Raw genomic sequence first — 57,269 nt, forward strand, 5'->3', positions numbered from 1 at the left:
AGCCTCGCAAATTTCATTGGTATCCAGTCCGGCTTAGGCAAGCCCGAGATCACCCTCGATCTGCGTCACCTGGATGCGTCCACCACACTCGTTGCCATCTCTGGCCCCAATGGCGCCGGCAAAACCACCATCATGGACAACCTTCACCCGTTCCGGGTGATGCCCTACCACGCCACCACCCCCACACCCAACGGCTTCTCATACTGGGATCACGTTGCCGGCGCACAGGCCGCGAAGATGCTCGAATGGGAGCACGATGGCCAGGTCTTCCGCACCGACCTGGTGTTTCGCCAATCCGGCAAGACGAAGAAGCAGGACGCCTACCTGACCGTCCGCCAAGGCGAGCAGTGGGTCCCGGTCAGCCTGCCCAACGGCACGGTATCGGACGGGAAGACGGACACCTACGATGCCTGTGTTGAGCATCTGCTCGGCAAGCCCGAAGTGTTCTTCACCGCCCACTTCTCCGCGCAATCCCGCACTTCCCTGTCGGCGATGAGCGCCGGCGACGTCAAGTCGCTGCTGTCCTCGATCCTCGGGCACGATCAGATTCGGGAGCAAGGGGCCAAGGCAAGTACCGTCGGCAAACTGCTGAACCAGGAACTCGACGGTATGCGTGACGACCTGCGGCAGGCAATGGAAGCCGAGGTCCGCGCCCGCGAAATTGGCAGCCAGGTCACCCAGGCCGCCGAGCAACTCACCTCGGCCACCGCCAACGTCGACGCCGCGCAGGCTGACGTCACGAAAGCCAGCGCCACGCTGGCTGCCACGCAAGCGCAACTCGATGGACAGGCTTCGATCCGTCAGCAACGTGCACAGCTCGAGCAACAGCAACAGGTCGCCGTCCGGGAGGCAGCACAGCAGCAAGCCGGCATCGACGCCGAGGTAGCGGCGCGCAAGCGCGAGCTCCAGGATGCCCGGACGCAGGGCCAAGGCCAACTCGTCAGCCTTGCCACCGAGGCCCAGCGACTGCGCAATGATCAGAGCACGCGCCAAGCCATCCTGGCTCAGGAGCCCGCGATCCAGCAGGCGGAAGGTGTCACCGCACAGGCGAAGACCAAGCTGCAGGCGCTCAGCCAGCAACGCGAGGCACTCAACGGGCCTATTGCCACCCTGGCACAGCGCCGCAAGGAACTGACCGAGGTGTCGGCAGCGCACCAGAAGATGATCGCCGATGGCTCGGCCAAGAACCAGGCCGTGCAGTCCATGACGGTCAATGCCAAACTAGCCGATGACGTGCCATGCGCCGGCACTGCGCTGCAACCCAAGTGCCCGCTGCTGGCCAACGCGATGGCCGCCAGGACTGCCCTGCCGGGCGAGGTCGCCCAGCTAAAGGAGTTGCGTAAGTCATTCGAGGCCAGCAAGGCTCGCAGCGCTGCCCTCACCACCGCCATCGCAGAGCTGGAAAGCAAGGATGCGCAAGCCCGCCAACTGGATCAGCAAATCCGTGTGCTCAACGATCAACTACTGCAGTTGAGTCGCGTTGCCAATCAGCGCGACGCGCTGGCCGCCGCCAAGCAGGCCCTGCCGATCGCCACACAACGCCTGCAGGAGATTGCCGCGACCGAGGCGGAACTGAACCAGCGACTGGCCGGCCTGACCCAACGCATCGGAGCAGTCGATCAGGAAGCCGCGGCGAAGCGCAAGGCCACCGACGCGGCCCACGCCGAGAAGCTCGCGAGCCTAGCGCAGTTGCTGTCCAGCTTGCCACGCGTGATGGGCAGCGATGCCTTGCAACAGGCGCAGCATGCCGTCACCACGGCCGAGCAGATCCTGGCCAAAGCCAAGTGGACGCACGCGCAGGCGCAGAGCCAGCTCCATGGCTTGCAGCTGCAGTCCGCGGAAGCCACGGCGATCGCGGCACGCACGGCCTCGCTACAGTCACTGTGCACTGCGCTGTCGGACGAAGCGGCCTATTGGGCGCTGCTGGCGAAATGCCTGTCGAATGACGGTCTGATCGCCCTGTCGATCGATGACGCCGGCCCGGCCATCTCGGCGCTCTGCAACCGCCTGCTGGAGGACTGCTACGGGGGGCGCTTTGCGGTGCAGATGTCGACGCAGCGCATGACGCAAACCGGCACCGTGCGGGAGACCTTCGAGATCCATGTCACGGATGTCGAGCGTGGCGAGGTCAAGCCACTCGGCAGAATGAGCGGCGGCGAGAAGGTTTGGGTCAATGAATGCCTCGTGCGCGCGCTGGCGCTACACATGGCGCGTTGCACCGGCATGCACTTCCCGACTCTGTTCTCCGACGAGGTGGATGGCCCGCTTGATCCCGAACGCAAGCGGCAATTCATCGCCATGAAACGGGCAGTGCTGGCGGCCGGCGGCTACGAACGCGAGTTCTTCATCACGCAGACGCCGGAGCTGTCTGCCATGGCGGACGCCACCATCCACATGCAGTCGCTTTAACGGCGATGTTCACACAGGAGGGGCCGACAGGCCTCTCCTGTTTTTCACCAGCGGTTCGCTTGGCGACCGCCCTCTCCTGCCATGAAACAGAAACGGGCTTTCCCGGCGCCGCCCACACGCGCCGCGGGGAAAGGCACCGTGCCTCCGTCCTTTTAACGCCCAGTCATGGGCAGGAACGGAGAGCAACATGACAGAGCAACTGCTGGACCTGTTCGGTGAACGGGTCGCAGCGATACCGGATCGCGCGCCCAAGATTCAGGGAAGCCAAGCCGACATGATATCGATCGAGGCGCTGTCGCCTCATACGCTCAGCTGGGTCGGGGCATGCATTGCCCGCGATCTGTGGGACGCCATGCGCGACGACCTGGTCGCCTACGACGTCACCAAGGCAGCCAAGACAACGAAAGCTGACGACTTCTTCGGCATGCCACCGCTTTGGCCGCAAAAGATCGCGATGTTTGACGTGCTGTGCTGGGCCTTCGACCTGTTCGATTGCCCACCCATCGCCCCGATCTCGGCGGTCTGCGGCGAACTCGACCTCGATGTTTGCCGTGTGCGCCGAACCCTAGCCAGAAACCTGCACCCCGAGTTGCGCGAGTTGTTCTGCCTCATTCGGATGACAGTGGACGAAGGCAAGGCGGCGGACGCCGCGCGCAAGCTCGATGACTACATCAATCTCGGAAACTGGAGAAACCAATAATGCAGACCAAGCAAATCAGCATGCCCGCGCGCCTGCTCTGGATCATCGTGTTCCTGATTTTGCTGCCGTACGCCCTGGTCGCTAGCAAACAGCGCTCCGAGAAGGCCATCGGCTGGATCGGAGACAAGTTCGGTGGCGAATGCGGTAATGAAGCACTGGAGGACGAGGAACTTGAAGAGGCGGCACCTGCACAGGCTGTCATAGGACCCAAAGCTCCGGTCTCACCGGCACTAGCACCTGTTGTGGTTAAGCCACCACGTCGCCCCCGCAGCATGAAGGAGATTGCCGCAGGTATGGCACCTGAACCGGCCTTCACCGCAACCGAAGGCATCGGCGCACGGTGCGTGCAGGTCAGGAAGATCGCGCGCAAGCGTGTCTTCTTCTACCAGTACGTCAACCATGTGCGCCGGGTGTTGCCCGACGAGGCTAGGCAGGAACGCCAGCCGCTTGGCATTCTGACCCGGGCCGAGTTCGAGGAAGCCGGCCTGCCCTTCGGCATCGACAGCGCGGTGAGGCTCACCAAACTGGCGCTCAAGAGCGATTCGCACACCACGCGACACGGGCCGAAGGCGAAGCTTGTGACGGTCCATCCGTTGCACGGCATGGACGTCAATGCGGCGCTGGCCGACGCCAGCGCAACGCGGGAGGTCCCACCCTGGGAAGACGCGGGCTACGGATTGGCGGAGCACCTGGACGCATCCGCACCGGAACCTCAGCCCGCGCCGATGCCGGCCAGGCCCAGCACCGCAACGGCGACCATCACGCCGATCGCGCGAAAGGCAAAGAAGCCGATCAAGGTTGGCGTCGGCCAGGTTCTCGACATGGGCGAACGCCTGTTCACGCCGGACGGCCGCAAGCCGTATCGCTCCTTCACGATCACGCTGGAGAAGCGCGATGGCAGCCGCAAGGCGTTCAGTGGCGAGCACCTTGCGGAGCTGGTCTCGGAGCGCCATGTGCGTGTCGGTGACACCGTGAAGATCAGCATGCTCGGCCGCGTGGCCGTGCAGGTCCCGCATCCCGAGCAAGATGGGAAATGGATCGATACCCATCGCAACGAGTTCGAGATCCGTCATGTCCGTGCTGCTGCAGCTTGACCCCATCCATATCAGCATAGGAGAGCATTCGTGGGGATCCATCAACAAGGTGATTCTGCGCAGATCCGGGAACCCGCTATATGCCCAGCGGCGATGCCGTGACCAACATCCGCCTGGCGACCACGGATCGCTACAAGGACAAGTCCAGCGGCGAGATGAAGGAGTCCACCAAGTGGCACCGCATCGCGTTCTTCGGCAGGCTGACCGAGATAGCCGGCCAGTACCTCAAGAAGGGTTCGCAGGTCTACATCGAAGGGCGCATCCGCACCCGGAAAAAGACCGACCAGTCGGGCGCGGAAAAGTACAGCACCGAGATCGTGGCCGAGCATATGCAGATGCTGGGCAATCGCTCGACAGCTGCATCGCACGGTAGCGACGGTGACGGCAATCAGGCCCAGCGTGACCCGGCATGCTCCGCTGGCGGCAGGCCCGCTTCGTCCAGCAATCGCGGTAGCCGCGCGGCCCTGCCACCACCGCCAGCCAGGCAGCCGTCTTCTGGCTACCCCGGTGGTGGCGCGCCGCGTAGCGGCGGCTTCGAGGACATGGACCGCGACATTGCGTTTCGGGCCTTGACGGCACTCGACGACATTCCGTTCCGACGGTAAGGCACAGCGCGGAAGGTCCATCGTGGCCTTCCCGCTGTTTCTTCAACTCGCCCCCCTTCGGGGGCTTTCCCCACGCGCAACCGCGCGTCCGGAAAGCCTCTGCATCTCAGCAGTGGTGTCTCCGTTTTTTGCATTGTCTTTCCAAGGCAGGAGAACACGATGAGCTTGAACTTTAAAGATATCGACTGGGTGAAGGTCCTGACTCGCGCCCAGCTCGACGTGAAATACCTCTCGAAGCGTCAAGGTCCCTGCCCGCTCTGTGGGGGCAAGACCCGCTTTCGTTTCGACAACAAGGATGATGCCGGCACCTATTATTGCAACCACTGTGGCGCCGGCAATGGCTACACCCTCCTGCGCGCCTTCACCGGCATGAGCGATCACGAAGCGCTTGAGTTCCTGCAGGGAGAAACTAGCTGCCGGCCAGTTGGGCGGCCAGCCCCCCGCCGCGACGGGCGCAGCCTAGAGGCAAAGGCGGAAGCCGAGGCCAGGAAGAAGCGCGCGAAGCTGAACGCGGCCTGGGCGGGCTCGGTCCCCATCACGGGGACTTCGCCGGTGTGGGCCTACCTCCGCCGGCGGGTGCCCGGCCTGCAGCTCGCGTGGCTCTCGCCCGATCTTCGGTATCACCCGGCATTGGCCTTTTGGGATACCGACGATGAAGGCAAACCGGTGAATCGCGGCGGCTGGCCGGTCATGCTGGCCAGGGCAAGACGCGCAGATGGGACACCCGTCACGCTCCACCGCACCTACCTGAGCAAAGATGGCTACAAGGCGCCCTTCGCCGATGTGAAAAAGCAGATGGCGAGCCCCCAAAAGCTCGCCGGCGCCGCCATCCGCCTGAATTGCCCCACCACTCGAAGCCGCAAGGTCATCGTCTGCGAGGGTATCGAAACCGGCCTGGCCCTGGTGGCCGCCACTGGCAATCGCATTGAGGTGTGGTGCCTGTTGAACGCCGGCAACCTGGCCTCCGCCGACATCCCGCGGGATCGCTTCGACCAGGTGATTGTCTGCGCCGACCGGGATCCCCTCGATCCGAAACACGGCTGGCGACCTGGCGAACACTATGCCGAGATGCTGAAGACTCGATTGGTCATCGAAGGCTTCGGCGTGCGCCTGTGCGTGCCGAAGAATGAAGGCGAGGACTATTCCGATCTTTGGCTCAGGGCTGCGCATCTGCAACTGGCGGCCTAGACTTGGACGACACCACCCAACAAGGAGTTGGCAATGCAATCGGTCTCTGAACTGTTAATGCGTGCGGCCGAGGAGGCACATCGGTCGGTCTGCGAGAACGCCATCGCGGCTGCGCACTACTGCGAGCCCGTCGGCCCAGGATTGCCAGCCGCTCCCCTGCTCCGTTGCGTCTCCCATCATCGGTAGGGCGGGGCCAGCCGCCCTGCGGGTGCGGCTCATGTGGGTGGATATTCGAGAGCGGGTGTTGGAAATTTTCCCACCGGAACCCGGATTGCCTGCTGACGCGGCCGATTATTTGAGTGCCGTGGAGGATGTCTACAAGACGGACGCATACCACTCATTGTCAATCGAAGGCTACCAGGTCTCCGAAGCGCTGATCACCAAAGTTGCGAACGGTGATTGGCACCCCGAGGAATCCCAGTCCGACAAGGACGCGAAGAACGCGATGGCGGCGCGAGGCTATTGGCTCGCGCACATCGAAGTGAAGAGACCCATCGAAAAGATCCTGACCGGCGCAAATGCTGGCCAAGCATATCAGGCCGACCATGCACAATGGTACCGTCAGCTATTCGCTCCAAGCGTCGATGCCGGGATTCCGACCCCAGCAGATCTCGCCGGCTACCGCGGGCACCAGGTGTATATCAGAAACGCGAAGCACGTCCTCCCGCCCAAAGAAGCCGTGCGGCAGATGATGCCTGAGCTGATGAAGCAGCTTCGGGCCGAACCGAGCGCGGCTGTCCGTGCGGTGCTCGATCACTTCATTTTCGTGTTCATCCATCCCTATATGGATGGCAACGGGCGCCTGGGCCGATTCTTGATGAACGCGATGCTCGGATCGGGCGGCTACCCCTGGACGATCATCCAACTTCCGCGCCGCGCGGAATACATGGCAGCGCTCAATGCCGCCAGCTTCGACGGCGACATACGGCCATTTGCTGAGTTCGTCCGCTCTTCCATGGAGAACCCTCCAACTTCTATCTAAGCTTAGCCAATACTGCTTAATTGAGAGAAGTGCAGATCCTCCCCGAAGAAAAAGCCCGCAAATGCGGGCTCTTTCTCGATCAGTATCCCTCCGCTCAATAGGCACAGCCTGTCGTAAAAGTCCCAACGAGCTGACTGCCGAGCGCACCCGTATCGTTGCCGCTGTACCTCGCGGCCGACGATTTTGCTGATGTCTGGGCGTACCACTGGTCAATCGCCGCGAAGTATGTGCCTTGGATGGGCGGCGACACATAGCCTATCATATTGACAAGGAAAGTTTTCGAGGTGTACAGCGCCCAAAGCAGGCCGCCCGGGCGAGCGGGGACTTCGTTCCCGGCAGATGAGAATCATCCTGAGTATCGACGGTGAGACTGACAAACCAGCGGTTGGCCACATGGGAGACCGTGGCCGACATGATCTTGCCAGCGAAGCGCAACGTCTCGCGCATCGCATCCGTCAGCAGAACCCATGTTGACCTGGGAATACTGCTCCGGCAGGTCATTGGCATTGGGGGCGTCGGATGCTATGGCTTCACGGCTTGATGTCAGAACTGATACCCACGGTCCCGCCAGTACTGCCAATCAGCAATGGCCTGCTGCGTCATCTCGTCGCTCGCCAGTGGCAGGAGTTGCGCTAGTGGTACAGCAAGCTTGCGCTTGTCCCATCGTATCCACACGAAGACTTCAGACTCGCACACGTCCTCCGGCGCCATTGCGATCACCTGAACCCGGTCGCCGGGGGTGAGCGGCGAGGTTGGCGCTCTCTTGCGAACCTCAGCTTCAAACGGGACGGTGAGTTGTTCCTCGAGGTAGTAATACCATGCCATCGCCCGCTCCTCTGAACTGTAAGCGTCGACGACTATCTCCATCGTGATTCGGTGTTCCCGATCTGGATCGGACTTGGGTCTAGGCATTTTTATTGTGCAAATGGCGAAGCATACTCAGAGATCGACGACCTTGCGCAGTAGCGCGAAGGAGACACGCCAGTGACCTTCGTTCGGGTCACACTGAATGGAGGCGGTCTTCTGGTTGAGGCGCACGATGGTGCCGATGCGTTCGCGCAGGTGCTGGTCGGTGAAGCTGACGGTATCGCCGACGAGGAAGTCCGCACGCTGCGCCCGTGGTAGCGGTGAAGCGTGCAGCTTCTCAAGTCCGATGTCCCGCGGGTTCCGAAACGCCGAACTGATCTTGTCGCACTCCGCGGCAGGGACGCCAAACGCCTCGAAATAGACCCTCCACTCCCGGACGACAGCGGACACTTTCTCGATGATGTCGATCGCCTGGTCGCTTCTGAGTCCAAAGCGGCCAGCGCCAGAGAGCGCATTGTCGAGAGTGGCTAGGCGGCCGGCGCCCGGGCCAATCCCAAGAACGAGATATCGCTCGGTACCGATCTGAGGCTTCGGCACGACGTCATACAGATCGCTCAGCCGCCAGCCATTATTCGTGCCGTCCCAGACAAAGGCGTGATTGCGGAGATGATCATCATCATTGCTGACTAGGATGTTGAAGACCATGCGCCGGAACAACTCCTCCTTGTCTGTGGCCACGTGGCCACTGGCACCGAGATTGTTGATCACCTCCGCCAGGTGCGCATACTCGGCGGAGGCGCCGGCGTCGTTTTCAGACATCTTTAGCATCGTCAGAGCGCTGACGACATGCCGGCGGGCAAACTGCCCCTCCCCCAACGGGACGCGGTCAAATCGTTCGATCAGCATGATCTCGCGACCGTCAGCCAGAGTCACCGACTGCATAGCGGGAACCCGCATCCCGCACTGACGCGCGAGCTCTAGCGTTGCTCGCTCTACAACCGGGATATTGAAACCGTCGCGTACCGCAGGGAACTTGGCAACCCATTGCCGTCCGTTGTCGAGAATGACGGCCTTAGGACGAGCACCACCGAACGTCGCGCCGACCATGAAAAGCAGTTCAAGGTTCGCCGGCACTGGCCGCCCCTCCTGGATCAGATCCGCCGCAGCCAGGAGGTAGCTGAGCTCCTTTGCATCCGGCAGTACGCCCTTCTCTTCCTTGTCGGTTGGGCTCGCGCGGAAGTCCAGCGCGCCCGTCCGATGCGGTCCCGCATGCATCAAGTAGACAGTCTCAGAGAGACTATTCGGTTGCGCCCTCAGCTTGTTCTCGATCACCCTCCGCCCCCAAGAATCCGGCGCCGCATCCCGAATGGCGCCAAACAGGGGCAAACCCGCTACCGGCTCAAACTGCCGGCCTGGCTGTGCCTGCGCTTCCGACAGCGGCAACGCCGCTGGATCAACGCTCACGGCGTTCGGTCGCTGCGCATACTTGGTGCCATAGACGAAGGTCGAGCCCACGAGTCGCGATCCTTCTTCCAGGAGGGTCAGCCCGCCGGCGGGCACCGCTTCGGACTGCCCCTCAAGATGGATGAAGACCGTCCTGGTCCATGGCTTAATAGTCATGCTGGTCCTTGGTCGGTTTGCGTGCGCGGCGACGAGCATCAGCCTTCCGGTTGACCTCGCCGATGACATCATTGTGCGGGTTCGAGGCGGGGTCTAGCAGGCCCAGGATGCCCGCGCGTTCCATCGCCTGAAGCCATGCCAGGAAGTTCACAGAGACGTCGCCCCGCTCGATGCGCACGAGGGTGCTTGGGCTCATGTTCGCCCGCTCGGAGAAGTCCTGACGTGTGATGTTCCGCGCAAGGCGCGCCGACGCGATTGCGCTGCCGAGGGCACTGGCTTTGTCCTTCAACAGATCTGAAGCGAAGGCTTTGTTGTCGCGTTTCATGTCTATCCTGACAAATTGGACAAGATATTTTGTCAGTATAGATTATTCATACCAGGATTCCGAGTGATTCCGAGTAGGCGTCACTAGTCATATCTGATATGTTATGTGGCCCTATTAGTCCGCTCTGACTAGCGACAAGTTGTATTAGCAGCAGGTGAGCCATTTTGTGAGGCTTAAGCAGCACTTTATGGGCAAGCGCCATGGCTGTGCATTAATGCAACACATCCTAGGAGGTGGGCTTGTGTCAAGTGTCAGGACGAGAACACGGCCCCGAGGGCATCACGCGCGAAACCCTAGAGGTGCTGGCCGACCAAATCGGCTTTAGCGAGACCGCGGAAGTTCATCGAGCGCTGTCTCGCCATGCGAAACAGTTCCATCCCTCTTGCTGGTATAGCGCTTGCTCAAGCACTAAAGCTGAATTGGTGAACCGCGGGTGAGGACAGAAAGGTCCAGCGTTCCGCCTGGCCAGCGCCGCCTGCTGATTCGCTGAATTCTCCGTATCTGGCTTCTGGTGGCCAACGAGGGAGTAGGTTCGGCGCGGCGGGGAGCAGGTGTCCTTGTGATAGCGGAATCCCCGTATCTTGGCATGCCCCCCAGTTCGGCCCACACGTATTCAGTTCGCCCGCCTGCCGCCGCTGCACCTGCTCGGCGGCGTCGAGCCGCCTCGCCAGCACCACAGCCTGCGCCTCCCGCCGCGCGTGTCACCCGTTTGTCTTCGCCCCGCGGCGTTCACCCATGGCATAGCACAACCGATCTGTGCAAACCTCAGGCTGTCATCCCATAGCCCAACGCGCGAATATGTGTCCGGAATTTTTCTTCATCCTCGAGCCGCACGACCACATGCCTATCACCGGCGCGCAGGCATAGACGGGCGGTCTCCTTGCGCGTGGCCAGCATGGCTGCCATTTGCGCGTCATTGCAATCGATCAGCAGCGTGGTCCCCGCGACTTTCAGCGCCTTGCCCTGTTTGCCGGCGCTCTTGATGAAGGATTCCACCGTGTCTGGCAGCGGCTGGTCGTCCCGGGCCTGCAGGAATTCGCGAAGTTCGGCGATGTCATGCCCCCTCTCGACCGCTACGATGGCCTTCTGAAGGTCGAGCCGCCAGAGTCTGTCCGTCTCTTCGGTCGCCCACATGTCTAGAACCAGAGCTTCTTCCGCCGACAGACCGCCCCCGATGGCCTTGACCTGCATGCCGGGCATGACAGATAGCCTTACGCTGGACCGAACCGGCGCCGGCGTGTAGTGGCCGCTGGCGCCAAGGCAATAGGCGCCCAACGAGGTCACGCGAAAATAGGCAAGCCCATCGTAGCGGCTGAGGAACTGGAGTTCATCCGTTCCCCACATATCGCGAAAATTAGGCCGAGCCCCCGCCGGTTCGGTGTAGGCGACGTCGATGATGCCAAGTGGCGCCGCATACTCGAACAGGAAGCAGAGCATGTAGCGCAACTGCAGGATGTCCCAGTCATGGTAACCGCTGTGCCCCAGGCTGCCGTAATCCGGCTCGCAGATGTAAAGACGCCAAGGGTCGCGGGCCACGTCGAAAGTACGCCCGGTTGCCACCATGAAGCGGGAAAACACGTCGACGCCAATCCACTCCCCGGCCGGACAATGCTGCAGCAATTCGGCGATCGCCGCGCGGCGCGGCGCCACTGCAGCCATCGCACCGCCCTTGGCCTTTTGCCCCTTGATGACATCTATACGACTGAATTCATCCAGCAGCGTCGCCTTCAGCCATTTCCGCCAGATTGTGCCAAGCACGTCAGCCGTTGGCGCCACCAGGGCTTTCAGTCCAGCCTTGCTCAGCACCAGCTTGCTGCCGTTGCGTTGTACAAGCCCAGCTGCCTGAAGCAGCATCGGCCAAGAGAATGCCTTGATCGGCCCAATCTCCTGATCGGTGAGATTCGGCGCGTGCTCGGCGTAGTAGTCGCTGCCGGACAGTTGCCCGCACAACAAACGCAGCGTCGCCGTGCCCGGCAGCGATGTCTTCTCGCTGACCTGAACCTTTCCCTGATCCACCAGGCGCAGCAGCACTGGTAGATCCGCCAGGGCATCGCGCTCGCAAAGCCGCACCGTCAACGGGCTTTCACCGTACATTTCGGGAAGCGTATCGGTCGTGTCCAGCCGGACAGGCTCGGGCGCCGGCACGAATGCCATGAGCCGCTCCTTCAAATCGGCAGGCACGTAGTGCCACCCGTTCTGATAGTACAGAAACAGGCGCAAGGCCGTGGGCGGCCCGTACTGTTCATGTCGGCGCCGCTCGTCCGGGACCGAAAAGTTCGGCAAACGCCCGTACTTCGCTCGGAACCGCATGGCGTTAAAGCAGCCATCCTCCGTATACGTGGCTTCTGCCACCGCCAGACGTTGAGTCTCGTCCAGCCCTTCCCACAGCGCGCGCAGCCCGTCGCCGGCAAGGTTCCGCAGGATCTCTTCAACCAGCCCACTCTTCTTTCCGATGCGTGAAGCATCCGGAAGCCAGCGCATCAGCGATTTCAGATCGTCTACGGTCAGATTGTTCAGCGCTTCAGTGAGGGAAATCATGGGCATACGTAATGAGGGCAATTCTTCAGGCCGCTTCCGGCCTCCTGGCAAAGGCCAGGAATCAGCAGACGTGATGATAGTGCATACAATCGGGTATCGGGCTTCTGCAGCGGATATTTCCTCGCAATGAATACTCCCGCCGCTAAAGCCTTCGGCTTGTAGCGGGGGTTTCCGGGTTCGGCGACTCATGCACCGTGCGGCTGCCCGCCCGGTGTCTTACTTGAGTCCCCAGCGTAGGGGTCCCTTCGGACCCCGGTTCGGAGCATCCCGCCCCTACCTTGTTTCTGAGGCGCATCGTCTTCTTCTTGCCCTTGGCCGAGAACTTTTCCGACCGGATCAGTGTCACGCCGCGATCGCGAACGACCAGGCTAGCATTGTGATCGGCGTTGGACCGGAAGTCGCAGCATTGGCAGGCAAACACGGCTTGCGATGGCCGGTTGTCCGGGTGGGTGTGGCCGCACCGGCTACACTCCTGCGAACTGTGATGCGGCGGCACGGTGACGACGAGCTTGTTTCGTCGCAGCGCCTTCTATTGTGCGAGCGTGAGCGTCCTGCCCCAGGCGCTCGCCAGAATCTTGCTGTTGAGTCCCGCCTTGGCGCGAGCCTGGTTCTTGAGCCACTTGCCCGACTCGTCCCGCTTGGCCTTTGGCCGTGCGCTCATCGCTTTGACGCGCAGATTTTCGAACACCACCAGCCGCGTTTCCTCGCCTGTTACCAGGCGGTAACTGGTCTGATGCGCGAAGTCCTGCCGCACGTTCTTGGCATAGTGTTGGCACCGCGCGGCGCGGTACTTGGCCTTGCGCCATCCCGATGAGCCTTTGGTCCGGCGCGCCATCCGGCGCTGCCACCGCTGGCGGGCGCGCTCCTTCTTTTCCATCCGTTGCTGCTGGGCGCGGCTCAGGGCGGCTGTCTGCCCGGTGCTAGCGTACACGGGCACCGTAATGCCACGATCCACGCCTACCGCCGCGGCGCGCAGATCGGCTTCGGACCAGGTCGCCAGCTCCGCTGCGATCTCTTCCAGCGTCACCGCCGGCAGCCCATCGTCGACGCTGAAGGCGACGTACCATCAACCGGCGTCGATCATCAGCGTGATGCTAGCCGGCATCGTGTGAGGCCGGTGAGCGGTGTAGGGGATGCCGCCCATCGGGAACTTGCCCTTGCCGACGTGCAGGCGATAGCGTGTCTCGCCGGTCGGCGTGTCGGCAATCGGTTGGAACGAGAACAGCTCGCTCGTGAGCCAGACCGATTGTGGGCCGCTCCTGCGCTGAATCGTTGGACGTCCACCCAGCTTCTGGAAGAACCGGCTGTATGCCTGCTTCCAGCGTACCGCGCCATTGCGCAGCACCTGTGATGGGACTTCGGACAGCCAGGGCGTTAGCTCCGCGTTCTTGTAACGCGCGTATTCCTGGTCAATCGGAGGATGTTGCCCCGCCAAGGCCAACGTCTTGCGCTGGAATGACCGGTAATATCGATCCTCACCAACTTTCGCGTTGTAGATGAAGCGCTGGCAACCAATCCAGCGCAGCAGAATGGCTTGCTGCGCTGGCGTGGGGTAACAGCGGAATCGGTAGCCGGTTTGCATGCGACAACTTTAACAGCAGAAAAGCCGCCCGCAACCATAGCTTGGCGCAAAGGCAGCCTCGCGGCTGCCGCCGACTTGACCCCCTACTGAGCCTACCGGCCCTAGGAGGGGAATGCGTCGGCAAAGGATTGTTCACCTCCATCTTCGCCTGCACCGCCGCATCCAGGTCCACGCCCAGCGCCGTCACGAGCTGTGTCAGGTGGATTGTGATATCCGCCAGCCCCTGCTCCAATGAGGTAAAGACGCGCCGCATCAGACCCGCACGCGAACGGAAACAGACTGTGACTGAGCCGTGCCAGCTGCAGGCCTTTCAGCCTTGCACCGTTGGGCAGCTACTCGCTCGTTACCTGGACGACTGATAGTCCGGAACGGCGGCCGGAGCATGGGGGGGCCTCTATGTGTTTCTACAAGGACTTGCCCGTTGAATGCGGAGGGCGCGGGCATGGCAGTGGTGACGTTTGATTCCGACGCGACAGCATCTTGTCCTCAGCATGTGGGCCACCTTCTAGTGTAGCGTTCTGTTCTTGGTGGAACTTATGTGAGATTATTGCTCTACTGCGACACAGCGTGGAGAGAGCGAGTGCGAGTTGCCCCCGAGATCCTGTTGACAGACGAGGAGAGAACCAAGTTGACGAGGCTGGTTCGGTCCAAGCTCACGAGCGTGAGGCTGGCGCAGCGCGCACGCATCGTGCTACTGGCCGCCAACGGCATGCAGAACAAGGACATCGCCGAGCAGTTAGGAATCGGACGCGTGCAGGTCGCGCGTTGGCGTGAGCGTTATGCGCAATCGGGGCTGACCGGTATCGAACGCGACTTGCCACGCGGCGCGCCGCCGTTGAAGGTGGACACGGCGCGGCTGGTGGAGCTGACCACTCAAGGCAAGCCCGTGGCGACCACGCACTGGAGCACCCGCAAGATGGCCGCCGAGTTGGGCGTGAGCGCCAGCACCGTCATGCGCCATTGGCACGCCCACGGGTTGAAGCCGCACATCGTGCGCGGCTTCAAGGTGTCGCGCGATCCGAAGTTCGTCGAGAAGCTTGAAGATATCGTTGGCCTGTACATGTCGCCACCCGAGCACGCGCTGGTGCTGTGCTGCGATGAGGAGAGTCAGGTGCAGGCGCTGCATCGCACACAGCCCGGGCTGCCGCTGAAGAAGGGGCGCGCGGCCACCATGACGGACGATTACAAGCGCAACGGCACGACCACGCTGTTTGCCGCGCTCAACGTGCTCGATGGCCAGGTCATCGCCCAGTGCCAGCAGCGCCACCGTCATAGCGAGTGGTTGAAATTCCTGCGCAAGATCGACCGCGAGACGCCCAAGGACAAAACGCTGCATCTGATCGCCGACAACTACGCCACGCACAAGCATCCTGCGGTGCAGGACTGGCTGGCCAAGCATCCGCGATTCAACATGCACTTCACGCCCGCCTCGGCATCATGGCTGAACATGGTCGAGCGGTTCTTTCGCGACATCACAACCGAGCGACTTCGCCGCGGCGTATTCACCAGCGTGCCGGAACTGGTCGACGCCATCAACGAGTACATCGCTTACCACAACACCAACCCCAAGCCGTTCATCTGGACCAAGAGCGCTCGCGACATCCTACAGAAGGTCATTCGCGCCAACCGCCGCTTAAGTTCCAAACAGAATGGAACACTACACTAGGCTTCGGTCCAATCCTCGATCGCCAGCGGGACCGGCGCACGCGAGAAGGCGCGATCGCGCGTCACCAGGGTCACCGTGCCATGCGCGGGAATAGCCGAAAGCGCCTGGGCGTGGGCGGCAATCATCATGTCCATCGGCGCGAGCGGCATCCCGGCCGCCTCGCAAGCGGCGCGCAGATCGCCATAGACTTCGGCCACCGCGCTGGTCCACGGCAGAACCGTCACGCGCGCAAGGAACTCGCGCACCCGTGTGGCCAGGCCCGTCGGGTGCCCGCGCTTGGCGACACCGTAGAGCAACTCGGCCTGCGTGACCACCGACACCGCCACGCTGTGCATGGGTACCGCCACCAGGCGCTCGCGCACGCGCGGCAGATCGCCCTTGATGATGTGGCTCACGATATTGGTGTCGAGCATATAGGTCTTCATACGTCGTCGCCATCTCCGAACGGGTCGCGGCCCGACTCGCCCTGGTTGCGATCGGCCTCGTCCAGGAAATCAGTCGGAACCTCGGTCGTCGCATCAAGCGCAAAGAAGCCCGCCCACGAGTCGGGCCGGCGCGACAGGATAACGTCGCCAGTAGTGGGATCGCGTCGGATGTATACCTCTTTTTCCGTGAACCGGAAGGCCTGCGGCAAACGCACGGCCTGACTGCGGCCACTGGTAAAAATCTTGGCAGTGTAAGGCATAATGCACTCCTGCAGCTGATATATATCAAAGGATATACCAACAGCCGATCATCGTCCAACAGTTGCACCCGAAACCGACACCCGCGAGCGCCTGCCCGGCCCTACCGTGCCGCACCGTCCTTGTGTGGCCTGGCCTGACGGGATGCGAAGGTTGGGTCTAATCTGGGGTGGCGGGCGACCCCTTACCCTGCCCCCCACATCGCCAGCATCGCCGCCATGCGTCGCGCCGCCTCGGTGGTCACGTAGCGCGTGGTGATGTCCAGCGCGGCGTGGCCGGCATTCTTCTGCACCATCTCGAGCGGCGCCCCGGCCGAGCCGCGCCGCGCGGATCGGCGAGGCACAGCGTGTCGGCGCAGGCAGTGAGGAACTCCTTGATCTGCTTGGCGAGCGTGATGGTGCTGATGCCAGCGGCGGCATCGACAGGGTTGGCGGCGCGCGCGCCAGCCCACGGGACCCGCTCTACCAGGTCCGTGGCGTGGCCGAGCAGCGCCGCGCCGCCCGGGACCCAGTTGGCGCCGGGGTCGGCCGGATGGCCGCGCGTCGCCAGATTGGCCCCCAGCCGCGCGATCACCGCCGGGGGCACCGGCCGCGTGACGCGCGTTGGCGCGCAGCGTGGCCAGCTCGCCGGTAGCGGCTTCGTTCGCTGTCTGCCAGATCGTCCTGAACGCCTCGGCGGCGAGTGCCTGAGCGCCTCGGTCAGGTTTCGAGTGGTCGATGGTGACGCGCGTGCGCCCGCGCAGTTCCTGCTCGGCCACCACTAGCGCGACCCGCACCTGGTCGCGCAGCGCGGTCACATCGGCGGCGAGAGTGGCTTGCAGCGAGGCGTCGGAAACGTTTGTAGCTGCAGGTGGTCCATGCTCGCCAAGTCTTCGCCGAGTATGTCTCCCAGCAACTGCCAGAACCGATTGATACTTTGACTAACTTGACACCGCCTATTCGCAGCCGAGACGCTACAGACTCTCCTGGTCGACAAATCGACCCAGTCTGCGTAGTGCTGGCAGCAGCACTTCATCCGCATAACAGCAGCCGGTCTGGCCCGGATCGGTCTGGCCTGACTTCCTTGCTTCATCCGGCGCGTGGGACTCCTCTGCGAGCAGGCGTGCAAGCAGCGCCTCGTAGCCAGCCTTCCACGCGTGCGCGCCTGGGAATACCACGCGCAACTCCTTGAGAATATCCATCCCGGCAAAATCCAAGTCGCCCCAGAAATGGACAGGGCGCGTGACGTCGGGGCCATGCAGCCATGCGAGAAAACGGCTCCCCAACGCTGCATTCCGCTCAATCATACCCGGGGCAAAATAAACCGAGCTGCCACCCGGCTGGCGCAGCCGCCTCGCGCTCGCCTTGTACCCGGATGCGTATATCAGGATAAAACCTTCGGCTGCGCTCAGCCTCCCCGCCGCCATCGATTCGAACGTTGCGGCATTTTCCACAAACAGGATCGGGGCGACAGGATCAACCGTCCTGGCGGCCACCAGCAGTTGTACCGGTTTGTCCGGAAACGGGCAAACATCTGCGCCAAGCAACAGGGCAATGGTTTCCTGCTGGCCATTGAGAATTTTTGACAAGCCCCAGAACTGCCGGCTTGCCACCTCATGGAGCATGAGGTTCTCGGCGGCAAGCGCCGGGATGCCTGCGAGGCGCTCCAGCACCTGCTCCGGTGAACGCGGCAGGATGAGGATCGGACGGGACAGCAGCCGCTCGCACAGCGCCGTGTTGCCGAAGCGCGCCAGCACAGCCTGCCGCCACTCCGCCATCCAGGCGACCACGGCACCGGGCTGGCGCCCCGTCTCGTCGCGAAGAAACGCTTCCGCTTGCGCGGCAATGACGAGCTTCGGCGAGCGTTCCCAGATATCAAGATCCCGCTGGCCGCGACGCTGGTCGAGCACCAGCGCCAACCCGGGCTGCGCCTGCAACGCTTCCAGGGAGCGCCACACGAACATGCGTTCGCCGTGGATGGCAATCGCGAAAAACTCCGGCCACGTCCCGGCACTCAGCGGGAAGTTGATATCGCGGCGTCTATCAGCAAACGGCTTCGCCTCGATGCGGTCCACCAGCGCATTCAGCAACGCGGTGAGGGCCGCCGGCCGGCACCCCGGGATGCCGTCGGCGCTCATGTTCCCGTCTCCGAGACCAACTGCCTGCGTGCCTCCTGCAAGTCGAACTGCCGTGCCGCTTCACGCCGCACCGCCTCCCGGCGCTCAGTCCAGAGCGCATGCAGCCGGTCTGCCTTCAAGAGGGAGCTGTCCACCTCGGTAATCTTATCGAGTTCCCCGGCCAGACCCTCCACCTTCATCAGGGAAAAGCGATGCTCGAAGCTGAACAACTCCAGCAGCGGGCCAGACGCGCGGGAAGGCATGGCAACCACCAGTTGCAGGTCAAGGTTCTCATTGAGATAGCGCATCACGGCCGCGGTGCGGCCCTCGTCCATCTTGTCGAAGGCCTCGTCGATCATCATGAGCTTCAGGCTCGGCGTCTTCTCGAACTGGCGGAATGCCTGGGCCAGCACGGCGGCCCGCACAAGATAGGCCGGCGTCATCAGTTCGCCTCCCGAGAACGTCGCCATTCTCGCCAGGGACGCCTCGCGTCCATCTTCCGAATACTTGCGGATGTCGTACTGGCGATAGTTGCGGTAGTCCGCTATGTCCTTCAGCCGCCGCAACGCGTGGTCGCGGTTAGTGTCGAGCAATAGCAGCTTGATGTCGTCCAGCGCCACGACGCTGTCGGCGGACAGCACGCCTTCGGCTGCCGAGAACAGATCTACCGGTGTTTGCGTCTCGGCCAGCCGGTTCAGTTCCTGGAACAGGTCGAAGTACTTCTTGTACTCCTTGACCATCTGGCCGTATTCGATCTCGAAGCGGTCTTCGCCGAATGCCAGGCGCTTGAGCTTATCATTGAGCCGCTTGAGCGGATCGATGCCCTGCTCCACCGCGGTGCGCACGGCCAGCGCGAAGTGCGTACTGAACGTATTGTTGAAGCTCTTCTCGGCGCCCTGCAGCTCGCTGGTGTTGTTGAGAATGCGCACTTGGTCGAGCCGTTCGAGCATGGCCGAGATCTGCCGCCGGGCGGTGGGTACGCCGCCATAGGCTTGCCACTCGTACTCCCCCTGCGTCGACTGGCAAGGCTGAAAGTCGACCCGCTCATCGAACGAAGAAGACAAGAGATTGTGTGTCTCCAGCTTCCGCTCGAACGCCTCGCGCTCCTGGCGGTACAGGCCGGCTTGCTGGCGCCGCCGCCCATCGAAGGACGCGGTGGCCTGCTCCTTGGCCGCTTCCCTGGCGCGCAGGTCCAGGCGCACCGGATCGAAGTGCGGATTTAGCCGGATCAGTTCAGCCACGCGGGAGTTGACCTGTCTCACGCCGTCCTGGCACCCAACAAGCTTAGCCTCGGCGTCAGCGATGTTCGCTTCCAAGGCACGCGCCCGGCCTGCCGCTTCGCCCGCCGCGCGTGACGCGGTATTGGATAGGCGGTGGTGGCCGTCCAATAGCTGCTCCGCACGCACCACGCGGCGCTCCAGTACGATGAGGTCGGAGTCGTCCAGACTGGCGAGTTGCGCCGCGAGACTGCTCAGTCCGCGCTGCGTCTCACCCAGCTTGTCCAGCATCGGCGCGACGGGCACGAGCTTCAGGCCGAGCAGGCGCGCGCCCCAGGCGGTCAACTCCGCGGCGCTTGCGCGATGCGCGTCCCTTTCCCGCGTCTTTTCGTCGATCTCCCGGGCAAGCCTCACCACGCGCTTGCGCCGTGCCTCGGCACCGAAGGCCAGTTCGCCATCCTCCACCCATGACGAAAACATCTTGAACCCGCCGCTGGCCATGCCGTCCACCGTCAGAGCCTGTGGCGCGCCGCGCAGCGCCTGCGCATCCTCCACCTTGACATAACGGCCGTAGCTTGCGACCAGATAGGCACGCGCGGTCTCATCGGCAATCACCAGTTCCTGCAGCACGGCGTCGGGCGACAGCGCCTGGTTTTCCGCCCGCCGCTTGGCCAGTTCACCCTGCACCACGGAAGCCTCTCGTCCTTGCCTAGTCGCCGGCAGCTCGTGCCGCAGCGCCCGGATAGCGCGCGCCTCGTACTGCACGTCCACCAGGATCACGAAGCGGTTACCGCCCAGAAGCCCTTCAATGGCGTTCTGCCAACGCGAGCCCTCCCGCGGCTGGACGAGGTTGCACAGCACCCTGGGACGGGCACCCGGCATCTGGGCTTCGAGATATCGGACCGCGGCCTCCACATGCGCCGGCAAGTCAAAGTGGCCATCTTCCAGCCCTTGCCTGCGCCGCTCCAGGTCCTCGATTTCCCCTTGCAGGGCGGCAGCGCGATCCGATTCCCGCGCCTGCTCCTGTACCACCGCGCCATACAGGCCATCGGCGCCGTGTAAGCGCTGCGCAATGGGAGCCAGGACGGCATCCAGGCTGGCGAACCGGTCGCGCCGTAGGCGCGGCGGGTCGATCTGCGCACCAGTCAGCATCGCCGCCAGCTCGCGCGCGGCAGCCCGGCCGTCGGCGGCATCAATCGCTGCGGCATCCACAACCAGCCGCTCCACATGGAGTGCGTAGGCGGAGGCAGGCCCTGCAGGCCGTTTGGCCAGGGCGGCCAGTTCGTCCAGCACGCCGCGCAAGCCCGTCAGAGCGGCCAGGATATCCAGTGCGATACGGGATCGACCTTCGGTGGCTGCCGCTATCTCGCGGCTGAGCCGCTCACGATCCTGCGCAACCGGGTTGCCATTGAGCCGCCCCTTGGCAGCGCCGTGCAATTCCGTGGCGCGCTTAAGCGCCTGTGCATGCCGGTCGGCAAGCGCCTGCTGCTTCTCGACCTCCCCCAAGGCGATTTGCCGGGAGGCCTCCAGTCTTTGGATCTCCCCCTTGACATCCTGCTGCCGGCGCAGCGCTTCTCCCAGTTCGGCCTCCATGGCCTCTTCGAACGCGGCAAGGAACGCATCCGCGTGCGCCTTCAGCACTCCCAGCCGCTCCCGGCAAGCCAGCAACTCGGTGGCGATCTTCCGCAGGCGCTGCACGTTCTGCATGAGCGACGCGATATGCCCGATCTGGTCGGAGAAATCAGGCTCGGCCAGCACCTGCTCCCGGATCAGCTCGTCCACCGAGCCGACGGTCTTGCGGGCAATGGACTGGACGAAAGCCCGCGCCGCCGCTTCTGCCTCGCGCGGCCCGACCAGCGTCTTGCCGCCACCGCGAAACTCGGCATAGAGCTTGCACAGATAGTCTTCGATGCTGTTTTCGAACGGCAGGACGCGCGGATAGCGCTGGCGCAGCCGATGGTAGATATCCTCGACCCTCACCGCTGTAATCGAATTGCCCTTGCGCGACTCGATGAAATCCGCCTCGATCGCGCGGCTGCCCGGCAGCACAAAGTAGAGCTTGCGCGCCACTTCGACGCTGCGGCCTTGCTCGCGCGTACCGGACACGGCGGCTTCCACAGCCACCACGGCGCTGAATGGCTCGGAGGACTCCCCGACATCGGGTGCGAAAACAGCGACGACATAGGTGTGCGACCCATACGGCCGGACGCAGAGGTTGTCGCGCATGCCTACCGCGTAGGACGCCAGCGTCCGCCTCACCTTGCCGCCCGCGCGCAAAGCGCCGCTCTCGTCCTGCGCCGAGTTGAACACGTTGATGTGCTGCTTGCCGCCGGTCATGACCAGCTGGATCGCGTCCTGGAAAGAGGACTTCCCAACCCCGGTCGAACCCGACAGCAAGGTGGTGTCGCCAAAGGGGTATTCCCGAGACACCACGAAACCCCAGTTGACCAGGATGAGCTTCTCAAGCTTCATCGTCAGGCTCCGGCAACGTGACGGCCGATACGGGCGTCCGTGTTTCGGCCAGCAGGGCATCGATGGCGGAATCCGACACAAACTGCAGGATCGTTCCACGAATGGCGACCAATGCGTCAGCATCTTCCACCTCGGAATCCGCCCGGTAATCGATCAGGCGGGCCCGCTTCAGGTCCGCGAAGAGCTTCTCCCGCGCAGTCTTGGCCGGCAGTGAGCGGCGCGCCTGCGCAGTCAGCGTGGCATTCAGGTATTCCACGGTGACGAGCGCCTCGTTGCGCTCGTTGATCGAACCTTGCCGCAGGCTTTCGTTATACAGCAAGCGCAGCACCAGGCAGCATGCCACGAAATCTGCAGAAAGCTTTGCCCGCACGGCGTCCACCAAGACAGCATCGTCCTCGGCGGGCAGTCCCGGCACGCGCGCTCCCGGCGGGTAAAGCCGAAAATAACTCTGATGCCGCTCGTGCAGCAGTCGGAACCCGCCCACATCGAAGTACGCATTGAGCAGGCCCTCGATACGCACGGCGTCGTCGTAGAGCTGACGCTCGATGGCGCTGTCTTCCCGATGCAGGATCGAGAGCCCGAGCAGGCGGCCGAGAATCTGGCGGAACGCCTCCGGCCTGACGCCCTTTGCCTTCAGTTCCGCCTCCACCAGTTGCCCAATCGTAATTTCATCCATGGCCGATGTGCCGCCTCCTGATTGCATAGTCGGTGCCCGACATAATGGCATTGTCCAGCGGCTCGGCATCCAGCCGCTCCACCTCCAGTCCGTCATGGTCCCGTGCCGCCTCGATGGCCCGCAACAACGATAACGCCTGGATGGCATCGTCGACCGGCAACTCGGACAGGCGCAGCGCGCCCGTGCCACGCATGGAACCGAGCAGGTAATCCACGACATCGTGATGCGACAAGGAGAAGGCCCGCTCCTCCGCTTGCCGCACGAATTGACGCAAACGCTCTTCCCGCGTGATCTCCGGAACAATGCTCACGGCCTGCGCCCGGCTACGCTCGGCGGCCTTTCTTGGCTGCACCGCGGCGGGATCATACAGCGCCACGCTCACCGGTGCGAGCGCCGCTCCCTGCCGCTCCAGCCACGCGCCCTGCTCCCGCTCCGGGATCTCCCCCAGGCGGCGGATCAGGGTGGACAACGCCGCCCCGCTGCCCGATGCCCCCATGAACAGACTCTGCGACAACAAGACCACATGGCGACGGACATAGCTCTCCATGGCCCGGAACAATTCCGGCTGTTTCGTCCGGCAGGCCGCGGTCACCATCTCGTCGATCCGATCAAGCATCCATCGCAAGATCGCCCCTTCCGGCGCCGCCTGCGCGGCCCATGCCGCGTGGTTGGCCAGGTCATCGTCAATGGCCTGCATCTCGGCCGCGCTCAACTCATTAAGACGTTCGATCAACGCCCCGATGTCCAGTCGGTGGCGCTCGGCATTGTCATAGACCAGCCGGGGCGAGAACTCATCACGAAAACGCCGCTCGATGAACTCGATGAACCCATCCCAATTGCCCTGCACATGCGCATCGAGCAATATCTTGCGGGCCAGGTCGTAGAAGAGCTCGATGTCCTCGGAGAGGTCGGCGATGACCCGATCGGCATACTCGTAGGCGTCGAGCAGGTCCTCCACATCGCGGCGCTCGATAAAGGCACCCAGGGCATTCTTGCAGGAACGCATGTTGCGCTGGCGGGTTCGTTCGCGTGGGCGGTCGGCCAGCGTCAGCGCCTGAGCGAAGATCTTGCCGGCGCGGGTGAAGCGATAGGCGGTAACCAGTCGAACGCGATCCTCGGCGGTTTCGAGCCAGCCGTCCGCGACGAGGAGGCGCACGATGGCGCTTGCCAGCTTCTGGTCGTCGGCAAGGTCACCGGCGGCGAATCCGTCTTCGCCATCTTCCCCCGCCGAGTCGGCCGGCAGCGTGGCGGATTGCATGGTCTGAACAAACAGGTCACGCAAGTCCTCGCGCCCGAGGATGGAACGGTAGTCGGCGTGGGAACCATAAAGCCGCGCATAGAATGCGCGGATGCAGGCAGCAATCAGCCGGCGCCTCTTCAGCGTCAGCGGACGAAAAAACTGCGGGTAACCCGAATCCACCATGGCGGCCGATGTCCCATCATCCTTGATACTCTGGCGTCGCACCTGCGTACCATCGACGCAGCGACCAAAAACGTACAATATCACCCCTGGCTGCACTGCCCGGGAGCGTTCGCGCCTACTTATTCTTGCGAAAGAGATTGTGACAGAAGCTCGCGTCACGACTCCCGCTTCTGCTCGAAATTGCGCGCCGCATGCGTCGGACTCGACGATGGCAGGAGTTCGCGACTGCCCTCCTTCAGCGCCCGTGTCTACACGACAGCGAGCGCTTTTTTGGGCGGTGACGCGCGGATTGCAGCCGCGGTGCGCAGCTACCACACGGCGGATGGTGTCCCGATGGGACGCAAGCAATGGAAGGGACGGTTTCATGCTCAATGCCCCTGTATGCGCGGCTATTTTATATCCCCACTGGGGATAGTAAAGTGCTTCTCGCGTACCATGTCAGGATTTCCTGAATATACGCACGGCCCATATCTGGCAGGGTGCGAAAGTCAGAGGACTCGCTCGGCAAGAGCCACTTGTCGAGCGTCCGCCTGGATACGCTGATCCGAGCCGCGAACTCGTCGCGTGTCATGCCAAGCTGCGTCATTGCCTCGCGCAGCAAGTCTTGCTGAGGAGGTGGAGGAATTACCTTCTTTGTCGTCATCTAGCCCGTCAGTATCGGCCGTTCCCAGCGAAGCAGCGTTTGCCGGGCGACGCCAAGAACGCTGCGGCTTCTTGCCGACCTTGCGCTGAATCGTCGGCCGGCGGCCGAGCTTCTGGAAGAAGCGGTTATAGGCCTGCTTCCAGCGCACCGCGCCATTGCGCAGCACCTGCGATGGCACCTCAGAGAGCTAGGGCATCAGTTCCGCATCCTTGAGGCGCGCGTATTCCTGGTCGATCGGGGCATGCTGCCCCGCCAAGGACAGCGTCTTGCGCTGGAATGCTCGGTAATATCGATCATCACCGACCTTGGCGTTGAAGATGAAGCGCTGGCAGCCAATCCAGCGCAGCAAGACGGCCTGCTGCGCTGGCGAAGGGTAACAGCGGAATCGGTATCCGGTTTGCATGACATGACTTTAACAGCAGAACATCGGAGCGCAACTATGGAAATGGGCAATCAGTCGCATGCGCATGCTGTCTACAACCTGAAGCTGCATATCGTCTTTGTCACCATGTACCGCCGCAAGACGCTAGCGCCGGACCTGCTGGCCTACCTGGAGACGGCGTTCGCGCAGATTCTCGCGGCGTGGCGTTGCGAGCTTCTGGAGTTGGCGGCGAGCCGAACCATGTCCACCTGCTGCTCAGCAGCCATCCTGCTCTGGACATTTCCGTGCTGATTAACAACTTCAAGGCCGCGAGCGCACGCCGAGCACGTCTGCGGTTCGCTGAGCACCTCAGTCGATTCTATTCGAAGCCGCTCTTCTGGCATCGGGCCTATTTTGTCTCGTCCGTCGGGGGCGCGTCTTTGGAAACCGTGAAGGCCTACGTCGAGCGGCAGGGAACCACAGAGCATGCTCGACGCAAGGGTAAGGCAGCCTGACGGCTGCCGCCGACTTGACCCCCTCCTGAGCCTCTCGGCCCTAGGAGGGGGAATGCGTCGGCAAAACCTGTTCAAGCCCCGCAGCGAAGGCTGGGGCACCGGATTAGCCCAGCATTTGTTACTTGCTTGTTAGACCGCCGACCAGTTGCCGAATCACGCTCATCAGCATTTCGCGATTCGCGCCGCTCAGCCCCTCTAACAGCTCCACAATTTTCCTGGCCTGGTCCACTTTCCGGTTCGATGCATTTGTCAGCAGTTCCTCTATCCCACAGCCGAAAATCTCAGCGAGTTCGGCGAGCCGAACCACAGATGGAATCGCCACCCCCGTTTCCATCCGGGACACTGCCTCTCGGCTGATGCCCAGCATTTCCGCGACCTTCTCTTGAGACAGCCCAACGGCGGCGCGCTTCGACGCAATCGCCTGTCCTACCGCCTTCACCAATGCAGCTTTCCCTAACTCGTCCATGTGTGACCTCTTACGCACGGTCGTAATGGTCGACTGAGTAGCAAGCGAATCACATGAACCACGACATCACATTGTGATGTTTTGCGTTACATTACTACACGATAGCCCACAGAAAATCCTCTGGGGTACCCGAGGCGCCAGCGTCCCTTGTCGGTGGTGGGTTGCGAGCAGAAGTTACAGCGACAGTGACGGAGCCTGCTGCGCAGCGCCAGCCGGCATTGGATGCCATCAGGACAAGTCTGGCCTAACCCCTTGATTTTCCTAGAAGAAAATATGCATGAAGCCAAAATATTAGATAGTATATAACTATCACTTTTAAACTTACATTCTCAAATGCTATTAACACAAGCCTGAAATGAAGCCCTCCGCCGCCCCGGCTAGCGCTCCTGAAATCCCCTCGAACCTGCCGCCCGAAGCATCGCCGGAGAGTCTCCCGAGAAATTCCGGGCGGCATTGCAAGAATGGGACGCCGAACCCACCGCGCTGGCGAAGACGGCCATTGAACAAGTCAACTAACCCGCCCCGACGGGCGGAGCTTGCAAGGGCAACTGAACAGGCTCGGGTTGACCAGGCAAAGCGGTAGCCAACCCGCTACGTTGCGAGCAGGTGCAAGACCAACGTTGGGATGCGCGAGACTGGCTACGCTATGCCGACGCGATCGTCGACATCGTTGTCAACTCCAAACGAGAGCACACGGTCACTATGAGCGGAATGTTTGTGATTTGGCATACGGCCCGCAACGCGGGCGAACTGGCGCGCACCGCAACTCCATACCACGCACTCGGAATCGCCATGGCGCGAGGGGATTCGCTCCTAGTTGAGCCACATCATGCCGCCGCACTGAGATTGCGCGAGCTGGTAACTGCGTATCTGCAATACCAAGCCGGCGAGATATACCTTCATCGGGAGGCCATACAATGCGTTGCCGCCTGTTGTGCGTACTGGCAAGGTCGGAACGCGCTGCCCTACCGTTGGCGGCAGATCCGTAACCTGGTGGTGCGATTCGAATTCGATCTCGCTCGCACCCTGTTCCAGCCCAGCCGGGTCTACGCAGTCGGACAAGAACTAGCACGGGTTACGTCAATCGAGTAGCTGACCAGGTTGGCAACAGCGGAATGTCAGCAGTTCAGCGCCGCAGCATCAAACGCCATCGATAGATGCCCTGACCGTCGTCTGTACATAACCGCTCGCATGGCCTGGACCGCTCTATCTGGTCGATCAACCCCATCCACGCCTTGCCGATATGTATGCCCGCGAAACCCTCGGAGCCAAGCTCCAGCCAAGTTCGCAGGCTGCGTGCCTCGCCTTCTCCCCGCAGAAATTGGTTCGCAGGGCGCGCCTTGATTTCACGGCGCGACATGCCGAACGGGTCGTCCAGCGCTGGCGAGCCGATGGCCCCATCATGGGTTTGCTGTCGCGCCGGCGTGGACAGCCTGACCACCGCCAAGTGCGAAAGCTGCTCGAAGCGCATGCACGAGCGGTAATCCAGGAGCAAAACGCAGCGTCCTATTGACATCCCGTACGCCATTTCAGCCCCGGGCCGCGCTTCACCCGCAACTACGACGTTGCGCGTGAGTTCATCTGCTACAACACGCACGTGGGCGAAGGCGGCGTGCTCGTGCTCGGCCGTGAGGCGCTGGCGCGCGACTTCCGGCTCGATCAATACATCGACACCGTCAGCAACAAGAAGCCCGAGGAGGAGGAAGTAGTCACCGTCACCGAGAAGATTCCCAAGATCTCCCGGTATCTACTCAGCATCAATAGTGACCCCGACATGATCGTCGCCGCCAGCCCGATAACATCGACGCTGCGATGAACGAGTGCGGTCGGGCCTTCCCGGGCGAAGCGAAGCAGCCATCGCCTATGGCATCAACACCCTGAAGCGACTTGGCGAGTCGCCGCTACTGAACAAGATTTCCTTCTGCCCGGCGCCGAGGCACGGCGACTGCTCCTAAGCGCAAAATGCGCAGCGGCGCCGCTAGCGGAGCTCCATGGCAGGGGCGAAGTCAACCAGGGCGCTGCTACTCATGCCCAGTTGCAAGCCTATGTTGCGCCAGGCGCTGACCGCCGCTTCCACCTGGGCCCAATTCGTTGCGGCGTCCTGCTGGGTGAGCCGGAAATAATGGGCATCGTCCATGAGGGTCCGCTTGCTGTCGATGGGGCCGGAGTCTTCAGTGAGCCAAGTCTTGCTCTCGCGGCGGTCGCCTGGCATTGGATTGAGATCGAACGCCGGCGCCAAGCGCCAACCCTTGCCGCGTGCGTCGTAGAGCAGCCCGGTATTGCGCAGGTGGTCGTCCGTGTTGCAGATGAGGAAATTGAAGACCAGCCGGCGCCACAACTCCTGGATGTCGGCGATGGCGCTCGAGCCCTCTCTTTCAGAAGTACGTCCACCAGTTCGGTGTAGGCGTGCTCTTCCTCACGGCCGTCGACCAGCAGCATGGTGGCCGCGGACATGTAAGGGATGCGCGCCCCATCGGCGGTGCGGTCAAAGCGCCGGATCACCGCCACTGCTGTTTCGTTGATCATCGCCACCCGGGCATGGGCAACACGGATGCCCGCCTTGGCCGCGAGTTGCATGGCCAGCACTTCCCCTCGAACCACGTCGCGCTTGTCCGCCTGGCTGGGAAATTTGCCCAAGGCCAGCCAACCATCAGTGTCCAGCACGGTCGACTTGGGGCGCGCGCCGCCCAGCGACGTGCCGCGCCCAATTAGGTACTGAAGATCCTGGGTGCTCTCTGTTCCGTCTTCCAGCGCCTGCGCCGCGTGCAGCACCTTGTCGAGCTCCACCAAGGGCGGAACGTGCCGATGGGCGCCTGCGGTATGCAGATAAATCCGCTGCTCGGGATCGAAGAGGCGTAGCGCGCCGACGCGCGCCTCATCGTCGACCCAGGTTAGATAGTCGACTGGATCCAGAGGGAGCACATCCTGCTCCTTCTCGCGCAACTTAGCGTGCGCGCGGCGGATCACGCGCTCTCCCCACGAGTCCGGGCCGGTGTCCTCCAGCGAGCGGAAATACACTCCCCTCGGGTGCTGCAAGGTGAGCACCGGCTGCAGATCGGGAGAAATGGCAAAGTAGCGATCGCTTTGGAGCCATTGCTCGTCGTAGCGAAACGCGCTGCGCTTACCGCTGCTGAAGAGCAGGCGGCCCACCACCCGACCGCCGGCACCGAGATGAACTTCCAGTTCCTGCCGCTTTGCTTGCTTGCCTGCCATCAGAAGCCCTCAAAGTCGTCCGAGTCGGTTGGCCGGTCACGGTTCGGAGTGCGATCATCCCGCTTCGTTTCGGAAGCCTCGGGGACGGGCACGCCCTCGCCGGCCCGCTTGCGGTAGGCGGCAGTACTCACCGCAACACTCGGTTTTGGACGCCCGTGAACGCGCTTCGGTAGTTGCTCTCGCGCCAGGTCCAGGCCCAGCGCATCCTGTTCCGGTGCTAGCACCTTCAGCACCGCGTCTAAGCGCCCCAGAATGTGCAGCGCGCGCAGAAAGGTGGTAGCGCTGTGCCCGGATGACCGTCCTCCATACGCCCGATGGTGTTCACCGACGTCCCGATGCGCTCCGCCAGATCCTCCTGCGTCATGTGACGCGTGCGACGTGCCGCCGAGAGATCCTGTCCTAGAGTCCGTAGTCGAATAGATGTGGTTGGCGCGGCGCCCTGGCACTCTCCCACGACGACACTCGCTATGGTATGCCGTCTTTCGCCACCAAAAGCCTAGGAGCAGCCCTCTTCCATCTCGATGGCACTCGAGCCGGAGGCCTGGTTGCCAGATGCGATCGCGAACTTCCCGGGCCTCAGCGAAGATCGGCTCCCCCAATACGGGTTCGAAGGGCGGGAAGCGCTCGATGCGATCAAGGAGCCGTTGCCCTATTTCGACTGCCTGGTCCAGTTCGCTGGGGCTCGGATTGCGGCCGTGTTCGCGCACGATAAAAAGTGCTGCCGCGACGCTGCCAGCCGGTAAGAATCGCGCGCATGCTGAAGTTGAGATCAGCGATCCACAAATCGCCAGGCTGGGCCGATTCGAGCAGGGTTTCCATGATGGTCCGCTCCTGGGCATGCGCATCTTCGCATTGCACAAGGTCGACGATCATCGCCGTATCCGCGTCATAGACTACCAATGACTGCCCAGGCAAGGCCGCTCCCCGAAACCCGCGCAGCGGCTTCAAGCGCTTTTCTCTCGCCGGCAAAAGGCTGCCCGATGCCGCAGATCAGATGCGCCGAGACTGCGATCAAGTTTCGGGGATAACTCGCCAGCTTGCCGCTCCCTTATCCTGCACCACCGAAGTGCTCGTGATCACCACCTTGACCAACTGATCGGCTCTAAAAATGTCGGCATGCGTTGCTTTCCTCAAGAAACTCTAGATATCCTTTGTTAAAACAATAATGGTGCATCAAAGCCATGATCATTGGTACAGCATATTCAAATTCCCAATTAGTTATATGAATCCAATATAAATTCGTCATATCAATATCTGAGCATTGTACGATCACCAATTTTCGACTTATGTCGCAAAACCGAAAGGGACGACTTTCTGATTAATTTTTTACACACAAACAAATAAAAATCAGAGATCATTACCGTATGCCCAGGTAACGGTGGGCCAAGAATTCATAGGTGCCGACCTCAACGGCAGTGGTACTCGAAAACGCAGCGCGTGCGTGGTCCGCAAGGCCCCAAGCAGCTGCTTCCATAGCCAGTCCTTCCGTGGACACTGCGCGCTCGTGCACTGTCCATGTGCTGATGCCGACTGGTTTCTTTCCGTTCATTGACGCGCCTACGATTGCCAATACTGAGGACGTCCAACACGTGTCGGCTCCTAGCTTTGCGGGCAGTTTTGGCCTGTTCGGCTGGATGGGGCACAGTTTGTCCGAACACGGACACTCCAGAGGGCACACCCAATAGCCATACATCCCGATCGCCAGGGGGCGAGGACACCGATCACGAAGCCCAATACACAGCGGCGGGATGACCGGGTCATGCGGGGTGGCCGCATACGTATTACCAGCGGTTCAGCCCACAACACAGGCCTGTGGCAGCCTGCACAAAAATGCCAAATCAGAATCCACGGCCAGAGGTAGGGTGCGTGGGCGCAGCGACGGAAACGTTGCTGCGATGGTCGGGCTGCGTTTGCTCTACGCGCCAGGCTAATCGGCGGAATCGCTAAAGGACGGAGCTATTGGATTGAACGCGTACGCAGGAGTGGGTGGAACCAAAATTCGATCAGAAGTACCGGTGAATTCGGTTGTTGCGTGACACAAACTGCTTTGTATAAATATTGGAAGGCGTGTCGAATACGGCGGCCTAGCGGGGCGCGGATTCATTAGCGCCCTTGGAAACCGGAGAAAGGAGGTTCTATATGTACGGTGAGGTATTTGACGACATGGCCGATCGGCGGCCACCACCCAATGACATAGTTCAATTCACATATCAGGAGCAAAATGTCCGTGCTCTGATTGACAGGGATGGCCAATCCTGGTTTTGCGTGGCCGACCTTTGCGTGGTCCTTGGCTATAACAACTCGAGGTCGGCAGTCGAAAAGCTCTGTGAGGATGCGGACGGGGTAGCGAAGTTCGCCACGCCTACGAACGGCGGTGTTCAGAGCTTGGCTTTTATCAGTGAAGCCAACCTCTATACGCTGATCTGCGGCAGCAAAATCGCTGCGGTCAAGTCGTTCCGGGTGTGGATTACGCGCGAAGTCTTACCGGCACTTCGGTTGCGTGAAGCCTATACGTTGGAAGTCCAGACTCGAGCGTTCAGTCACGTTTCCACCAAGGCTCTTGAGGAGGCCTGTCGGGCTGTCGCCAAGCTTCCGGAAGCGAATCGCGTTCTCGCGTATGACGTTCAGCGCCTACACCTCAAACTCGTGGAAAAGGACTTCCACATCTCAGCGCTCGAGGCCGAGAAAGGCCGCCGGGAAACCATGGTAAGGATCCGTCTGGCGGCGCTTCACCATGCAGCGATGCTGCGTGCGGGGGGGCGCGGCTATGCGGACATCGCGCACTTGCTGGGAACTGACCTCGACTTAGCCCAAAGGATGGTTGTCACTTGGGAGACGCTCTCGGAACTGAATTTGGCTTCGGATTTACAGCAGACAACGCTGTCAACGCCGCCCTGAAGGGCGGAGCGATCTCGCAGAGTCCGCCAAGAATGCGAACGGCATGGAGAGCGGGCGAAACCGTGATCAACCGGAGGGCCAAATAGCGTCCAACGCTATGCAGACTGGACAACGCCCCCAACCGGATGTCGGTTTGCTCGCAACGATTGGAGAGATAAAGCGCAGGCAGCCTGACCCTTCGGCGGCTGATTCGGGCCAGGCCGCCAATTCAATAGAGAAGGTTCAACCTCAACCAGAGAACAGCAGCCCAATTCCGAGTTGGAAGCGCTGGCTATACGAAATGCCGTCATAACTTCAGAACCGAGTCGCTATCATGATGACTATCGATTACGCAGGCATTGCCGAACGCTCTGGCCTCCCCCCGGAGTTCATCGATGCCTTTAAGCTGCTGGCAGCAAAGCATCTCCGGAAGATCCGAAGCCCGTCTCGGCTGAGTGACAAGCCGGTTTCGTTTGAAACACAGTATCGACGCGTGGTGAACTTGTTAGCCGCATTCCGAGAGCTGCGGGAGGACGGCTACAAGCTGACCAGCCCGTGGAATCTGAAGCAGAAGCATGTTGCGCACCTGGTCAGGAAGTGGGTGCTCAAGCTGAACCAGGCGCCAGGGACCGTGGAGAACAAGCTAACCTATCTGCGGACCATTGCAGCCTGGATGGGTAAGCCCAATCTGGTCGGGAAGCTCGATGACTACGTCGAGCGGCCGGAAGAGTATCGCCGAACCTATTCCGCCGAAGTGGAGAAGACTTGGGAAGCCCAAGGCGTGGAAATCGGCGCGCTGCTGGCGGAGATAGAGCGCACAGACCGCTTTGTTGCGATCCAGCTAAAACTACAGGCGGCGTTCGGCTTGCGCGCAAAGGAATCGTTCCTCCTACGGCCACACCGAGTGACCGTTGACGGTGCGCTGTTGGTGGACGCCGGTACCAAGGGCGGCCTCAAACGCGACGTCCAGATCGAGTTTGAGGCGCAGTACGTGCTACTGGCATCAGCATGCCGGCTGGCCAATAGCAAGAGCCGAACCACCATTCCGCTCGGCTACACCCTGGACCGGTGGAGGAATCACTTCTACCACGTGCTGCGGACGCATGGCGTGACCAAGGGCGCTCTGCGTGTGACGGCGCATGGGCTGCGGCACCAGTACCTGAACGGCCTCTACCACCGAATCACCGGCGAACGCTCGGCCATCCAGGGCGGAGCGAAGCCGGCCGACGCACTTCATCAACTGGGCATGAAACGGATCGTGGAGGCGGCGGGTCATTCCCGGGCGACCAAGAGCGAGGCCTATCTCGGCCGGCACGGGGCGGTGAAGCGAAAGCGGCCGACGATCGAGGAGGTCCGGGCGGCGTTGGAAAAATCCGGGCAGGAGAAAAAGGCGGCTGCCGCCGCTCTGGGGATCTCGCGACAGGCGCTGTATCGCATCCTAGATGGCGCGCGCTCGCAGGCGGCCGTCGCGCACCAGACGAACGGTGTGGAGGAGGACGCGAACGAATAGAGCCATGCATCGCGGCAGCGGCGCCCCTGATGGCGCCGCCCACTATTGCCTCTGGCCAGGCCGACGATTCCTTCTTCCGTTGGCCAGAACACAAACGGAATCCGTCGCGATATCGATGTAGACCGTCTACAGGGACTCGATCTGTCTTGATCGGATGCGTGGCAAGCCGCGTCAACGAAGTGCGGATAAATCCAATGCTCAACTTTGAGCAGATTTTATGGAACAGCCGAGTATGCAATATGCAGCTGCTGCCGGATACGTCGTCGTTCTCCTCATCGCCCTCGTTGCCGGCGTCCGCTGGATCGTTAAGAACGACCCTGTTCTGCGCGACGACTGAGCAGTTGCAGCTCAGTCGGCCGCTGGACGCCCTTCAGCGAGCCATTGCTGGACCTCTCTCATCCGCAGGCGATAACGAGAGAAGTTGTGTTCTCCAAGCCTGGAGAGATCACTCATGACCATCTCGTGGAGCTGAGTGGCAGTGCCCGGGTCCACGCCTAGATCCGCGATCGCCTTGGTCAGAGATTCTCGGTCCCGCACGACCTGCGCAACGACTTCGTAAATCGCCTCTCGATACTTTGCCCGGAATGGATCGGGCTGCCCGGCCGCTGCGATCTGGGCGGCGTACTTCGCGATCGATCGGCGATAAGTCCAAGCAAACAGATCGGCGGCGATGCTTGTATCGAGCAGTTCGTAGACGCCGATCATAGCCCTACCGTAGTCGTCGTCGCTGACATCGAGGAAACTGAGCGGGGCACAGTTGTAAAGCAGAAGTGGAATGTTTGCGCTGAGACGACTGGTACGCTTATTCCCATCCTCGAATGGTTGGAGATATGCAATGTTCGCCCAAAGGAAGAACGCCGCTTCCACTGGATTCTTGACCACCTTTGCCTTCTCGACGATCTGCGTCAGCATCTCATCTAGCAGTTGCGCGGCGTGGGAGGGCACGTACACGGTATTGCTGATATTCACCACCTTATTGCGGATGGTCCCGAGTGCATCCTCGTCCTTAAGCAACCCTTGCATCAACAGCGTATGCAGGTTTCGAACGATTGGCACGCTCATTCCGTATAGCGGAACCTCATCTATCAGGAACTCAATCGCCTGCTTGTGGTTCAGGAGCATCGTCGCATCCAGATCGCCGGGATCTGCCCGCCCTGATTCGAACAATACCTCCGTATCGAGCCTGGAGTACCTGTTCCCCTCAAGACGGGAGGATGAGAACGACAGATCGATCAGCAACGGAGCGATGACATTGCGCGCGTATGTACCTGCCGGCTGCTGGCCTTGCATCCGCCCTTCCCTGTATAACTCGTTGGCAAGGGATTCAGGAAGCAGGAAGGTCTGGTTCGGCAGGTAGTCGTCGACTATCTTCCATTGGTAGCTCACGGGGGTGCGTACGCCCAATGGAGCATCGAGTTGGACCATCAGATTCTTAGCCGCGGCGGACCAGGTCGGGGCGGCAGTCCCTACCGGTGCCGGCGCTGATGCAGCCGCCGTCGGCGTGCTCGATAGCTGGGCTCCTGCGGCAGGCTGCGCCAGTCCCAGGAGCCGGTATCGCGTGCTGGAAGACCTCCCCAGCCGCTCGATCATCCCGTCGGCCTCAAGTCTTTCCAGATAGCGGAGAACAGTGGCTGGAGGCGCATCCACAGCGCCTTCTACGTCTCTGCGACGCAATTCGACCTGGCCCGCTGCGGCGCGGTCCCTAAAGAACTTAAGGATGCCTTCGAACAATTCGCTTCTTGCCATCTCAGTGACTCAAGAGTGATTCGAGGTTGATCTCAAATCAATTTTACATCAAAATTGATCAGAGAATGTTAGCTCGAATCATTTTCGCTGGATGCCTCAAATCAAATTTGATTCGAGCGCATTGGCGGAGGCCCAGGATCGCTAGGCTGTTGGCATCGATGCAAACGGACCGCACAGGCGCAAAGCAGTGGCCGGCCTCTGCCGAGCTACATCGGCAACCGTCGCCGGCGCCCGTCCCAGTGGCCGAGCCGCATCCCGCACCTTCCCGCTTTCCCGCAGCGCCGAAGGTTGCGCCACCGGCGGCACCGGTCCCGCCGCCGGCCTCCGAGCTGGCGACCGTCTTTGCCCGCCTGGACGGACGCAGCAAGCCCTCGGACCTCCCTGCGCAGGCACCCAGGCGGAACTCCTTCCTCGACAGGCGGAGGCGCTCTTGACGCGGCCTAATTTAAGCGCCATTTTCGCCACTTTCGGCGCCAGCAAGCGCTATGCAGACAAGAGGCTCTTTCGACGCAATTGCGTGCTCCGTCCCCCAGGTAGAATCCGGGATGCGCATTCGTTTCGCGCTATGCGACATTTCATGATACATTGCGCGAAATGATTGCATATCCTCCCATGCCGGCCTCCAGTCCTCTGTCTGCGGTGCTCGACGCCGCCGAGCGGGTCGGCAAGCTTAACCTGCGCACCGAGGAAATTGCCTCGGCGCTACCGGCCATCAGCGCAGATGCCTTGCGTCAGGCCCTGCTTCGGCAACAACGGCGTGGTCGGCTAATCCGGCTATCGCGAGGATCAGACCATTGGCTAATCGTGCCGTTGCAGCATGCAACCTCGGGTGCCCCTCCGCTGGAAGCCTGGCTGGATCGATACCTTAGCAAGACCCTGCAGGTGCCTTACTACGTTGCCTTGTTGAGCGCGGCAGAAACCTATGGCGCCTCACCTTATGCCGTCATGGTCACCCAGGTGATGGTGGCCAAACGACGACGCCCGATCACCGTTGGCCGCCACGAAGTAGTCTTTCACACCCGTACCCGGATCGAGGACATGCCGACCCGCTGGCACGAAACCCCCGATGGCAGATTTAAGGTCAGCACCCCCGAGTTGACCATACTGGATCTCGTGCAGCGTGAAGCCCAGCTCGGCGGGATGGCACGTGTGCGTGAAGTCCTGCGGGGACTGTGGCCAGCCTGTACGCCGGTTGGAGTGGCCCAGGCACTTGATGCGCTTCAGGATATTCCGGTCGCCCAGCGTCTGGGCACCTTGCTGGCGTTGGACGAACAGGCTGGGCTGATGACATCCGTGACGGACTGGCTGCGCCATAAGCCGCTGCGGCTGGTGGCGCTCGAAGGAGGGCAAGCTTCAAGCACCGCGGTCGCTTACCATGTCGATGCCGCATTCAAAGTGCGGCTTCCTGTTGACTTAAAGGGCTCGAACTCATGATCCAACAATCTCACCTGACGGCCTGGCAGGCCTATGCGCCGTGGCCCAAGCGCAGCCAGATCGAGCAGGACCTGCGCCTGTCGCGCGGTGTTGCGGCGATCTTCACCGATGCGATCCTGACCGAGCATCTGGCCATGCGCGGCGCGCACGGTGCTCCACAAGGCCCATCTGGCGCCTGCTGCCCGGTACTCGGAAGACATTGACCTGGTCCTTATCAAGGCAATGGACACGGATGTGCCGGACCAGCATTTGCGCCGCGTGCTGACGCCGGTGCTGGGACAACCCGCCGACTCCTTGATCGCCGATGCCTGGCTGGCGCTTCGCAACGTGCTCAGGCCCTCGAAGATCCTGCGCACGACTTACAAGTTCGTGCCGGTGGGGCTTGGGGCTGCGTCGCGAGGAAATCATTAAGGTGGAAGTCGACCTCAACGAGAGCGCATCTCTCTATCCGCAGGTCGATGTAGTGCTTGCCCCCCTGGACGATGATGGCGACTTGGTGCGCCGACTGCTGCAATCGGTCCAGGCTCACACCGACACAGATCGCTTCACCGCGGCGCTGCGTCTCTTGCTGCCGCCGGTCTAATCGCGCTGGCTGAGGGGCACCCCATGTCGGTGGGCGATCCGCAGAACTTGTCGATGGCGGGTCACTTGGCCAGCCCGTAGCCTCCCTTCCCATCATCCACGCCCCGTTGGGGAGGGCCATGTCACTATCCATCGATCATCGCAACCGATGGGCGCGCCTGCCCACGCCCCTGCAGCGAAGACTAGCGCCCGATCAGCCCAGCATTTGTTACTTGCTTGTTAGACCGCCGACCAGTTGCCGAATCACACTCATCAGCATTTCGCGCTTCTCGTCGCTCAGTCCCTCTAGCAGCTCCACAATTTTCCTGGCCTGGTCCACTTTCCGGTTCGAAGCATTTGTCAGCAGTTCCTCTATCCCGCAGCCGAAAATCTCAGCTAGTTCAGCAAGCCGAACCACAGACGGAATCGCTACTCCCGTTTCCATCCGGGACACTGCCTCTCGGCTAATGCCCAGCACTTCCGCGACCTTCTCTTGAGACAGCCCGACGGCGGCGCGCTTCGATGCAATCGCCTGTCCTACCGCCCTCACCAATCCAGCCTTCCTAACTCGTCCATGTGTGACCTCTTACGCACGGTCGTAATGGTCGACTGAGTAGCAAGCGAATCACATGAACTACGACATCACACTGTGATGTTTTACGTTACACTACTACACGATAGCCCACAGGAAATCCTCAGGAGCGCGCGAGGCGGGCATCCCCTTGTCGGTGCTGGGTTGCGAGCAGAAGTTGTAGTGACGGTGAGGGAGCCTGCTGCACAACCCCGGCCGGCCTTGGATGCCATCAGGACAAGCTTGGCCTAATGCTTGATTTGGCGAGAAGACGAGACGTATGAAGCCCAAAACAAAGAATAGCGTTTAGCTATCTATTTAATTTATGTGATTTTATATCACTATGGAAACCAAGCTGAGATTGCTGGAAATCCTCACCCCAAACCTGCCGCCTGAAGCGTTGCTTGCGAGTCTCCCGAGAGATTCCGGGCGACATTTCAAGAACGGGACACCTAACGCACCGCGCTGGCAAAGACGGCCATCAAACAAATGAAGCAACGCCTACCCGAAACATGATTCTTGGCCCGATGCTGGTCTTTCTCGCCATAACGGCATCGTTGTCCAGCTTGACGAAGCCGGCATGGTCCAACGACGCGGACGACTCTGGAACGGCATAGGGAGCCGCAAACGCAACCGACCCGAAATCAGCCCTGATTCAAGCCATTGCAAATGCCCGAGGAACCCTACAAGACGCACAGCGCTCCGGCCGCGCTAACGATTCGCAGTGGTACTTGGTCGCCAAACAGCGTCTGGCAGTTTTGCGGTGGATGAATAAGGCGAAAAGCCACATTCGAATTCTGTCGCATGCCATTTCAACGCATCGAAACAATCGTTCTTATAGTGCCTGCTACCACCCGCACTACCGCTCTGGCATCCGGCAATTTTTAGAATACGGACACGTGATGGGGTCAACATGATTGTCGCGCTCGTTGTAGGTGGATACGCCGTGGTTCTGCTCATTGCGCTGCTCATAGCGGTGCGCTGGGTGTGCCGAAATGACCCTGGTTTCCGTGAAGATGACTCCCGAGACCAGTAGGCCCGTTGACCAGGAAGCGCGGTTACACGACCGACCGGACGATCACCAACAACTTCGATGGCTACCTGCAGATCGACGGCGACAACTACACCAACAGTGCCATCCTGGACGGCGACACGGTGCAGTGCCTGACCATCAAATCGACCGCTCTGGGCTACGTGTCCCTGGGCGATGCCTTCCACCGCCACATGGAAGGCGTCGAACCAACCTGCAACACTTGGTGGTGCAATCGGCAACCGACGGCGACATCGATATCGGGCGCGTGCGAGTTCGGCAAGGGCTTCGCGCATAGCGTCAAGGCGGCTCGCCGCAAGCCGGGCAGCACTAGGCATTTTGACGAAATGTTCGTCACGCTGCTTGGCGAGCCTCATCTGCTGCGGCGTGCGGTTGACTGGCACGGCGCCGAACTCGATACCCTACTGCAGAAGCGTCGCGACAAGGCTGCGGCCAAGCGTTCCTTCAGGTGGGTTCTCGCCTCTTGTCCCGAAGGACCGCACAAGATAGTCACCGATCAACTGCGCAGCTATCCGGCAGCGTGAGCCGACAACTGATGAGTATCGAGCTGTTTGATAAGGGGGAGCAAGTCCGTCGTGAAGTGCTGGGCGAGGAGCACGTCGTCGCATAGACGAAGGGGACTGATGCCTTCACCGAGCCTATGCGCGAGTTTGCAATCAAGAACCTGTGGGGTGACATCTGGAACAGGCCCGGCCAGGATCGCCGCGCACGAAGCATCGGTGTGTTGTCAATTCTGACGGCCCAGCCCCATCGGTGAGCTGAAGACGCACATCCGCGCAGCATTGAACAACGGGCTCACTCGCGCCGAGATCGGTGAGATTTTCCTGCAGGCATCGATATACTGCGGGCTCCCAGCAAGTAGCGATGCCACGCGAGTGGCAAAACGCAGAGCTCGACGCACACTGATTGACAATGATGGCGTCGTTGAATTTCTGCTAACCGCCGCCACTATGCCGTTCTGGGTGGCACGCCCGCCCGGCCCTTCCTTGGCGAGTTGATGCGAAGGACCCTTGCGTCTTCCGGCAACGAGAAGCGCCGGGAGCGACCTTCTGAACAATTTCGCCCGTCAGCACTCGACAATATTGACTGCCAGACCACCACGCGAGGTCTCCTTGTATTTGGTCAGCATGTCGGCGCCAGTCTCGCGCATTGTCTTGATGAGCTTGTCCAGACTCACGTGATGCGTGCCATCTCCGTGCATCGCCATGCGGGCAGCGTTGATCGCCTTGACGGAGGCCACGGCATTCCTCTCGATGCACGGTATCTGCACCAGGCCACCGACCGGGTCGCACGTCAGTCCAAGGTGATGCTCCATGCCAATTTCGGCTGCGTGCTCGACCTGATCGGGATTACCGCCGAGCACGGCGCACAATGCACCTGCCGCCATCGAACAGGCCACGCCCACTTCTCCTTGGCAGCCGACCTCAGCTCCCGAAATCGATGCATTCTCCTTATACAGAATCCCGATTGCTGCCGCAGTTAGAAGAAAATCAACTATGCCGTCTTCAGAAGCGCCAGGCACGAACTGCACGTAGTACTGAAGCACTGCAGGGATAATACCGGCCGCACCATTCGTGGGCGCGGTTACGACACGACCGCCGGCAGCGTTCTCCTCGTTCACGGCCAAGGCGAACATGTTAACCCAGTCCATCACCACCAATGGATCGTTGGTGCGCCCAACACCCGATTCAAGGCGCCTGGCCAGAGCCGCCGCCCGTCGTCGAACCTTGAACCCGCCCGGCAGCACGCCTTCGGTTCGGCAACCACGATCGATGCAACCGCGCATGACAGCCCATATTTGCAGCAATCTCGTTCGCGTCTCCGCATCTGAACGCCAGTGCCGCTCGTTGCGCCGCATAACCTCTGCGATACTGCAACCGAGGTGAGTCGCCTGCGCCAGCAGTTCCTGTCCTGAGCGGAATGGGACGGGCAGCACAGCCACGTCCGGTGCGATTCTCTTCTGCTTGCTTCCGTCCACGGCTACCTGTTCGCTGACAATGAAGCCTCCGCCCACAGAGTAGTAGGTCCGCTCCAGAATCGTGTCCCCGGCCCCAGACAGCGCCGTAAAGCGCATGCCGTTGGCGTGGAATGGCAGCGTCTCACGCCGATAGAAAATCAGGTCTTCTTTTTCCTTGAATGTGAGACGCGTGCCCCCCTCCCAGGAGATCGATTCGCTCGCACGGATTTCCTCGAGATAGTGGGGTATCCGTTCAACGTCGATCGTGTCAGGTTCGTGGCCAGCGAGGCCCAGCAGCACGGCCTTGTCAGTGCCGTGTCCCTTGCCGGTGGCCCCGAGCGAGCCAAACATCTCGGCGCGGATACGGCAAGCATCGCTGCTGCCCGCCTCTCCACTCAGGGCGTGCGTGAACATCCGGGCTGCGCGCATGGGCCCCACGGTGTGCGAACTCGATGGCCCGATGCCGATCTTGAAAAGGTCGAATACACTGACTGCCACGAGTTGCTCCCCGATGCGTTGATTAGTACCTAGCCTGTCTGAAGGATGAACGAGCCGTCGTTACTAAGCAACGGCATCGGAAGTGAATTTCCGTTGACCGCAAGACAACACTCCGATCCCTCTCATTGCGAGATGTGGGCCAGGTGCGGCATTGAGGGTCGAGACGGTTTGCCGCTCGTCACTACGCGCTGAATTCCATGATCACATTGCCGCATTGTTCCGGCGATATGAGCCAGGTGTCGCGGGCACTTCGCAGGACGTCAACGCCATTTGACTGCCAAAGGCTCTCCAGTACCGCTGGGGCCTGGCTTTTGACAGTTAGGCCGATGCCATGCGGTTGCGTATCGCCCTTCCAATCCGGCATGGGTATGGAGCCGTAGTAGTCTGCAGCCGCGCGCGGTGACAGGATGCGGATCAGGCCGCAGCCGGTGTCGGCTTCGACGATGTCCTCGGACTGGGCAACGCGCGCCTCGCCGTAGAAGGCGATGTAGCGGCGGCCCAGATCCAGCGGCCGCTCAGCCAGATAGGTAACGGCCGTCACGGCAACCACGCCGTTGGGATGGTCTTGCCATGCCGGCACCCAGATCAGCTCGGGCCGATGTTGATGGCAGATGAAATTCGACACGTCGCGCTGCTCCTCGTTTAGAAAGAGCCCTAAGGAGACGACGGCGACGTCCGGCGTGCCATCCGGCTTTGTCATGTTGCGCCGGAAGTCGATCAGGCCTTGCGATCGCAAGCCGCTTTCGACAAGCGCTGCATGGTCGGCGCGGGCCTCCTTGCTGTGCAACGCCACCAACCCCAGTCCCTCGACACGGTCGGTGAATTTCCCGACGTTGCGTCCATAGCAGAAGCCATTGACCGAATTCGTTCCGAACTTCGAGGGATCGTTGACGGCGATGATCTCGATGAAGTTGTCCTTGAACATCAGCAGCGACAGCGTTGTGCCCCACGGGTGATACCCGACCGGATTGGGCGTGAATCCGAGGTTCTTGAACTGCTCGCGCACGCGATCAAAGTCGCGAACCGTAACGACCGGATGATCGATACCAAATCTGACGTTAGCCATCTCAAAGCTCCTGGACAGTCGTTGCGCGTTTCACGGTCTCGTCAATCGCATCGAGCCGCTCCGGCACCCTTCCCACCTCCCTGGCCGGAACACCGGCAACCACGCGGCCTGGGGCAACAGGCTTCAACACCACACTGCCGGCGGCGATGATGGCACCTTCGCCAATCTCGATGTTGCCAAGCACCGTGGCACCCGCGCAGACGGTTGCGTTTCGGCGGACCTTTGGATGGCGGTCCCCGCCCTGGGTCAGGGTACTGCCGAGGGTAACGCCGTGCCACATGTTCACGCCGTCCTCGATGACGGCAGTCGAGCCGATCACGATACCCATGCCATGATCAAAAAAGACGCCATCGCCAATGCGCGCGGCCGGATGGATATCCATGGCGTAGTGGATGGCACCCCAGTTCTGAAGGAGAACTGCCAACTCACCCTGATCATCGCCCAGCAAGGCATGGTTGAGCCGGTATAGCTGCAGACCCTGGAAACCTCGGAAGCTAAGAAAGCCCGTAAGCAGATTCGGGCAAGCTGGGTTCACCGCCTCCAGCTTCTCAAGATCCAATGCAGCCGACACCGCGATCTCCGGATGCGACTGCAGCACTTGCTCGAAAAGAGGACCCAGGCGCAGCGCCGGCGGCGCAACGTTGGCGAGTGACCGTGCGAGCATCGCGCCAAGGGCGCTCGCGAAGGACGGATGCTGGAGGATCGATTCCACCAGTGTCTCGGCAAGGCTCGGGCACGCTCTTGACAAAGTCTTGGCCTGCTCGGTCAACCTGTGCCAGAGCTCGGTCGACTTTTGGTCGCCGACAATTGTCGCAGCCATTGGGTTCATTCCTGAAACTTTCATGATCATTTGATGACGATCTCATCCCTTGGGGAGTTCGTCTGCGGTGTGTTGTTCGTTCAATGCTTGAGTACCCTGGAGAGGAACAGGCGAGTGCGTTCCTCCTTGGGCGAGTCGAAGATCCGTTCAGGCGCCCCCTGTTCGAGGATCTTGCCCTGGTCGACAAAGACGACGCGATTGGCAACCTCTCTCGCAAAGCCCATCTCGTGGGTCACGATCATCATCGTCATGCCTTCGGCCGCCAGCTCGCGCATGACGTCCAGCACTTCTCCGACCATTTCCGGATCGAGCGCCGACGTGGGCTCATCGAACAGCATGACGTGCGGCTCCATTGCCAGTGCTCTGGCGATGGCGACGCGCTGCTGCTGCCCCCCAGAAAGTTGTGAGGGAAACTTCGTTGCGTGGTCCTTCAGGCCAACGCGCTCGAGTAATCGACGCCCCATCGCCTCGGCCGCTTCCCTGGTCTTGCCGCGCACCCGGATGGGCGCGAGCGAAACGTTTTCCAGCACCGTCTTGTGCGGAAACAGGTTGAATTGCTGGAAGACCATGCCAACTCCCTTGCGGACCTCATTCAAGCGCTTGTCTTCACTGAGTTCCCGCTCGGCCTCGCATGGCATTTCGCACCCGTCGACAACGATGCGCCCCTCCTGAAACGCTTCGAGGCCGTTCACGCACCGTATCAACGTGGACTTGCCCGAGCCGCTGGCGCCGATGATGACCAGTACCTCGCCTCTTGCCACCGAAAGATCAACGCCACGCAAGACTTGAACAGGGCCAAAGGATTTCTTGACCGACTCGATCTGGACAATGTTGTTCATGGGATATCTAAAGGATTGTTGGGTTAGCGGTGGCCAATGGCCATCCGTGCTTCCAGGCGTCTCGCGCCAAATGTGATCACCGAAGCCACAGCGAGATAGACGAGAAACATGAAGGCGTAGAATTCGTAGGTTCGACCGCCAGACTGTGGATTGACTAGCACCATCTGGCCGGCCCGCAGAAAATCCGTCAGGCCGATGATGAATAGCAAAGGCACGTTGTTGAAGATATCGAGCACGTTGCCGACCAGTGCTGGCATGACGACGCGCAACGCTTGGGGCAGCACCACGTCACGGCTGATCTGCGCTGGCGACATTCCCAGCGATTGAGCGGCCTCGATTTGCCCGCGCGGAACGCTCTGCAGCCCGCTGCGTACGTACTCCGCAACGTAGGCCGCAAAGAACAGTGTGAAGCCAAGCAGCCCCCGCACCAGGTCAGGCATGGCATTCTGTGGCGACACCAGCGGGGTAATGATCCAGACCCAGTAGACGATCAGAATCAGTGGCAGTGAACGCATCACCTCGATGTAACCGGTGCAGATAATGCGTGCGCTTGCAAATCGGCTGCGCCGCCCAAGCGCCAGGCCGATGCCCAGCGGCACGCTCAATATCGCGGCCAGCAATGTAAAGAGCACCCCCATCAGCAAGCCGCCCCAGCGCTCGGTGCCGGCCGGCGCCAGCAACGCGCCGATGGAGAGCAAGCCGAGCAGCCAGGCCACAGCAACCATCTTGCGCAGAGATGGCCAGACGTCGACGGCTAGCCAGCCTGCAAGACCCACGGCGACGCAGCCTAGCGCGCATGCCTGTTGAATGCCGCCCGTGAACGCGCATCCCGCGGTTGCTAGCGCAGCGATGTCTACGCCAATGCCAAGCATTCGGCGACGCGCACATGTGACCAGCGCGACGGTCATGCCGCTGACCAAGGCGAGGATGCCGGTGGCGAGCCAGGGCTGAATCGTCATCTCGCTGGGGAGAGTGCCGACCATGAGGACGCGCAAATTGTCGCCAACCACGTGCCATTGCGCCTGGGTGATGGCCCAGTTGCCGACACTGAGCAGCATCCACAGGCACAGCGGAATGAAGAGGATCGACAACGCCGTGTCAAAGGGCGTGGCCAACAAGTTGCGCCGTACCCAACGCGGAAATGCAGCAGTCATCGCGATGCTCCTGCCAGAAGAAGTCGTCTGTTGACGAAATTGACCACGAAACTGATTGTCCAACTGAGCACAAGATAGGCAAGCATCACCACGATCACGCCTTCAAGATTGCGGCCAGACGTATTGGCTACGGTGCCATAGACATTGAAGAGATCGGAGAAGCCGATGGCGATACCGAGCGAGGTGGTCTTGGCCAGGCTGATGTACTGGTTTCCGAAAGCAGGCAGCACCACGCGGAACACTTGCGGAATGACAACGTCCCGGAAGGCATAGCGCCTGGACAGCCCCAGTGCCGCCGCAGCTTCCCATTGACCTTTCGGCAAAGCCAATATGGCGCCACGGACGATTTCCGCAATGAATGCTGCGGTGTAGACGCTGAGCCCAAGGAACAATGCCGCGAACTCCGGACTGGCGGCCACACCGCCATCCACCAGGAACCCATCAACGTGCGGGGTGGCGACGGTCAACGGAAAACCCAGTGCGATGGCAGCAACCAGTGCGGCTGCGCTCAAGGCGAGGAATAGATGCCCCATTCGCTGCACCTTGCGTGCAGCGAATGCCGCTAGCGCGAAGGCAGTGCCCGCAAACAAGCTCCACAGAGCGCCATTCGACGCATGTTCGGCCAGCGCTACCGCCGGCACGTAAAGCCCCTGCTTGCTGAACAGAATCCCGCCAAACCAACGCGACGCGTCCGTCAGGGCGGGCATCTGCAAGACCACGGCGAAGTACCAGAATACCAACTGGATGAGCATTGGCGTGTTGCGCGCCAACTCAACAAAGCCGAAGCTCAACTGGCGAACGAGCCAATTGTGCGAGATACGCGCCATGCCTACCAGTAGGCCGAGCACCGTAGCAAGAACGATGGACACCGCGGCCGTCTTGATGGTGTTGTAGAAGCCGGCCAGCAACGCTTCCGCGTTGGTATCGGCAGCGGTGAACGAGCGTATCCCTTTCCACGTGACAATATAGCCCTCGCTGATATCGAAGTTGGCTGCCTGCCTCAAAAAGCCCATGTCGAAGCCAATGCCGTTGCGCGCCAGGCCCGCACGCACACTCAGTGCAAGCCAGGCGACCAAGGCCAAAGCCGCCAAGACGATTCCCGCCTGCTTGGCGAACTTGACTACGCGCAAGCTTAGGCGAGTTGACGTTGACAGTCCGGGACGCGAAGACAATGCGGCGAGGGAGGTCATTCCAGCTGCCGCGTTGGGTGGCGCGGACGGTTCCACCGACGTCGGATTCACGATTCGATTCATGGCGGCTTCTGAGGTACGGTTCTCGTTCGGTGCGGGCATTGAGCCCGCACGCTTGCGGGGAATCAGATCCACGGAGGGGAATACAGTGCGCCGCCCTGGCTCCACGGGGCATTGAGGGTGCCCTTGCGATCAATGAAGGTCGATGTCTTGGGGCCAAGATTGCGCTCATAGATCTCGCCGAAGTTGCCTACCTGACCGATGACCTTGCTGACGAAATCGACGGGCAGGCCGAAATCCGGCCCAAAGCTGCCATTGACGCCAAGGAACTTCTGCACAAAGGGATCTTGGCTCTTCCTCGACGCATCCAGATTCTTTGCGTCGATCTTGTACTCCTCTGCCTGGAAAGTGGCGAAGACAATCCAGCGCAGAGCGTTGCGCCAACGGGAGTCGTTGGCGACCGTGAAGCCGGCAAAAGGGGACTTGTCCAGCGTCTCCGGCAGGATCGTGTAGTCGGCGGGGTTGGGCGCGTTGGCCTTCCACGTGGCGAGCGCGGATCGATCGGTACTCATGCCTTGGCAACGACCGGACTCCATGGCGGCGAACAGTTTCTCCAAGTTCTCATAGGTCAGCACCTTCGTCGAAGGACTCCAGCCCTGGGACTTGATGTAGCCCGAGAGTGTCTGCTCCGTCGCCGATCCTTGAGTCGTGCAAATGGTGGCGCCATTGAGTGCCTTGACACTCTGAATCTTGTTGCCCTTGACCATGACTCCGTTGCCGTCGTAGAAATAGATTGGCAGGAAGTCCACTGCCACCGCCGATTCGCGCGCAGGCTTGAGCGTCGTGTGGGCAAACACGACATCCACTTGATTGGTCTGCACCGCATTGAAGCGGCTCTTGTCGGTCACCACCACGTACTTCACCTTCTTCGCATCGCCCAGCACCGCGGCGGCCACCGCCTTGCAGAGATCCACGTCCATGCCGGTCATCTCGCCGGTCTTGGTGTTGAGATATCCAAAGCCAGGGGCGGCATTATCGGTTCCGCAGTTCAGTACGCCCCGCGCCTTAACCGTGTCGAGTACGGAAGTTGCTGCACTAGCGTGGCCTGCAGCAAAGCAGATCGCACTGGCTACAGCGGCTTGGCAGAGAATGGCAAAGTGTTTCATCTGGTTCCTCTCGGGCGAAACGGGTTGGGGGATGCCTCCATCCTAGGAACAACATTCGTATAGGTCTATTGATGTATTCTTACGATATGCATTAGCAAAACTGTTTATTTGGGTATACCCTCCCCTTATGGAAATCAGTCGACTGCGCGCCTTGCGCGAACTCTCAACACGCCAGACCATGGCTGCCGTGGCTGATGCGCTCTTTTTGACACCCTCGGCCGTCTCACAGCAGATCGCGCAGTTGGAGGAGGAAGCAGGGATCAAGCTGACCGAGCGGCAAGGCCGGGGAGTCAGGCTAACGACCGCGGGCGAAGTACTGGTGGCTCATGTCGAGCGTTTGCTAGGCGTGCTCGAGGAGGCCAAGTCGGATTTGGCCCAGTTGAAGAGGGAGATTGCTGGCAAGATCCGCGTTGCGGCGTTTCCGACCGTTGCCGCAGCGTTGTTGCCACATGTGATCAAGACACTGGGTGTGTCCTACCCCTTCCTCGAGATAGTGCTTGAGGAAATGGAACCTGCGGACGGGTTAGCCGCGCTCGGCTCATGGCGGGCCGACATCGCATTTGTCGATGACCTGACTTTCCGGTTGCGGCGAGAGGATAAGACCGTCGAGCAGGTTCCTCTCCTGGAAGATGTACTGTACGCGTTACTGCCGTGCGGTCACCGGTACGCGGATCGCGCGACGGTGTCGATGGGAGAGTTGAAGAACGAGGCATGGGCCCTGGATTCAGCGTCGAGCTTCTACGCCGAATTCATCGTCAACCTCTGCCGGCGCGCGGGTTACGAACCGCGAATCAATGCAGAGTGCCGCGGATTCGAGATCCTCGGCGCCATGGTCGCCGCCGGCTGCTCCGTTTCCGTGATTCCGGGTCTCAGGCTATCCCATACCCCCTCTGACGTGCGAGCGGTCAAGCTTCGCCCAGAAATGAAGCGACGTATTTCGGTCGCCTATCGCCGAGGCGAACGAAAACATCCTGCAGTGCAGGTATTCGTTTCCCAGTTGCTGGCGAGCGCCAAAGAGCTCGCGCTTCGACCCGTGCCGCAACTCCCGGCTTAGGCGCGCATCACCTGCCCGGTGATCGCATCCCGAATGACGGTCGGCCGATTCAGTGTGCCGACTGGCGCATCCAGCACGCCGTCTAGCGCGCGGCCAAAGTATCGCTTCAGTTGCTCAGTGTTGACTGCAGGAGGCTCGCCGCTGGGATTGGCGCTCGTCGAGACAAGCGCGCCGCCGAATGCCCGACAAAGTGCCATTGCGGGCGGATGAGCTGTCACGCGCACCGCGATCCCACCTCGCGTTCCACTCACCCACGAGGGCACATGCTCGCTGCGCGGGAACACCCACGTGTGCGGGCCCGGCCAGGTTTCTGTGACTTCACGGAGGCGCCCCTCGGATATCCCCCTCAAGTCGAGAAATCCCGCAATTTGCCCAAAGTCCGCCGCTATCAGCAGCAGTCCTTGACTGACGGATCGAACCTTGAGATGACAGATTCGTCGAACGGCAGCTTCATTGCATGGGTCACAACCGAGTCCCATGACCGCCTCCGTCGGGTAGCCAACCACGCCACCGGTGCGCAGCACCTCTGCCAGGAACTCAACGGTTGCGTTGCTGCAACATGCCGTCATGCCTTGCCACCCCTTCTCGGCTTCGCGTCCCGGAAAGCACGCATCGTGGATACGAGCTGTAGCAAGAGCTGATTCGACGCGATCGGCAACTGCCTGCCGAGACGCGTGACGATATGCGCCTCCGCGCTCGCCAGGATCCGGTTATTGATGGGAATTGCCACCAGATCGCCTGCGTCGACTTCCTGTGTGACGGCGAAGGCAGGAAGCAACCCGACGCCAAGCCCTGCCTTCACGAAGTGTTTGACCACCGAAATGGAGTCGGTCGTTAGCTTCGGAACGAGGCGCAGGTGCTCCAATTGACTCGCAAGTTCGATGGCTTGGCGCGTGCCGTAGGACCCGTGCATCATCGCCAAATCATGGCCTGCAATGTCCCGCAAGACTGGCTCGCGCTTTAACGCAACTAGCGGGTGATCGGGCTTGGCGATCAGGCACATCGGTTGGCGAATTGCTGCTCGAGAACGAATGTTTGAGCTCACGGGCGGGTTGTAGACCAAGCCGATATGTGCCTGATCCTCCGCCACACGCCTTAAGACCTCGTTAGTACCGGCCAAACTCAGACTGACGGTGAGATGCGGGTGTTTTTTCCAGAACGCCTGCAAGGGTTCCGCCATCAGGTCGCCAACAAAGCCCTCCCCGAGGACAAGGTCGATATGCCCGCGCACAAGGCCTGCGACCTCGCCAAGCTTGTTGAGTACGTCCTCCTTATGAGACGTATGCTGCCTGTAGTACTCCACTAGCATCTGACCGGCCTCTGTGGGCTTGACCCCGCGCCCCAGCCGCTCGAGCAGTGGCATTGACAGTTCAGTTTCCAATTGCGCTATCTGCCGGCTCACCACCGACGGATTCATGTCCAGCTTGTCTGCCGCGGCGCGAATGGAACCGGATGCAACCGCTTCGTAAAGATACCGGACGCGTCGATCCTCAAGGGAGGACGCCATCTCCGGACTAGGGCGCGCCATTGCGACTCCTGTGTGTTGACTGGAAAGCAACACAATTCTACCGCTCATGCCATTGCTAGCCAATCCGTGCAGTGCAATTCTTCGCTTACGGCAGAGCTGCCACGCGATTCATCGACGGGGTCCGAACAGGGCCATGCCGCTCGCCAGAACAGCAACTAGTCATCCACCCGAAGGAAATCGAATGAACACCATTGGCGTAATCGGATTGGGCAACATGGGGCGTGGCATGGCCCTATCCTTGCAGCGTGGCGGCTTCTCCGTCGTGGGCACGGACGCTTCGGCGGCCACGCGCGACGCGCTGGCCAAGGAAGGTGTCCCGGTCAAGGAGACCGTCAAGGAGGTGCTGGCGTTGTCGGACGCGCTCGTCCTCTCACTGCCGACAGCAGCGATCGTCGCCGAAGTCGTGGCTGGCCCAGATGGCCTGATCAGCCATGCAAAGCCTGGCGTGCTCGTGATCGACACCTCGACCTCGCATCCAGACACCACGCGCCGGCTAGCCGCGCAGCTTGCAGCGGTTGGCATGAGCATGATGGACGCGCCAGTCAGCGGCGGCCCCAAGGGCGCTATCTCCGGGACCATGGCCATGGTCATTGGTGCCTCCGACGAGGACCTTGCTAGAGCTATGCCCGTGCTGGAGGCAATGAGCGCCAAGCGCGTCCATGTAGGGGGCGTCGGTGCAGGTCATGTCGCAAAGATCGCCAACAACCTCTTCACCGCCTCCCACCTGATCGTGGCTGCCGAGGTCACGCGGATGGCTGCCAAGGCCGGCGTGCCCGTCGAGCGCCTGCTGCAAGGGATCAACGCCGGCTCCGGCCGAAGCTTCGTTACCGAACATAGCTTCCCGACGTGGATCATGAACGGCAAATTCGATTCGGGCTTCACCATGAAGCTGATGCGCAAGGACGTGCGCCTTTCGCAGGAACTGATCGGCGCACTCGACCTGGATCTTCCCCTGTCCGGCAAGGTCGCCGAGCTGTGGTCCAAGAGCAGTGAGACCATCCAAGACGATGAGGACTTTAATCGCATCGTTGAACTTGGCACGCGTCCCCAGCCCGCAAAGGCTTGAGCACTTCTAATAGGAGATCCTCACCATGAAGAACAACCTCACCGAACAACTGCTCGCGTCCTTTGGCGTCTTCTTTCCCCACGGCATCATCGGCTCCTATGTGAACGGCGAAATCCTGCAGGGCGAAGGCGAAGAGATCCCGCTGGTCAACCCTTCGACCGGCGAGACCTTCCTCAGCTACAAGGACGCCGGCAGCGCAGTCGTCAGCAAGGCGGTCGACGCGGCAGTCGCGGGCCAACGTGCCTGGGCAGCCGTCAGCCATGCGGAGCGCGGCCGCATCATGCAGGAGATCGGCCGTTTGCTACGGGCCAACCTCGAGCCGCTGGCGCAACTCGAATCGCTCTCTGCCGGCAAGCCCATCCGCGACTGCCGGGGCGAAGCGCTGCGCGTCGCAGAGATGTTCGAGTACTACGGGGGCTGGACCGACAAGGTCTACGGCAACGTCATCCCTGTGCCGAGCGGCCACCTCAACTTCACACGCCGGGAGCCATGTGGCGTGGTCCTCCAGATCACGCCCTGGAACGCACCATTGAATACCTGTGGCTGGCAGATCGCACCGGCGATCTGCATGGGCAACGCCGTGTTGCTCAAGCCCTCCGAGCTCACCCCGCTGAGTTCGTTGGCCGTGGCCCTGCTGGCCGAGCAAGCAGGCCTACCCAAGGGCGTCATCAACATCCTCGCCGGCTACGGCCATACGACGGGGCAAGCGGCCCTGATGAGCCGCGCGACCAAGAAGGTGGTATTCGTGGGTTCCGTGCCCACCGGCAGCAAGATCGCCGCGGCCGCGGCGCAGCGCGGGATCCCTTGCCTGCTCGAGCTCGGTGGAAAGTCTGCCAATATCGTCTTCGAGGATGCAAACCTGGAGCGCGCTGCAATTGGCGCGCAGGCGGCGATTTTCGGCAACGCGGGCCAAAGCTGCGTGGCAGGCTCACGTCTGCTGGTACAACGCAGCATCTACGATAAGTTCGTGCAAATGGTGGCCGACGGCGCCCGCCAGCTTCGTGTCGGCGAGCCCACTGCACCGGAAACCGAGGTTGGGCCTGTTCAGAATGCCAAGCAGTTCAATCACGTCCTCAACATGATCCAAACCGGCGTGAAGGAAGGAGCAACGGTGGTGGAAGGAAGCAATGGCGAGGCATCGGGTCCCGGCTACTTCGTGCGCCCAACGGTGCTCAAGAACGTCACCAACGACATGACGGTGGCGCAGACCGAGATCTTCGGCCCAGTGGTCGTCGCCATTCCTTTCGATACGGAAGAAGACGCCATCCGCATCGCCAACGACAGCGACTTCGGCCTGGCCGGTGCGGTTTGGACGAGCGACATCGGCCGCGCCTACCGCGTGGCGTCCCAAGTCAAGGCTGGCACCTTCTGGGTGAATATGTACAAAGTCATCAACGTGGCCTCGCCCTTCGGCGGCTATGACGCTAGCGGCTATGGACGGTCCAGCGGCATCGAAGCGCTGCACGAGTACACCCAGGTGAAGAGCATTTGGGTTGAGACCGCCGTCAACCCGAACCAGCCGTTCGGCTACGCGCCGAGCCTGGACAGCTAAGGAGGTGGCGCGCGCGGCCGCGCCGGCCGCCACAACACCACGCGCCCGCGCGCCCTAACCCCACCCGGAGGATTCCACCATGTCCACTCATTCGTTGTCTGCCGCCACATCCGCGAGTACTACTGGCGACAAGGCCAGGCTCTTCTTCTTCGCATTCGTTCTGGTCGTCGTCGCCGAGTTCATCGGCAACGTCAGCGTCCCGCTCGGCCCGGCCAAGATCGTTCTACTTCCCTTACTCTGGGCATTGCTGATGGGCGGGGCCTGGGGCCTAGCCAGCAAGCGGCTCCCCCCAGGTGTCGCAGTGAGCACGGAACTCCAGCGTGTCGCTGCAACGATCCTTCAGCCGGCACTGCTCTTGTTCATTGCCAAACTGGCACTGCTGGTGGGAGGCTCGCTCCCCAAGATCGCAGCCTCCGGTTTCGGCCTGGTCTTCCAGGAGTTCGGCCACTTCTTCGGCACGATGGTGTTCGGACTGCCGATTGCGCTGCTCCTGGGCATCAAGCGCCAGGCCATCGGAGCGACGTTTTCCGTAGGGCGCGAACCAAGCCTGGCGATCATCGGAGAGAAGTTCGGCATGCAGTCTCCCGAGGGCCAGGGAGTACTGGCCGAGTACTTGACGGGCACGGTCTTCGGCGCGGTGTTCATCGCCGTGGTGGCGGGCCTGATCGCCAGCCTCAACATCTTCAACCCCCTTGCCCTGGCCATGGGCGCCGGTGTCGGCTCCGGCAGCATGATGGCTGCCGCCGCCGGCTCGATCGCCGCCCAGCAGACGCCGGAGGTGGCCAAGGACGTCGCGACATTTGCGGCTGCCAGCAATCTAATCACGACGACGATTGGCACTTACTTCACCCTCTTCCTTTCCCTTCCCTTCACCATCTGGGCCTACGGTCGGCTGGAACCCCTGATCGGGCGCACGACCAGCGCCACCATTGAGTCGTCGCCCGCGCTGTCAGCGGACGTCCATGATCCCGCGCCGAGCCTGGGCATGCCAGGTCTGGTCCTCACCTGGGTGCTTGTGGCGGCCTTTGCCCTGTGCGGCAACTGGATTACCTACAAGACATCCCCCGTTGACCCTCTGGTGCTGGGCGGCATTGCCATCATCGTGGCGGTTGTGATCGTGGGCTACGCGCTCTACCGCTTGACTGGAGCGCGTCTGCCGGCCGTGGTCTGGGTGTCTCTTGTGGGTATGGTCCTGACGTTCCCCAGCTTCCCAGGCGCCGCGCACATCGCGGAGATGACGGGCAAGATCAATTTCCTGGCGCTATCCACCCCCATCCTCGCTTTCGCGGGACTCTCCATCGCCAAGGACGTTCCGGCATTCCGCAGGCTGGGCTGGCGCATTGTCGTCGTGTCCTTCGCGGCCAATTTTGGCACTTTTGTTGGCGCTGCGCTGATCGCACAGTTCTTTATGCATAAGCCGGTGATCTGAGCCATGTCCGATTTCACCCCTAACCTCGACCCTGACGTCGTCAACGCGATGTTTGCTTGGCGGCGCGACCTGCACGCTCACCCTGAACTGGCATTCGAAGAGCATCGCACGGCTGACCTAGTCGCCCGGGAACTGGCCAGCATGGGCATTGACGTGTATCGCGGCCTGGGCCGCACCGGCGTCGTCGGTACCATCACGACAGGAGAGGGTCCTAGTATTGGTTTGCGCGCCGATATGGATGCGCTGCCAGTGCAGGAACTCGGCATGGTTGCCCACGCCTCGACCCACAAGGGCATCATGCACGCATGCGGACACGACGGGCACACGGCCATGTTGCTTGGCGCCGCTCGTCATTTGGCCAAAGATCGGGATTTCAAAGGCACCATTCACTTCATCTTTCAGCCTGCCGAGGAGAACGAAGGCGGCGGTCGTGAGATGGTTGAGGATGGACTCTTCGAACGCTTTCCGTGTGATGCGGTCTATGGAATGCATAACTGGCCTGGGCTGCCGGCGGGGGAATTTGCCATCAACCACGGTCCAATGATGGCCGCACTCGACACGTTCGAGATCACAGTGCAAGGTCGGGGCTCGCATGCCGCTATGCCTGAGCGAGGGGTCGACCCGTTCATAAGCGTCGCACAGATCGTTCTAGGCCTGCAGACTATTCCAAGCCGGCTCGTGAGCGCCCTGGATACCATCGTGGTAAGTGTGACGCAGATTCATGGCGGGGACACCTGGAACGTGATCCCCGACAGCGTTCTGATCCGCGGCACCGTACGCTGCTTCGATGCCAAGGTACAGGACCGCGCAGAAGAAGCACTCAGGTCCATGGCAACAACACTGGCCGCGGCTCAGGGAGCCACTGCAAACGTTGAGTATTCGAGACGCTACCCAGCAACCGTGAACAGTTCGCAAGAGGCAGACAATGCAATCACGGCTGCGAAGGCTACCCGCGGGAGCCAGGGAGTACGTGTTGGCATCCCCCCTTCGATGGCGTCCGAGGATTTCGCATTCATGCTGCAGGCCCTACCCGGCGCCTACATCTGGTTGGGAGCTGATGGTCGCCAGCCAAGTGCTCCGCTGCATAACCCCCACTATGACTTCAACGACGAAACGCTTGTGGTGGGGGCGGCCTATTGGGTCTCGCTTGCGAATTATCTGTTGCCGGTTCTTTGAATCAGTTCATACCCCTCTCAGCGAGGGGGCGAAATATGCAGCATTGCTCCTCGCCTCTGGGGACGTTCGCTCAACTGCCACGAGCGTCCGCACCGATGAGCGGGCCTCCGGGCTCGGCCTGCGGAAGGTCCGGTAAGCGCCCATAAGCGGTCATCCAAGGCGGGGACGGTCATCGTCTCTTCATCGGCCATTGCGGACCATCGCGCATTCTCGCGGATTGCGGTTGAATGACTCCTTCGTGGACGAGTGGGCGTGCTGTTGTTATCGGCCAAAGGACATTTCACTCCGGCTCAAAATAGCGGCGGCCGGTCGCCGGTCGTCTCGTCCGATTTCTACGACGCTCCCTTTGGAGAGTCTTGGCGCTGTTTCCGCAGCGCCTGCCGCTCCCACGTTTGTTTTCGACTTGGATGCCTCCATTGGACACCAGGCGCGTAGACTTCCACTTTTGGGGCGGGTGTTCCATTGGGCTTGGTCAGAGCGTACGCATCGATATCGATCTCACGAGAAAGCAGAAATCTCAGGAAGTCGACTCGCTTGAACTCACATGTGACGTATATGCTTAATAGGACCAAGTAATGATGGAGCCCTGCTTCCCCGTATCTGCCATCGACCAATGCTCGATATTTTGCGAAGCGTTTCACAGCGTGTTCCGCATTGTTGTTGTTCCAAGGCACGTCGTCGTGATCCAGGAACGTGAACAATTTGTTCCGATACTTGAGCATCCTTCTTCGATACCCTTCGGCCAATTCGGACCGTCCACACTGCTGCTTCGAAAGGGACTCGTAGAACACATCTACATCGCGTTGATGTTTGCGAAGATTACGACGTCTGAGACCGTAACGATCTACTGTCGCAATGATGGTCCTCAGCAGTACACCGAGCTGCGATCCGATTTCCTTCAACTCCTCGTCCCAAGGACTGCTCAGGAGAGCGTTGTTGAAGTCCCTCAACAAGTGAATCAAACATTTTTGTTGTTCGCAATCAATCGAGTCGTAGGCAGCATAGAAATCGGAAACTAATACCCCACGGAAATCCTTGAGCAGTTCGGACAAAAAACCTCCCTCCCTTGATTTCCGATAAATAAAGACGACCTCCTCAAGACTGGCGAATACCCAAACGTAACCCTTTCCTACACGCGCAAGATGAACATCCGTTTCGTCGGCGTGGATCAAGTGCCCGGCAACCATCCTCTTCAAGAGGAGCTCGTATGTGGGTTCGTAGTAGTGAGCCAGGGCGGCCTTCCATGACCAAATATCAGGCGTATAAAGGGGCAACCCATAGCAGTCGTATAATGTTTCAGCGATTCCTCCGAACGTCATCCGATGCGCAACGTGCATATACATGGCCCAACTCTTGAGTGAGTGGCAGTGTTCTTCCAAGGTAAGATATTCCTGCGGTAAGAATTCAGTGCCGCATAAACCACACTGATGCCAGGAGGTCGTATAACGCGTGACACGCCTCCTTACTCCACTGGGCGAGAATACAAGGTCGTATGCCAAGCGAGATAACCGGCCGTCCGGTTTAATCCCCAGGTCGGATCCTCCACACGATGGACATTCTAGACAAACGATTTTCACTGTCCGGTTTACCGGCAATCGATTTTTGCCCCTCTTTCTTGCGCTCCTCTGTAATTCCATTCTGCGCTTACGGGCTGTGTTAGTTCGGATAAATACCTTATCCTGTTGGTAGTCAAAGTATGCCCGTTCATTGACAAAATCAAAATCTTTGATTACGAAGTTAACTT

At 61.1% G+C, this 57,269-nt stretch carries 53 protein-coding genes and 5 pseudogenes (1 of these 58 running past the window's edge); 22 read left to right on the forward strand and 36 right to left on the reverse strand.

Translation table 11 applies throughout. From position 1 onward, the window contains the following. The 6 genes from ACGLHR_RS05665 to ACGLHR_RS05690 all read left to right on the forward strand — a co-directional run. On the forward strand, positions 1–2,409 hold a 2,409-nt coding region (locus ACGLHR_RS05665), incomplete at its 5' end, for a hypothetical protein (protein WP_400092561.1). 187 nt (positions 2,410–2,596) lie between these two features. Further along, positions 2,597–3,109: a hypothetical protein gene (locus ACGLHR_RS05670; RefSeq protein ID WP_400092562.1), complete on the forward strand. Its 513-nt coding sequence runs from the start codon at positions 2,597–2,599 to the stop codon at positions 3,107–3,109. Positions 3,110–3,129: 20 nt separating this feature from the next. Then, positions 3,130–4,203 carry a hypothetical protein gene (locus tag ACGLHR_RS05675; RefSeq protein WP_400092563.1) on the forward strand — a complete coding sequence of 358 codons (1,074 nt, stop codon included), beginning with the start codon at positions 3,130–3,132 and terminating at the stop codon, positions 4,201–4,203. 80 nt (positions 4,204–4,283) lie between these two features. Further along, positions 4,284–4,808 carry a single-stranded DNA-binding protein gene (ssb, locus tag ACGLHR_RS05680; protein WP_400092564.1) on the forward strand — a complete coding sequence of 175 codons (525 nt, stop codon included), beginning with the start codon at positions 4,284–4,286 and terminating at the stop codon, positions 4,806–4,808. A 159-nt stretch (positions 4,809–4,967) separates the two neighbouring features. After that, positions 4,968–5,996: a toprim domain-containing protein gene (locus ACGLHR_RS05685; protein ID WP_400092565.1), complete on the forward strand. Its 1,029-nt coding sequence runs from the start codon at positions 4,968–4,970 to the stop codon at positions 5,994–5,996. Between the two features lie 217 nt (positions 5,997–6,213). Continuing rightward, positions 6,214–6,978 carry a Fic family protein gene (locus ACGLHR_RS05690; RefSeq protein WP_400092566.1) on the forward strand — a complete coding sequence of 255 codons (765 nt, stop codon included), beginning with the start codon at positions 6,214–6,216 and terminating at the stop codon, positions 6,976–6,978. 543 nt (positions 6,979–7,521) lie between these two features. Here the strand turns inward: ACGLHR_RS05690 and ACGLHR_RS05695 are convergent. From ACGLHR_RS05695 to ACGLHR_RS05730, 8 genes and pseudogenes are all read right to left on the reverse strand, one after another. Then, complete coding sequence (locus ACGLHR_RS05695) at positions 7,522–7,845, reverse strand: calcium-binding protein (RefSeq protein WP_400092567.1); 324 nt, start codon at positions 7,843–7,845, stop codon at positions 7,522–7,524. Positions 7,846–7,917: 72 nt separating this feature from the next. Next, on the reverse strand, positions 7,918–9,405 hold the full coding sequence (locus tag ACGLHR_RS05700; RefSeq protein ID WP_400092568.1) for a type II toxin-antitoxin system HipA family toxin: 1,488 nt from the start codon (positions 9,403–9,405) through the stop codon (positions 7,918–7,920). Further along, positions 9,395–9,730, reverse strand: coding sequence for a multiprotein-bridging factor 1 family protein (locus ACGLHR_RS05705; RefSeq protein ID WP_400092569.1), 336 nt, complete (start codon positions 9,728–9,730; stop codon positions 9,395–9,397). The genes ACGLHR_RS05700 and ACGLHR_RS05705 overlap by 11 nt, the downstream gene beginning before the upstream one ends. Before the next feature lie 765 nt (positions 9,731–10,495). Further along, positions 10,496–12,268 carry a hypothetical protein gene (locus tag ACGLHR_RS05710; protein WP_400092570.1) on the reverse strand — a complete coding sequence of 591 codons (1,773 nt, stop codon included), beginning with the start codon at positions 12,266–12,268 and terminating at the stop codon, positions 10,496–10,498. Between the two features lie 142 nt (positions 12,269–12,410). After that, entirely contained in the window at positions 12,411–12,791 is a 381-nt protein-coding gene (locus ACGLHR_RS05715; protein WP_400092717.1) for a zinc ribbon domain-containing protein, read from the reverse strand. A gap of 6 nt (positions 12,792–12,797) precedes the next feature. Continuing rightward, positions 12,798–13,295: a transposase gene (locus tag ACGLHR_RS05720; protein WP_400092571.1), complete on the reverse strand. Its 498-nt coding sequence runs from the start codon at positions 13,293–13,295 to the stop codon at positions 12,798–12,800. 39 nt (positions 13,296–13,334) lie between these two features. Next, on the reverse strand, positions 13,335–13,850 hold the full coding sequence (locus ACGLHR_RS05725) for a helix-turn-helix domain-containing protein (RefSeq protein WP_400092572.1): 516 nt from the start codon (positions 13,848–13,850) through the stop codon (positions 13,335–13,337). Between the two features lie 130 nt (positions 13,851–13,980). Continuing rightward, positions 13,981–14,082 (reverse strand): annotated as a pseudogene (locus ACGLHR_RS05730) (nucleotide pyrophosphohydrolase); the annotation flags it as partial. 348 nt (positions 14,083–14,430) lie between these two features. Here ACGLHR_RS05730 and ACGLHR_RS05735 point away from each other — a divergent pair. Continuing rightward, complete coding sequence (locus tag ACGLHR_RS05735) at positions 14,431–15,516, forward strand: IS630 family transposase (RefSeq protein WP_400092573.1); 1,086 nt, start codon at positions 14,431–14,433, stop codon at positions 15,514–15,516. Here ACGLHR_RS05735 and ACGLHR_RS05740 read toward each other — a convergent pair. The 10 genes from ACGLHR_RS05740 to ACGLHR_RS05785 form a co-directional block, all read right to left on the reverse strand. Further along, positions 15,513–15,941 carry a type II toxin-antitoxin system VapC family toxin gene (locus ACGLHR_RS05740; RefSeq protein WP_400092575.1) on the reverse strand — a complete coding sequence of 143 codons (429 nt, stop codon included), beginning with the start codon at positions 15,939–15,941 and terminating at the stop codon, positions 15,513–15,515. The two genes, ACGLHR_RS05735 and ACGLHR_RS05740, sit on opposite strands and share 4 nt — an antisense overlap. After that, a complete protein-coding gene (locus tag ACGLHR_RS05745; protein ID WP_400092576.1) occupies positions 15,938–16,201 on the reverse strand; it encodes an antitoxin in 264 nt (87 codons plus the stop codon). The genes ACGLHR_RS05740 and ACGLHR_RS05745 overlap by 4 nt, the downstream gene beginning before the upstream one ends. A 238-nt stretch (positions 16,202–16,439) precedes the next feature. Then, positions 16,440–16,784 carry a hypothetical protein gene (locus ACGLHR_RS05750; RefSeq protein WP_400092577.1) on the reverse strand — a complete coding sequence of 115 codons (345 nt, stop codon included), beginning with the start codon at positions 16,782–16,784 and terminating at the stop codon, positions 16,440–16,442. A 367-nt stretch (positions 16,785–17,151) separates the two neighbouring features. Next, positions 17,152–18,315 (reverse strand): Wadjet anti-phage system protein JetD domain-containing protein, encoded by a 1,164-nt coding sequence (locus ACGLHR_RS05755; RefSeq protein WP_400092578.1) that lies wholly within the window; start codon positions 18,313–18,315, stop codon positions 17,152–17,154. Next, a complete protein-coding gene (locus tag ACGLHR_RS05760; protein ID WP_400092579.1) occupies positions 18,312–21,983 on the reverse strand; it encodes an SbcC/MukB-like Walker B domain-containing protein in 3,672 nt (1,223 codons plus the stop codon). Before ACGLHR_RS05760 ends, ACGLHR_RS05755 begins: the two co-directional genes overlap by 4 nt. Then, positions 21,973–22,632 (reverse strand): DUF4194 domain-containing protein, encoded by a 660-nt coding sequence (locus ACGLHR_RS05765; RefSeq protein WP_400092581.1) that lies wholly within the window; start codon positions 22,630–22,632, stop codon positions 21,973–21,975. Before ACGLHR_RS05765 ends, ACGLHR_RS05760 begins: the two co-directional genes overlap by 11 nt. A 19-nt stretch (positions 22,633–22,651) precedes the next feature. Continuing rightward, positions 22,652–24,082: a Wadjet anti-phage system protein JetA family protein gene (locus tag ACGLHR_RS05770; protein WP_400092583.1), complete on the reverse strand. Its 1,431-nt coding sequence runs from the start codon at positions 24,080–24,082 to the stop codon at positions 22,652–22,654. A 394-nt stretch (positions 24,083–24,476) separates the two neighbouring features. Beyond that, positions 24,477–24,653, reverse strand: a complete 177-nt coding sequence (locus ACGLHR_RS05775) for a hypothetical protein (RefSeq protein WP_400092719.1) — start codon at positions 24,651–24,653, stop codon at positions 24,477–24,479. Next, complete coding sequence (locus tag ACGLHR_RS05780) at positions 24,571–24,891, reverse strand: hypothetical protein (protein ID WP_400092726.1); 321 nt, start codon at positions 24,889–24,891, stop codon at positions 24,571–24,573. Before ACGLHR_RS05780 ends, ACGLHR_RS05775 begins: the two co-directional genes overlap by 83 nt. Before the next feature lie 21 nt (positions 24,892–24,912). Beyond that, entirely contained in the window at positions 24,913–25,128 is a 216-nt protein-coding gene (locus ACGLHR_RS05785) for a helix-turn-helix domain-containing protein (protein WP_400092585.1), read from the reverse strand. A gap of 105 nt (positions 25,129–25,233) precedes the next feature. Here ACGLHR_RS05785 and tnpA point away from each other — a divergent pair. Beyond that, a pseudogene (gene tnpA, locus ACGLHR_RS05790) lies at positions 25,234–25,601 on the forward strand (IS200/IS605 family transposase). A gap of 118 nt (positions 25,602–25,719) precedes the next feature. On the opposite strand, the gene ACGLHR_RS05795 reads toward tnpA, so the two are convergent. Further along, positions 25,720–26,067, reverse strand: coding sequence for a helix-turn-helix domain-containing protein (locus ACGLHR_RS05795; protein ID WP_400092586.1), 348 nt, complete (start codon positions 26,065–26,067; stop codon positions 25,720–25,722). A gap of 1,126 nt (positions 26,068–27,193) precedes the next feature. Next, positions 27,194–27,538: a hypothetical protein gene (locus tag ACGLHR_RS05800; RefSeq protein ID WP_400092587.1), complete on the reverse strand. Its 345-nt coding sequence runs from the start codon at positions 27,536–27,538 to the stop codon at positions 27,194–27,196. A gap of 126 nt (positions 27,539–27,664) precedes the next feature. Between ACGLHR_RS05800 and ACGLHR_RS05805 the strand changes: the two genes are divergently transcribed. Then, positions 27,665–27,883 carry a hypothetical protein gene (locus ACGLHR_RS05805; protein WP_400092588.1) on the forward strand — a complete coding sequence of 73 codons (219 nt, stop codon included), beginning with the start codon at positions 27,665–27,667 and terminating at the stop codon, positions 27,881–27,883. Positions 27,884–28,045: 162 nt separating this feature from the next. On the opposite strand, the gene ACGLHR_RS05810 is transcribed toward ACGLHR_RS05805, so the two are convergent. From ACGLHR_RS05810 to ACGLHR_RS05825, 4 genes and pseudogenes are all read right to left on the reverse strand, one after another. Beyond that, complete coding sequence (locus tag ACGLHR_RS05810; protein ID WP_400092720.1) at positions 28,046–28,405, reverse strand: HipA domain-containing protein; 360 nt, start codon at positions 28,403–28,405, stop codon at positions 28,046–28,048. 89 nt (positions 28,406–28,494) lie between these two features. Beyond that, a pseudogene (locus ACGLHR_RS05815) lies at positions 28,495–29,280 on the reverse strand (type II toxin-antitoxin system HipA family toxin); the annotation flags it as partial. Between the two features lie 238 nt (positions 29,281–29,518). Then, on the reverse strand, positions 29,519–29,644 hold the full coding sequence (locus ACGLHR_RS05820; RefSeq protein WP_400092590.1) for a multiprotein-bridging factor 1 family protein: 126 nt from the start codon (positions 29,642–29,644) through the stop codon (positions 29,519–29,521). A 319-nt stretch (positions 29,645–29,963) separates the two neighbouring features. Next, positions 29,964–30,258 (reverse strand): annotated as a pseudogene (locus ACGLHR_RS05825) (IS4 family transposase); the annotation flags it as partial. 1,161 nt (positions 30,259–31,419) lie between these two features. Here ACGLHR_RS05825 and ACGLHR_RS05830 point away from each other — a divergent pair. After that, entirely contained in the window at positions 31,420–32,178 is a 759-nt protein-coding gene (locus tag ACGLHR_RS05830; RefSeq protein ID WP_400092592.1) for a Bro-N domain-containing protein, read from the forward strand. Between the two features lie 313 nt (positions 32,179–32,491). Continuing rightward, the gene (locus tag ACGLHR_RS05835; protein ID WP_400092593.1) at positions 32,492–33,667 is read left to right on the forward strand and encodes an integrase domain-containing protein; all 1,176 of its coding nucleotides are present in this window, start codon (positions 32,492–32,494) and stop codon (positions 33,665–33,667) included. 348 nt (positions 33,668–34,015) lie between these two features. Here the strand turns inward: ACGLHR_RS05835 and ACGLHR_RS05840 are convergent, their stop codons facing one another. Then, positions 34,016–35,413 carry a Fic family protein gene (locus ACGLHR_RS05840; RefSeq protein ID WP_400092595.1) on the reverse strand — a complete coding sequence of 466 codons (1,398 nt, stop codon included), beginning with the start codon at positions 35,411–35,413 and terminating at the stop codon, positions 34,016–34,018. Positions 35,414–36,025: 612 nt separating this feature from the next. On the opposite strand from ACGLHR_RS05840, the gene ACGLHR_RS05845 reads away from it, so the two are divergent. From ACGLHR_RS05845 to ACGLHR_RS05860, 4 genes are read left to right on the forward strand one after another with little or no spacing between them, the layout of a single operon-like run. Continuing rightward, a complete protein-coding gene (locus tag ACGLHR_RS05845; RefSeq protein WP_400092597.1) occupies positions 36,026–36,847 on the forward strand; it encodes a type IV toxin-antitoxin system AbiEi family antitoxin in 822 nt (273 codons plus the stop codon). Then, positions 36,844–37,050: a hypothetical protein gene (locus tag ACGLHR_RS05850; protein ID WP_400092598.1), complete on the forward strand. Its 207-nt coding sequence runs from the start codon at positions 36,844–36,846 to the stop codon at positions 37,048–37,050. Before ACGLHR_RS05845 ends, ACGLHR_RS05850 begins: the two co-directional genes overlap by 4 nt. Before the next feature lie 31 nt (positions 37,051–37,081). Then, positions 37,082–37,258, forward strand: coding sequence for a hypothetical protein (locus ACGLHR_RS05855; RefSeq protein ID WP_400092599.1), 177 nt, complete (start codon positions 37,082–37,084; stop codon positions 37,256–37,258). Between the two features lies 1 nt (position 37,259). Continuing rightward, a complete protein-coding gene (locus ACGLHR_RS05860) occupies positions 37,260–37,430 on the forward strand; it encodes a hypothetical protein (RefSeq protein WP_400092600.1) in 171 nt (56 codons plus the stop codon). Positions 37,431–37,637: 207 nt separating this feature from the next. On the opposite strand, the gene ACGLHR_RS05865 is transcribed toward ACGLHR_RS05860, so the two are convergent. Beyond that, a complete protein-coding gene (locus ACGLHR_RS05865; RefSeq protein WP_400092602.1) occupies positions 37,638–37,958 on the reverse strand; it encodes a helix-turn-helix domain-containing protein in 321 nt (106 codons plus the stop codon). A 1,323-nt stretch (positions 37,959–39,281) separates the two neighbouring features. Between ACGLHR_RS05865 and ACGLHR_RS05870 the strand changes: the two are divergent. Both ACGLHR_RS05870 and ACGLHR_RS05875 read left to right on the forward strand, forming a co-directional pair. Then, a pseudogene (locus tag ACGLHR_RS05870) lies at positions 39,282–39,551 on the forward strand (DDE-type integrase/transposase/recombinase); the annotation flags it as partial. 261 nt (positions 39,552–39,812) lie between these two features. After that, positions 39,813–40,028: a carboxymuconolactone decarboxylase family protein gene (locus tag ACGLHR_RS05875; RefSeq protein WP_400092603.1), complete on the forward strand. Its 216-nt coding sequence runs from the start codon at positions 39,813–39,815 to the stop codon at positions 40,026–40,028. Between the two features lie 68 nt (positions 40,029–40,096). On the opposite strand, the gene ACGLHR_RS05880 is transcribed toward ACGLHR_RS05875, so the two are convergent. From ACGLHR_RS05880 to ACGLHR_RS05910, 7 genes are all read right to left on the reverse strand, one after another. Then, positions 40,097–41,485 (reverse strand): L-serine ammonia-lyase, encoded by a 1,389-nt coding sequence (locus ACGLHR_RS05880; protein ID WP_400092605.1) that lies wholly within the window; start codon positions 41,483–41,485, stop codon positions 40,097–40,099. A gap of 181 nt (positions 41,486–41,666) precedes the next feature. Then, a complete protein-coding gene (locus tag ACGLHR_RS05885) occupies positions 41,667–42,551 on the reverse strand; it encodes a VOC family protein (RefSeq protein WP_400092606.1) in 885 nt (294 codons plus the stop codon). Between the two features lies 1 nt (position 42,552). Beyond that, entirely contained in the window at positions 42,553–43,401 is an 849-nt protein-coding gene (gene epsC / locus ACGLHR_RS05890) for a serine O-acetyltransferase EpsC (RefSeq protein ID WP_400092608.1), read from the reverse strand. A gap of 50 nt (positions 43,402–43,451) precedes the next feature. Continuing rightward, the gene (locus ACGLHR_RS05895) at positions 43,452–44,210 is read right to left on the reverse strand and encodes an amino acid ABC transporter ATP-binding protein (RefSeq protein WP_400092609.1); all 759 of its coding nucleotides are present in this window, start codon (positions 44,208–44,210) and stop codon (positions 43,452–43,454) included. A 23-nt stretch (positions 44,211–44,233) separates the two neighbouring features. Further along, positions 44,234–45,364: an amino acid ABC transporter permease gene (locus ACGLHR_RS05900; RefSeq protein ID WP_400092610.1), complete on the reverse strand. Its 1,131-nt coding sequence runs from the start codon at positions 45,362–45,364 to the stop codon at positions 44,234–44,236. Continuing rightward, positions 45,361–46,617: an ABC transporter permease subunit gene (locus tag ACGLHR_RS05905; protein WP_400092611.1), complete on the reverse strand. Its 1,257-nt coding sequence runs from the start codon at positions 46,615–46,617 to the stop codon at positions 45,361–45,363. The genes ACGLHR_RS05900 and ACGLHR_RS05905 overlap by 4 nt, the downstream gene beginning before the upstream one ends. A gap of 62 nt (positions 46,618–46,679) precedes the next feature. Continuing rightward, the gene (locus tag ACGLHR_RS05910) at positions 46,680–47,720 is read right to left on the reverse strand and encodes a transporter substrate-binding domain-containing protein (RefSeq protein WP_400092612.1); all 1,041 of its coding nucleotides are present in this window, start codon (positions 47,718–47,720) and stop codon (positions 46,680–46,682) included. Positions 47,721–47,847: 127 nt separating this feature from the next. Here ACGLHR_RS05910 and ACGLHR_RS05915 point away from each other — a divergent pair, with 127 nt between their 5' ends. Continuing rightward, positions 47,848–48,774, forward strand: coding sequence for a LysR substrate-binding domain-containing protein (locus tag ACGLHR_RS05915; protein ID WP_400092613.1), 927 nt, complete (start codon positions 47,848–47,850; stop codon positions 48,772–48,774). On the opposite strand, the gene ACGLHR_RS05920 is transcribed toward ACGLHR_RS05915, so the two are convergent. Together ACGLHR_RS05920 and ACGLHR_RS05925 are read right to left on the reverse strand one after the other, a co-directional pair. Further along, positions 48,771–49,343, reverse strand: a complete 573-nt coding sequence (locus ACGLHR_RS05920) for an L-threonylcarbamoyladenylate synthase (RefSeq protein ID WP_400092614.1) — start codon at positions 49,341–49,343, stop codon at positions 48,771–48,773. The genes ACGLHR_RS05915 and ACGLHR_RS05920 overlap by 4 nt on opposite strands. Next, positions 49,340–50,302, reverse strand: a complete 963-nt coding sequence (locus tag ACGLHR_RS05925; RefSeq protein ID WP_400092616.1) for a LysR family transcriptional regulator — start codon at positions 50,300–50,302, stop codon at positions 49,340–49,342. The genes ACGLHR_RS05920 and ACGLHR_RS05925 overlap by 4 nt, the downstream gene beginning before the upstream one ends. A gap of 133 nt (positions 50,303–50,435) precedes the next feature. On the opposite strand from ACGLHR_RS05925, the gene ACGLHR_RS05930 reads away from it, so the two are divergent. The 4 genes from ACGLHR_RS05930 to ACGLHR_RS05945 all read left to right on the forward strand — a co-directional run bounded on the left by ACGLHR_RS05930 (position 50,436) and on the right by ACGLHR_RS05945 (position 55,525). Continuing rightward, positions 50,436–51,368, forward strand: coding sequence for an NAD(P)-dependent oxidoreductase (locus ACGLHR_RS05930; RefSeq protein ID WP_400092617.1), 933 nt, complete (start codon positions 50,436–50,438; stop codon positions 51,366–51,368). Between the two features lie 25 nt (positions 51,369–51,393). Next, positions 51,394–52,920, forward strand: coding sequence for an aldehyde dehydrogenase family protein (locus ACGLHR_RS05935; protein WP_400092618.1), 1,527 nt, complete (start codon positions 51,394–51,396; stop codon positions 52,918–52,920). Positions 52,921–52,999: 79 nt separating this feature from the next. After that, positions 53,000–54,349, forward strand: a complete 1,350-nt coding sequence (locus ACGLHR_RS05940; RefSeq protein WP_400092619.1) for a DUF3100 domain-containing protein — start codon at positions 53,000–53,002, stop codon at positions 54,347–54,349. A 3-nt stretch (positions 54,350–54,352) separates the two neighbouring features. After that, positions 54,353–55,525: a M20 aminoacylase family protein gene (locus tag ACGLHR_RS05945; RefSeq protein WP_400092620.1), complete on the forward strand. Its 1,173-nt coding sequence runs from the start codon at positions 54,353–54,355 to the stop codon at positions 55,523–55,525. 332 nt (positions 55,526–55,857) lie between these two features. Here ACGLHR_RS05945 and ACGLHR_RS05950 read toward each other — a convergent pair whose 3' ends face one another. Further along, positions 55,858–57,269, reverse strand: partial view of a TM0106 family RecB-like putative nuclease gene (locus ACGLHR_RS05950; protein WP_400092621.1) — the end only. 1,480 nt of this gene lie beyond the right edge of the window; the window shows 1,412 of its 2,892 coding nt (coding positions 1,481–2,892); the start codon falls outside the window, past its right edge; its stop codon occupies positions 55,858–55,860.

Source organism: Cupriavidus sp. CuC1 (assembly GCF_044627735.1).
Lineage (GTDB): Bacteria > Pseudomonadota > Gammaproteobacteria > Burkholderiales > Burkholderiaceae > Cupriavidus > Cupriavidus ulmosensis.

Coding starts and splice junctions, on each gene's coding strand:
- ACGLHR_RS05670 (WP_400092562.1), top strand. CDS start 2,597: ATGACAGAGCAACTGCTGGACCTGTTCGGTGAACGGGTCGCAGCGATA.
- ACGLHR_RS05675 (WP_400092563.1), top strand. CDS start 3,130: ATGCCCGCGCGCCTGCTCTGGATCATCGTGTTCCTGATTTTGCTGCCG.
- ssb (WP_400092564.1), top strand. CDS start 4,284: ATGCCCAGCGGCGATGCCGTGACCAACATCCGCCTGGCGACCACGGAT.
- ACGLHR_RS05685 (WP_400092565.1), top strand. CDS start 4,968: ATGAGCTTGAACTTTAAAGATATCGACTGGGTGAAGGTCCTGACTCGC.
- ACGLHR_RS05690 (WP_400092566.1), top strand. CDS start 6,214: ATGTGGGTGGATATTCGAGAGCGGGTGTTGGAAATTTTCCCACCGGAA.
- ACGLHR_RS05695 (WP_400092567.1), bottom strand. CDS start 7,845: ATGGAGATAGTCGTCGACGCTTACAGTTCAGAGGAGCGGGCGATGGCA.
- ACGLHR_RS05700 (WP_400092568.1), bottom strand. CDS start 9,405: ATGACTATTAAGCCATGGACCAGGACGGTCTTCATCCATCTTGAGGGG.
- ACGLHR_RS05705 (WP_400092569.1), bottom strand. CDS start 9,730: ATGAAACGCGACAACAAAGCCTTCGCTTCAGATCTGTTGAAGGACAAA.
- ACGLHR_RS05710 (WP_400092570.1), bottom strand. CDS start 12,268: ATGATTTCCCTCACTGAAGCGCTGAACAATCTGACCGTAGACGATCTG.
- ACGLHR_RS05725 (WP_400092572.1), bottom strand. CDS start 13,850: ATGCAAACCGGCTACCGATTCCGCTGTTACCCCACGCCAGCGCAGCAA.
- ACGLHR_RS05740 (WP_400092575.1), bottom strand. CDS start 15,941: ATGAAGACCTATATGCTCGACACCAATATCGTGAGCCACATCATCAAG.
- ACGLHR_RS05745 (WP_400092576.1), bottom strand. CDS start 16,201: ATGCCTTACACTGCCAAGATTTTTACCAGTGGCCGCAGTCAGGCCGTG.
- ACGLHR_RS05755 (WP_400092578.1), bottom strand. CDS start 18,315: ATGAGCGCCGACGGCATCCCGGGGTGCCGGCCGGCGGCCCTCACCGCG.
- ACGLHR_RS05760 (WP_400092579.1), bottom strand. CDS start 21,983: ATGAAGCTTGAGAAGCTCATCCTGGTCAACTGGGGTTTCGTGGTGTCT.
- ACGLHR_RS05770 (WP_400092583.1), bottom strand. CDS start 24,082: ATGGTGGATTCGGGTTACCCGCAGTTTTTTCGTCCGCTGACGCTGAAG.
- ACGLHR_RS05775 (WP_400092719.1), bottom strand. CDS start 24,653: ATGACACGCGACGAGTTCGCGGCTCGGATCAGCGTATCCAGGCGGACG.
- ACGLHR_RS05785 (WP_400092585.1), bottom strand. CDS start 25,128: ATGCAAACCGGATACCGATTCCGCTGTTACCCTTCGCCAGCGCAGCAG.
- ACGLHR_RS05795 (WP_400092586.1), bottom strand. CDS start 26,067: ATGGACGAGTTAGGGAAAGCTGCATTGGTGAAGGCGGTAGGACAGGCG.
- ACGLHR_RS05800 (WP_400092587.1), bottom strand. CDS start 27,538: ATGCGCTTCGAGCAGCTTTCGCACTTGGCGGTGGTCAGGCTGTCCACG.
- ACGLHR_RS05820 (WP_400092590.1), bottom strand. CDS start 29,644: ATGACGCAGGAGGATCTGGCGGAGCGCATCGGGACGTCGGTGAACACC.
- ACGLHR_RS05830 (WP_400092592.1), top strand. CDS start 31,420: ATGTACGGTGAGGTATTTGACGACATGGCCGATCGGCGGCCACCACCC.
- ACGLHR_RS05835 (WP_400092593.1), top strand. CDS start 32,492: ATGATGACTATCGATTACGCAGGCATTGCCGAACGCTCTGGCCTCCCC.
- ACGLHR_RS05840 (WP_400092595.1), bottom strand. CDS start 35,413: ATGGCAAGAAGCGAATTGTTCGAAGGCATCCTTAAGTTCTTTAGGGAC.
- ACGLHR_RS05845 (WP_400092597.1), top strand. CDS start 36,026: ATGCCGGCCTCCAGTCCTCTGTCTGCGGTGCTCGACGCCGCCGAGCGG.
- ACGLHR_RS05850 (WP_400092598.1), top strand. CDS start 36,844: ATGATCCAACAATCTCACCTGACGGCCTGGCAGGCCTATGCGCCGTGG.
- ACGLHR_RS05885 (WP_400092606.1), bottom strand. CDS start 42,551: ATGGCTAACGTCAGATTTGGTATCGATCATCCGGTCGTTACGGTTCGC.
- epsC (WP_400092608.1), bottom strand. CDS start 43,401: ATGATCATGAAAGTTTCAGGAATGAACCCAATGGCTGCGACAATTGTC.
- ACGLHR_RS05895 (WP_400092609.1), bottom strand. CDS start 44,210: ATGAACAACATTGTCCAGATCGAGTCGGTCAAGAAATCCTTTGGCCCT.
- ACGLHR_RS05900 (WP_400092610.1), bottom strand. CDS start 45,364: ATGACTGCTGCATTTCCGCGTTGGGTACGGCGCAACTTGTTGGCCACG.
- ACGLHR_RS05905 (WP_400092611.1), bottom strand. CDS start 46,617: ATGAATCGAATCGTGAATCCGACGTCGGTGGAACCGTCCGCGCCACCC.
- ACGLHR_RS05910 (WP_400092612.1), bottom strand. CDS start 47,720: ATGAAACACTTTGCCATTCTCTGCCAAGCCGCTGTAGCCAGTGCGATC.
- ACGLHR_RS05915 (WP_400092613.1), top strand. CDS start 47,848: ATGGAAATCAGTCGACTGCGCGCCTTGCGCGAACTCTCAACACGCCAG.
- ACGLHR_RS05920 (WP_400092614.1), bottom strand. CDS start 49,343: ATGACGGCATGTTGCAGCAACGCAACCGTTGAGTTCCTGGCAGAGGTG.
- ACGLHR_RS05925 (WP_400092616.1), bottom strand. CDS start 50,302: ATGGCGCGCCCTAGTCCGGAGATGGCGTCCTCCCTTGAGGATCGACGC.
- ACGLHR_RS05930 (WP_400092617.1), top strand. CDS start 50,436: ATGCCGCTCGCCAGAACAGCAACTAGTCATCCACCCGAAGGAAATCGA.
- ACGLHR_RS05935 (WP_400092618.1), top strand. CDS start 51,394: ATGAAGAACAACCTCACCGAACAACTGCTCGCGTCCTTTGGCGTCTTC.
- ACGLHR_RS05940 (WP_400092619.1), top strand. CDS start 53,000: ATGTCCACTCATTCGTTGTCTGCCGCCACATCCGCGAGTACTACTGGC.
- ACGLHR_RS05945 (WP_400092620.1), top strand. CDS start 54,353: ATGTCCGATTTCACCCCTAACCTCGACCCTGACGTCGTCAACGCGATG.